This is a genomic window from Gluconobacter sphaericus NBRC 12467 (genome assembly GCF_006539125.1).
GTDB lineage: Bacteria > Pseudomonadota > Alphaproteobacteria > Acetobacterales > Acetobacteraceae > Gluconobacter > Gluconobacter sphaericus.
Genome location: NZ_BJMK01000012.1, coordinates 1 through 51,647 on the forward strand (window position 1 = coordinate 1; position 51,647 = coordinate 51,647).

Annotated in this window: 47 protein-coding genes, 2 tRNA genes and 2 pseudogenes; 31 read left to right on the top strand and 20 right to left on the bottom strand. The window is 58.9% G+C overall.

Annotated elements, in window-relative coordinates:
* Window positions 1–15 precede the first annotated feature (15 nt).
* The 3 genes from GSP01_RS08905 to sucB all read right to left on the bottom strand — a co-directional run bounded on the left by GSP01_RS08905 (window position 16) and on the right by sucB (window position 2,720).
* A complete protein-coding gene (locus GSP01_RS08905; protein WP_141352796.1) occupies window positions 16–234 on the bottom strand; it encodes a hypothetical protein in 219 nt (72 codons plus the stop codon).
* A 263-nt stretch (window positions 235–497) separates the two neighbouring features.
* Window positions 498–1,508: a L,D-transpeptidase gene (locus GSP01_RS08910; protein WP_141352798.1), complete on the bottom strand. Its 1,011-nt coding sequence runs from the start codon at window positions 1,506–1,508 to the stop codon at window positions 498–500.
* Window positions 1,509–1,622: 114 nt separating this feature from the next.
* Window positions 1,623–2,720: a dihydrolipoyllysine-residue succinyltransferase gene (gene sucB / locus GSP01_RS08915; RefSeq protein ID WP_141352799.1), complete on the bottom strand. Its 1,098-nt coding sequence runs from the start codon at window positions 2,718–2,720 to the stop codon at window positions 1,623–1,625.
* Between the two features lie 167 nt (window positions 2,721–2,887).
* Between sucB and GSP01_RS08920 the strand changes: the two genes are divergently transcribed.
* The 3 genes from GSP01_RS08920 (at window position 2,888) to rho (ending at window position 6,661) form a co-directional block, all read left to right on the top strand.
* Window positions 2,888–3,535: a gluconate 2-dehydrogenase subunit 3 family protein gene (locus GSP01_RS08920; protein ID WP_141352801.1), complete on the top strand. Its 648-nt coding sequence runs from the start codon at window positions 2,888–2,890 to the stop codon at window positions 3,533–3,535.
* A gap of 14 nt (window positions 3,536–3,549) precedes the next feature.
* Window positions 3,550–5,079 (top strand): GMC family oxidoreductase, encoded by a 1,530-nt coding sequence (locus GSP01_RS08925; protein WP_141352870.1) that lies wholly within the window; start codon window positions 3,550–3,552, stop codon window positions 5,077–5,079.
* A gap of 280 nt (window positions 5,080–5,359) precedes the next feature.
* Window positions 5,360–6,661, top strand: a complete 1,302-nt coding sequence (gene rho, locus GSP01_RS08930; protein ID WP_141352803.1) for a transcription termination factor Rho — start codon at window positions 5,360–5,362, stop codon at window positions 6,659–6,661.
* Between the two features lie 90 nt (window positions 6,662–6,751).
* Here the strand turns inward: rho and GSP01_RS08935 are convergent, their stop codons facing one another.
* Window positions 6,752–7,198, bottom strand: coding sequence for a methylated-DNA--[protein]-cysteine S-methyltransferase (locus GSP01_RS08935; protein ID WP_141352805.1), 447 nt, complete (start codon window positions 7,196–7,198; stop codon window positions 6,752–6,754).
* A gap of 463 nt (window positions 7,199–7,661) precedes the next feature.
* Here GSP01_RS08935 and GSP01_RS08940 point away from each other — a divergent pair, with 463 nt between their 5' ends.
* From GSP01_RS08940 to GSP01_RS08990, 11 genes are all read left to right on the top strand, one after another.
* Window positions 7,662–9,935, top strand: coding sequence for a PQQ-dependent dehydrogenase, methanol/ethanol family (locus GSP01_RS08940; RefSeq protein ID WP_141352807.1), 2,274 nt, complete (start codon window positions 7,662–7,664; stop codon window positions 9,933–9,935).
* A 29-nt stretch (window positions 9,936–9,964) separates the two neighbouring features.
* Window positions 9,965–11,401: a c-type cytochrome gene (locus GSP01_RS08945; protein WP_141352809.1), complete on the top strand. Its 1,437-nt coding sequence runs from the start codon at window positions 9,965–9,967 to the stop codon at window positions 11,399–11,401.
* Between the two features lie 114 nt (window positions 11,402–11,515).
* A complete protein-coding gene (gene mnmE / locus GSP01_RS08950; protein ID WP_141352811.1) occupies window positions 11,516–12,829 on the top strand; it encodes a tRNA uridine-5-carboxymethylaminomethyl(34) synthesis GTPase MnmE in 1,314 nt (437 codons plus the stop codon).
* A gap of 3 nt (window positions 12,830–12,832) precedes the next feature.
* Window positions 12,833–14,689 (top strand): tRNA uridine-5-carboxymethylaminomethyl(34) synthesis enzyme MnmG, encoded by a 1,857-nt coding sequence (gene mnmG, locus GSP01_RS08955; protein WP_141352813.1) that lies wholly within the window; start codon window positions 12,833–12,835, stop codon window positions 14,687–14,689.
* Window positions 14,686–15,267: a 16S rRNA (guanine(527)-N(7))-methyltransferase RsmG gene (gene rsmG / locus GSP01_RS08960; protein ID WP_141352815.1), complete on the top strand. Its 582-nt coding sequence runs from the start codon at window positions 14,686–14,688 to the stop codon at window positions 15,265–15,267. The genes mnmG and rsmG overlap by 4 nt, the downstream gene beginning before the upstream one ends.
* The gene (locus GSP01_RS08965; protein ID WP_141352817.1) at window positions 15,257–16,060 is read left to right on the top strand and encodes a ParA family protein; all 804 of its coding nucleotides are present in this window, start codon (window positions 15,257–15,259) and stop codon (window positions 16,058–16,060) included. The genes rsmG and GSP01_RS08965 overlap by 11 nt, the downstream gene beginning before the upstream one ends.
* Before the next feature lie 6 nt (window positions 16,061–16,066).
* Window positions 16,067–16,942 (top strand): ParB/RepB/Spo0J family partition protein, encoded by an 876-nt coding sequence (locus GSP01_RS08970; protein ID WP_141352819.1) that lies wholly within the window; start codon window positions 16,067–16,069, stop codon window positions 16,940–16,942.
* 119 nt (window positions 16,943–17,061) lie between these two features.
* Window positions 17,062–17,137 (top strand) — tRNA-Lys (locus tag GSP01_RS08975).
* 402 nt (window positions 17,138–17,539) lie between these two features.
* A complete protein-coding gene (locus GSP01_RS08980; RefSeq protein ID WP_228123959.1) occupies window positions 17,540–19,252 on the top strand; it encodes a CHASE2 domain-containing protein in 1,713 nt (570 codons plus the stop codon).
* The gene (locus GSP01_RS08985; protein WP_141352823.1) at window positions 19,249–19,623 is read left to right on the top strand and encodes a hypothetical protein; all 375 of its coding nucleotides are present in this window, start codon (window positions 19,249–19,251) and stop codon (window positions 19,621–19,623) included. Before GSP01_RS08980 ends, GSP01_RS08985 begins: the two co-directional genes overlap by 4 nt.
* A gap of 1 nt (window position 19,624) precedes the next feature.
* Complete coding sequence (locus tag GSP01_RS08990) at window positions 19,625–21,109, top strand: M48 family metalloprotease (protein ID WP_141352825.1); 1,485 nt, start codon at window positions 19,625–19,627, stop codon at window positions 21,107–21,109.
* A 45-nt stretch (window positions 21,110–21,154) separates the two neighbouring features.
* Here GSP01_RS08990 and GSP01_RS08995 read toward each other — a convergent pair whose 3' ends face one another.
* Window positions 21,155–21,841, bottom strand: a complete 687-nt coding sequence (locus GSP01_RS08995) for a histidine phosphatase family protein (protein WP_141352827.1) — start codon at window positions 21,839–21,841, stop codon at window positions 21,155–21,157.
* Window positions 21,838–23,886 carry a hypothetical protein gene (locus GSP01_RS09000; protein WP_141352829.1) on the bottom strand — a complete coding sequence of 683 codons (2,049 nt, stop codon included), beginning with the start codon at window positions 23,884–23,886 and terminating at the stop codon, window positions 21,838–21,840. The genes GSP01_RS08995 and GSP01_RS09000 overlap by 4 nt, the downstream gene beginning before the upstream one ends.
* 198 nt (window positions 23,887–24,084) lie before the next feature.
* Here GSP01_RS09000 and rfbB point away from each other — a divergent pair, with 198 nt between their 5' ends.
* The 7 genes from rfbB (at window position 24,085) to GSP01_RS09035 (ending at window position 30,521) form a co-directional block, all read left to right on the top strand.
* On the top strand, window positions 24,085–25,140 hold the full coding sequence (gene rfbB / locus GSP01_RS09005) for a dTDP-glucose 4,6-dehydratase (RefSeq protein ID WP_141352831.1): 1,056 nt from the start codon (window positions 24,085–24,087) through the stop codon (window positions 25,138–25,140).
* A 20-nt stretch (window positions 25,141–25,160) separates the two neighbouring features.
* Window positions 25,161–26,027 carry a glucose-1-phosphate thymidylyltransferase RfbA gene (gene rfbA / locus GSP01_RS09010; protein ID WP_167495513.1) on the top strand — a complete coding sequence of 289 codons (867 nt, stop codon included), beginning with the start codon at window positions 25,161–25,163 and terminating at the stop codon, window positions 26,025–26,027.
* A 102-nt stretch (window positions 26,028–26,129) separates the two neighbouring features.
* The gene (gene rfbC / locus GSP01_RS09015; protein ID WP_141352834.1) at window positions 26,130–26,693 is read left to right on the top strand and encodes a dTDP-4-dehydrorhamnose 3,5-epimerase; all 564 of its coding nucleotides are present in this window, start codon (window positions 26,130–26,132) and stop codon (window positions 26,691–26,693) included.
* On the top strand, window positions 26,690–27,595 hold the full coding sequence (rfbD, locus tag GSP01_RS09020; protein WP_174787579.1) for a dTDP-4-dehydrorhamnose reductase: 906 nt from the start codon (window positions 26,690–26,692) through the stop codon (window positions 27,593–27,595). Before rfbC ends, rfbD begins: the two co-directional genes overlap by 4 nt.
* Before the next feature lie 111 nt (window positions 27,596–27,706).
* Complete coding sequence (locus GSP01_RS09025) at window positions 27,707–28,714, top strand: glycosyltransferase (protein WP_141352838.1); 1,008 nt, start codon at window positions 27,707–27,709, stop codon at window positions 28,712–28,714.
* Window positions 28,715–28,762: 48 nt separating this feature from the next.
* Entirely contained in the window at window positions 28,763–29,932 is a 1,170-nt protein-coding gene (locus tag GSP01_RS09030) for an HAD-IIIC family phosphatase (RefSeq protein WP_141352840.1), read from the top strand.
* A gap of 382 nt (window positions 29,933–30,314) precedes the next feature.
* Entirely contained in the window at window positions 30,315–30,521 is a 207-nt protein-coding gene (locus tag GSP01_RS09035; protein WP_141352842.1) for a hypothetical protein, read from the top strand.
* Window positions 30,522–30,533: 12 nt separating this feature from the next.
* Here the strand turns inward: GSP01_RS09035 and GSP01_RS09040 are convergent, their stop codons facing one another.
* From GSP01_RS09040 to GSP01_RS09050, 3 genes are all read right to left on the bottom strand, one after another.
* Complete coding sequence (locus GSP01_RS09040) at window positions 30,534–32,036, bottom strand: glycosyltransferase family 2 protein (RefSeq protein WP_167495511.1); 1,503 nt, start codon at window positions 32,034–32,036, stop codon at window positions 30,534–30,536.
* Window positions 32,037–32,114: 78 nt separating this feature from the next.
* Window positions 32,115–32,549 carry an HIT family protein gene (locus GSP01_RS09045; RefSeq protein WP_167495514.1) on the bottom strand — a complete coding sequence of 145 codons (435 nt, stop codon included), beginning with the start codon at window positions 32,547–32,549 and terminating at the stop codon, window positions 32,115–32,117.
* A 38-nt stretch (window positions 32,550–32,587) separates the two neighbouring features.
* Window positions 32,588–34,072, bottom strand: coding sequence for a sugar porter family MFS transporter (locus GSP01_RS09050; protein WP_167495512.1), 1,485 nt, complete (start codon window positions 34,070–34,072; stop codon window positions 32,588–32,590).
* A 120-nt stretch (window positions 34,073–34,192) separates the two neighbouring features.
* Here GSP01_RS09050 and GSP01_RS15195 point away from each other — a divergent pair, with 120 nt between their 5' ends.
* A complete protein-coding gene (locus GSP01_RS15195; protein WP_255320887.1) occupies window positions 34,193–34,321 on the top strand; it encodes a hypothetical protein in 129 nt (42 codons plus the stop codon).
* Here the strand turns inward: GSP01_RS15195 and GSP01_RS09055 are convergent.
* The 4 genes from GSP01_RS09055 to GSP01_RS09070 all read right to left on the bottom strand — a co-directional run bounded on the left by GSP01_RS09055 (window position 34,308) and on the right by GSP01_RS09070 (window position 37,135).
* A complete protein-coding gene (locus tag GSP01_RS09055) occupies window positions 34,308–35,114 on the bottom strand; it encodes a metal ABC transporter permease (RefSeq protein WP_141352846.1) in 807 nt (268 codons plus the stop codon). The two genes, GSP01_RS15195 and GSP01_RS09055, sit on opposite strands and share 14 nt — an antisense overlap.
* Entirely contained in the window at window positions 35,101–35,790 is a 690-nt protein-coding gene (locus GSP01_RS09060) for an ATP-binding cassette domain-containing protein (RefSeq protein ID WP_141352848.1), read from the bottom strand. Before GSP01_RS09060 ends, GSP01_RS09055 begins: the two co-directional genes overlap by 14 nt.
* A complete protein-coding gene (locus GSP01_RS09065; RefSeq protein ID WP_141352850.1) occupies window positions 35,777–36,652 on the bottom strand; it encodes a metal ABC transporter solute-binding protein, Zn/Mn family in 876 nt (291 codons plus the stop codon). The genes GSP01_RS09060 and GSP01_RS09065 overlap by 14 nt, the downstream gene beginning before the upstream one ends.
* A 75-nt stretch (window positions 36,653–36,727) precedes the next feature.
* On the bottom strand, window positions 36,728–37,135 hold the full coding sequence (locus GSP01_RS09070) for a lytic transglycosylase domain-containing protein (RefSeq protein ID WP_141352852.1): 408 nt from the start codon (window positions 37,133–37,135) through the stop codon (window positions 36,728–36,730).
* Window positions 37,136–37,215: 80 nt separating this feature from the next.
* Between GSP01_RS09070 and GSP01_RS09075 the strand changes: the two genes are divergently transcribed.
* Window positions 37,216–37,719, top strand: a complete 504-nt coding sequence (locus tag GSP01_RS09075) for a YbaK/EbsC family protein (RefSeq protein WP_141352876.1) — start codon at window positions 37,216–37,218, stop codon at window positions 37,717–37,719.
* 51 nt (window positions 37,720–37,770) lie between these two features.
* On the opposite strand, the gene GSP01_RS09080 is transcribed toward GSP01_RS09075, so the two are convergent.
* The 3 genes from GSP01_RS09080 to GSP01_RS09090 all read right to left on the bottom strand — a co-directional run bounded on the left by GSP01_RS09080 (window position 37,771) and on the right by GSP01_RS09090 (window position 39,342).
* Window positions 37,771–38,208, bottom strand: a complete 438-nt coding sequence (locus GSP01_RS09080; protein WP_255320888.1) for a YjjA family protein — start codon at window positions 38,206–38,208, stop codon at window positions 37,771–37,773.
* Between the two features lie 356 nt (window positions 38,209–38,564).
* Window positions 38,565–38,640, bottom strand: a tRNA-Ala gene (locus tag GSP01_RS09085).
* Between the two features lie 90 nt (window positions 38,641–38,730).
* On the bottom strand, window positions 38,731–39,342 hold the full coding sequence (locus tag GSP01_RS09090; RefSeq protein ID WP_141352854.1) for a Maf family protein: 612 nt from the start codon (window positions 39,340–39,342) through the stop codon (window positions 38,731–38,733).
* A gap of 353 nt (window positions 39,343–39,695) precedes the next feature.
* Between GSP01_RS09090 and hemE the strand changes: the two genes are divergently transcribed.
* From hemE to hemJ, 3 genes are read left to right on the top strand one after another with little or no spacing between them, the layout of a single operon-like run.
* The gene (gene hemE, locus GSP01_RS09095; RefSeq protein ID WP_141352856.1) at window positions 39,696–40,757 is read left to right on the top strand and encodes a uroporphyrinogen decarboxylase; all 1,062 of its coding nucleotides are present in this window, start codon (window positions 39,696–39,698) and stop codon (window positions 40,755–40,757) included.
* Window positions 40,754–41,458 (top strand): HAD family hydrolase, encoded by a 705-nt coding sequence (locus GSP01_RS09100; protein WP_141352858.1) that lies wholly within the window; start codon window positions 40,754–40,756, stop codon window positions 41,456–41,458. The genes hemE and GSP01_RS09100 overlap by 4 nt, the downstream gene beginning before the upstream one ends.
* A complete protein-coding gene (hemJ, locus tag GSP01_RS09105) occupies window positions 41,455–41,901 on the top strand; it encodes a protoporphyrinogen oxidase HemJ (protein ID WP_141352860.1) in 447 nt (148 codons plus the stop codon). The genes GSP01_RS09100 and hemJ overlap by 4 nt, the downstream gene beginning before the upstream one ends.
* A gap of 101 nt (window positions 41,902–42,002) precedes the next feature.
* Here the strand turns inward: hemJ and GSP01_RS09110 are convergent, their stop codons facing one another.
* Together GSP01_RS09110 and GSP01_RS09115 are read right to left on the bottom strand one after the other, a co-directional pair.
* The gene (locus tag GSP01_RS09110; protein ID WP_141352862.1) at window positions 42,003–42,974 is read right to left on the bottom strand and encodes an SDR family oxidoreductase; all 972 of its coding nucleotides are present in this window, start codon (window positions 42,972–42,974) and stop codon (window positions 42,003–42,005) included.
* Between the two features lie 23 nt (window positions 42,975–42,997).
* On the bottom strand, window positions 42,998–43,597 hold the full coding sequence (locus GSP01_RS09115) for a DedA family protein (RefSeq protein ID WP_174787583.1): 600 nt from the start codon (window positions 43,595–43,597) through the stop codon (window positions 42,998–43,000).
* Between the two features lie 150 nt (window positions 43,598–43,747).
* On the opposite strand from GSP01_RS09115, the gene GSP01_RS09120 reads away from it, so the two are divergent.
* Window positions 43,748–45,658, top strand: coding sequence for a prolyl oligopeptidase family serine peptidase (locus GSP01_RS09120; protein ID WP_141352864.1), 1,911 nt, complete (start codon window positions 43,748–43,750; stop codon window positions 45,656–45,658).
* Between the two features lie 19 nt (window positions 45,659–45,677).
* Here the strand turns inward: GSP01_RS09120 and GSP01_RS09125 are convergent, their stop codons facing one another.
* A complete protein-coding gene (locus GSP01_RS09125) occupies window positions 45,678–46,061 on the bottom strand; it encodes a hypothetical protein (protein ID WP_174787581.1) in 384 nt (127 codons plus the stop codon).
* A gap of 393 nt (window positions 46,062–46,454) precedes the next feature.
* Here GSP01_RS09125 and GSP01_RS09130 point away from each other — a divergent pair, with 393 nt between their 5' ends.
* Window positions 46,455–47,399, top strand: coding sequence for a DMT family transporter (locus GSP01_RS09130; protein ID WP_228123956.1), 945 nt, complete (start codon window positions 46,455–46,457; stop codon window positions 47,397–47,399).
* A 108-nt stretch (window positions 47,400–47,507) separates the two neighbouring features.
* A pseudogene (locus GSP01_RS09135) lies at window positions 47,508–47,624 on the top strand (IS5/IS1182 family transposase); the annotation flags it as partial.
* Here GSP01_RS09135 and GSP01_RS09140 read toward each other — a convergent pair.
* A pseudogene (locus GSP01_RS09140) lies at window positions 47,591–48,036 on the bottom strand (transposase); the annotation flags it as partial. The pseudogenes GSP01_RS09135 and GSP01_RS09140 overlap by 34 nt on opposite strands.
* Before the next feature lie 210 nt (window positions 48,037–48,246).
* Between GSP01_RS09140 and arfB the strand changes: the two are divergent.
* The gene (gene arfB, locus GSP01_RS09145) at window positions 48,247–48,669 is read left to right on the top strand and encodes an alternative ribosome rescue aminoacyl-tRNA hydrolase ArfB (protein ID WP_141352866.1); all 423 of its coding nucleotides are present in this window, start codon (window positions 48,247–48,249) and stop codon (window positions 48,667–48,669) included.
* A gap of 279 nt (window positions 48,670–48,948) precedes the next feature.
* Window positions 48,949–51,591 (top strand): TonB-dependent receptor plug domain-containing protein, encoded by a 2,643-nt coding sequence (locus GSP01_RS09150; protein ID WP_141352868.1) that lies wholly within the window; start codon window positions 48,949–48,951, stop codon window positions 51,589–51,591.
* Window positions 51,592–51,647 lie beyond the last annotated feature (56 nt).

Here is a 51,647-nt window from a genome sequence, read left to right on the forward strand (position 1 = left end):
AAAAGGCTCAAAGGCTCAAAGGCTCAAAGGCTCGGCCTTACCAATTCCGGTGTCGTTATATTTTTTTGAATAACCACTCGGATAGAACCGGATAATATCGTCGATGCTGACGCGCGGAATGATATTGTTGCTCAGAAAGCTATACTGAATTTTCAATATCTTTCCCCTAATAACCAGCGATAATGTGACAGCTGCAATCCGCAAGACATGCCCCAGAACGGTCAGATTTTCCACGACAGGCATCGCCGTTTTTTATTTTTCGCTTTGTGCTCTTCATGCTGCTTTTATCTTAAATAAGAAATATCTGCGTAGGAGATTCCTCCCAACAACAAGGCATCAACGAAACACCCGGAAAACCGGATATGGTTGCGCATCTTGAATAGTATAGAGAATGTGCTCTAGTGAATATTATGCATTCCATACGAAAGAGTTTCACTTAGTAAAATCTCTTTATTATTTATTAATAAAATATTAATGATGGATGATTACGTTGATAATCAAGGTAACGGCCTTTTATCTGCTATCGGGTCAATCTTCGGTTCCGTCAGCGGCCCTGAATCGATCACCACCACCAGATCCCCGGCAATCTGTGTCGGCTGTCGGTTCTTCGGAAGTAGCGCCTGAAAACGTGGATCATAGCTCGCGGCCTGCTCATAAAGCGCATCGATCAGCCCGTAATGATCCATGAACTTGTTCATGGTCGCCGGAATCCGGATGCAGCCTTCAGAAGCCGGATGCCCTAGGCGCCATTCCAGGAACTGCGGATCCGTCGCATGGACTTCCAGCCGAATCTGCCCGGTTTCATGTCGCGGCAGCCAGCCCTTCATCGCCGTCTGCCATCCCATATCCCACACACGCGACCCCTTGGCGCCAATCCCACGGATTCCGTACTTATTCTTCGTGCCTTCCGCCCGGTAGCCCAGACGATCCGCCGTGTTCTGGAAAACCCCGGTCGGTGTAATATAGTAATATTTTCGTCCCGTCGTCCCGGTCGAAACCGGCGTACCTCCAAGAGATTCCCAGGGCGCATCCGGCAGCGCCAGCACATAATCCAGATGCTGGATCTTCTCGTTACGGTCCACGACCATGACAAGCTGCGGCCGCGCAATCGGCATGTTCGCCTGCGTCACCTCGTCCTTCGCAAGCGTCAGGAACGCCCGACGGCGTTCGGGCGTGTATGTGCTGAACCCTTTAACGGTATGCTTCATCAGCACCGCCAAGCGTGACGCCTCTTCTCGCGCTACCTCGTCGGATACAACCGGCAGATCCGGAATATCCAGAGCTAGTGGCGCCAAATTGGGCCGCGGTGGCGTATCGGTCGGCGGATTACTAGCGGGTGGTGGGACCGACGCTCCCAGAGAGGAAGTCGTATCCGGCTGATGAGTCGATATTTCCGGACTTGCGCCATCCGGCCGTGCACAGGCCGCTAGCGGTGTCATGCCCAGAACCATCACTGTAGACGCACATAGCAGGGCAGCAAACCGCGTCAGTCTGGAAACATCACGCATCTTCAGGGCACCATCCTCGGGTTCGGAACAACAGACAGAACGCGAGGGAACAGAGACCTGTCCGGCGTTCGGCATGACTGGAACGTCTTCAACGCACCAGCCACGCAAAAGGCGTCACAGATCCAGAAGTAGACGCCTCGGATCTTCCACAAGTTGCTTGATCCGGACGAGGAAGCTCACCGCTTCCCGCCCGTCCACGATCCGATGATCGTAAGACAACGCAACATACATCATCGGCCGGATCACGATCTGCCCATCCCGCACGACCGGACGATCCTGAATGGCATGCATCCCCAAAATGCCCGACTGCGGCGTATTCAGGATCGGCGTGGAGAGCAGCGATCCAAAAATCCCACCATTCGTGATGGAGAACGTCCCGTGCGACAGTTCCTCCAGCTTCAGACCGCCCGTCCGCGCCCGCTTGCCGTAATCGGCGATGCGACGCTCCAGCTCGGCAAAGCTCATCTGATCGGCATCATGCAGCACCGGCACCACCAGCCCGCGCTCCGTGCCCACCGCAATGCCCAGATTGACGAACTCGCGATAAACGATCTCATCGCCTTCGATCTGCGCATTGATCGCCGGATAATCCTTCAGCGCACCCACCACGGCCCGCGCGAAAAAGGACATGAAGCCCAGACGCGCGCCGTCATGCTTCTTTTCGAACTCGTCCTTGTATTCCGCCCGCAGCGCCTTGGCGGCGGACATGTCGATCTCGTTGAACGTCGTCAGAATGGCCGCCGTGTTCTGCGCCGCCTTCAGATTCCGCGCGATCGTCTGACGCAGACGACTCATGGGGACCCGACGCTCCCGCGCCTCATGCGAAGACAGCTTGGGGGCCGGTGCGAGAGAAATGGGCTTCGGCGCTTCCGGAGCGGGAGGCGTGACGCGCGCAAGGGATGCGACAGGTTCCGGAACCGGCGGCGCAGCAGGAGCCTCAGCCACAGGAGCGCGTGCAGCAGCAGCCGGTGCCTCCGCCGTCTCGTCCACCGCCCCCAACAGACCGCCGATTTCGACTTCCGTGCCCACCGCCACACAGTCTTCCAGACGCCCGGCGGACGGCGCGGTCACTTCAACGCTGACCTTGTCCGTCTCCAGCTCCACGATGGTCTCGTCATGCTGCACATAGTCGCCGGAGTTTTTAAGCCACCGCGCGACAGTCGCAGTCGTCAGGCTTTCTCCAAGCGCCGGAACCCTGATTTCGACAGTCATGCTGCTTCCCTGTCTTGCGTCCCGCCGCGAAGCGGGGAAATGTCTGTGCCGTACCCGGCACTCTGTCCGGAAAAGGTTAAGAATGCAGAATACTGCATCTTCGTTCCCAGTGGGAGGCGGAACCCTCCCCGTCGCCGGACTTTGAAACCAAAACACAGGAGGCCGCAATGTCCCACCCGCCCGACCGTCCTGAAATTCTGGACTCCGACCATCTTTCCACCCGTACCCGCGAGATCCTGACATCGCGGCTTTCGGTCTCCACCGCACAGCCGCGCACCCTGTCGCTCCGGGCCTATGCCGCCCTCGACGCGCTGCTGCCCGTCCTGCTCCCGCTGGACGAAATCCTACCTCCCGCCACCGACATTGCCATGACAGCCCGGATCGACGCCGCGCTCTCCGGCCCGCGTGACGGCTGGCGTTTCGCGGACCTCCCGCCCGATGCCGAAGCCTGGGAATCCGCTCTCCTGACCCTCGACGACGTCGCGGCCGAACAGCACGGACTCGCCTTCATCCACCTGGCCCCGGACCTGCGCGGCGCCCTGCTCGACGCCGTCATGGAGGGTCAGATTGGTCTCGAGCGCGAAGGCCGGCTTACGGCATCCCAGATGAAACGCTGGTCCGGAGACCTGCGTGGCGAGGTCGTAGACTGCATCATGAGTGACCCGCGCATCCAACAGGCACTCGGCATTTCCTCCAGCCTCACCGGCGGCGACACGGTCTTTCAGGGCTTTACAAAGGTCGGCTCCGACAGCCGCGAAGACTTCGAACCCAAAGCCACCGCCCCCCTTCTCCAGATGGCAGAATCCAGCGAATGAGCAGCAGCACCCTCATGAAAACATTCGCCAAAACGGACATCGTCGATACCCTCATCATCGGCAGCGGTGCCGGTGGCGCGCCCCTGGCCGCAGAACTCGCCCGCAACGGCAAAACCGTCGTCGTGCTCGAAGCCGGCCCCGCCTTCCCCGCCACGGGACACACGCCTGACGAAATAGCCGCCCGCGAACTATACTGGCTGCACGAACGCCTCTCCGCAGGCACAAACCCGCAGGCTTTCGGCGGCAACAACAGCGGCACCGGCCTTGGCGGCTCCCTGCTTCATTACGGCGCCTTCATGCCGCGCATGGACGCCCGCGACTTCCACCTGCACACCGAAACCGGCAAGGGCGTGGACTGGCCCTTCGGCCTGGACGAACTGCTCCCCTATATCGAGCGCGTAGAATCCTTTATCGGCGTCTCCGGCCCCGCCCATTATCCGTGGGACCCAGAGCGTCGCTACGCCTACGCGCCCCCGCCGGCCAACTCCGCCGCGCTGAAAATGCGTGAAGGCTGTGACGCGCTCGGCCTGCGCCACGCAGACGGCCCCGCCGCCCTCATCACCCGCGATATCGAACAGCCACATTTCGGCACCCGCCATGCCTGCGCCAACTGTGGGGCCTGCCATCAGGGCTGCCGCAATGGCGCCAAATCGGGCACGGACAACACATGGCTCCCCATGGCCGTCGCCTATGGCGCGGAACTCCGCCCGGGCTGCTTCGCCCATACGATCGAACGCGACAGTTCAGGCCGCGTGACCGGCGTGGTCTATCGCCAGAACGGCGTCGAACACCGTCAGAAATGCGCGACCCTCGTCCTCGCCGCCGGTGCCGTCGAAACCCCGCGCCTGCTCTTGACCAATGGTCTTGCCAACAGCTCCGGTCAGGTCGGCCAGAACTACATGACCCATGTCTCCACCCAGGTCTGGGGCGAGTTCGACGAAGACATCCGCCCCAATCGCGGCTACCCGTCCCTGACCATCACCGAAGACATGATGCGCCCAAAGGATGCGGATTTCGTCGGCGGCTACCTCGTGCAATCGCTAGGCATGATGCCCGCAACCTGGGGCCAGAACCTCGCCCGCAGCACCACGACACGCGGTCCGGCCTTCGCCCGCGCGCTCGCCGGATATAACCGCTCAGCAGGCATGGGCATCAACGGCGAATGTCTGCCCCGCCCCGAAAACCGCGTGACGCTTTCGGACGAGAAGGACGCCTTCGGCATCCCCAAGCCCCTGATCGAACATTCCTATGGTCCCAATGAATGGGCCATGCATCATCACGCCGCGCGCCTGATGACACAGATGTGGGAAACCGTCGGTGCAAAGGACATCCGCGTCATCGACCGCGCTGCCCACATGATCGGCACCTGTCGCATGGGCGCCGATGCCGGAAGCAATGTCGTCAATCCGGTCGGCCGTAGTTTCGATATCGACAATCTGTGGGTCTCCGACCACTCAATCTTCCCCAGCGCCGCCGCCGCCAACCCGGCTCTGGCCATCATGGCCCTCTCCCTCCGCACAGCAGAAGCCATGCTGAGGACCTGACCTAAAAGAAATTGACATAGATCAAAGTGATCCGGAGCCTGTGCAGGAGTCTTGACACCGCTTCGCGCGCTCCGGTAAGCGATGGACGACTTTCCGGTGGCGTCCTGTCACCCGGTCTCCCTTTCCTTACGGATGCTTCCTGCTTCCCCCGTCCTGCGAAATCCTCACAGATAACCGCCTGACACAAGCAGTTCCCGTTCAGTAGCTCCGCCTTCTGTACGGTCGCGCATCCCTTCCCCTATCAGGTCTGCCACTACCGGCACATCAAGGCGCGTCTTTCATGCATCTTGCCGAACTCAAGAAAAAATCCCCAGCCGACCTTCTGGATTACGCAGAGGAACTGGAGATCGAGAACGTCTCGTCCATGCGCAAGCAGGACATCATGTTCGCCATCCTCAAGACCCTCGCCGAACGCGATCAGGCGATCTACGGCGAAGGCACGCTCGAAATCCTGCCAGACGGCTTCGGTTTCCTGCGCAGCCCGGAAGCCAACTACCTTCCCGGCCCCGACGACATCTACATCTCCCCCACGCAGGTCCGCCGCTTCGGCCTGCGCCCGGGCGACACGGTTGAAGGCCAGATCCGCGCCCCGCGCGACGGCGAGCGCTATTTTGCGCTGCTGAAGGTCAACACCATCAATTTTGAGGCCCCGGAAACCGTCCGGACCCGCATCAACTTCGACAACCTCACGCCGCTCTACCCCGAGCGTCGCCTGAAGATGGAAGTCGAACAGTCCGAACCCGCCGTCACGGAATCCTCTCCGCGCGGCCGGGGCAAAAAAGACCAGCGCGACTACACCCCACGCGTAATCGATCTCGTGACGCCGATCGGCATGGGCCAGCGCGCCCTGATCGTCGCGCCACCCCGCACCGGCAAGACCGTGATGCTCCAGAGCATCGCCGCCTCCATCTCCGCCAACCACCCCGAAGTGTTCCTGATCGTCCTGCTGATCGACGAACGCCCGGAAGAAGTGACGGACATGGCCCGCTCGGTCCGCGGCGAGGTCGTTTCCTCCACCTTCGACGAACCGGCGACCCGCCACGTCCAGGTGACGGAAATGGTGCTGGAAAAGGCCAAGCGCCTGGTCGAGCACAAACGCGACGTGGTCATCCTGCTGGACTCCATCACCCGTCTCGCCCGCGCCTACAACACCGTCGTCCCCTCCTCGGGCAAAGTGCTGACCGGCGGCGTGGACGCCAACGCCCTGCAGCGCCCCAAGCGTTTCTTCGGCGCCGCGCGTAACATCGAGGAAGGCGGCTCGCTGACGATCATCGCAACCGCCCTGATCGACACGGGCTCGCGCATGGACGAAGTCATCTTCGAAGAGTTCAAGGGCACCGGTAACGCCGAACTCATTCTGGACCGCAAGCTGGCCGACAAGCGCACCTTCCCCGCCATCGACATCACCAAGTCGGGCACACGTAAGGAAGAACTGCTGGTCGATCGCGCCGAACTGTCCAAGATGTGGGTTCTGCGCCGCATCCTTGCCCCTATGGGCACGATGGACGCCATGGACTTCCTGCTGGACAAGCTCAAGTACAGCAAATCCAATCAGGACTTCTTCGACGCCATGAACAACTGATCCCGGATCAGCATGGCCGACAGAAAAAGGGGAGCTCCGGCTCCCCTTTTTTGTTGTCCAATCTATCGAAATGACGGGAAAGCCTGTCTGTTACAGCACGCCTTCCAGATGCAGCATCGCATGCTTGTCCGCGATGCCTCCCAGTCCCGAATATCCGCCAAGCCCCGCCCGCCCGACAACACGGTGACAGGGGATCAAGATCGGAATCGGATTCGCCCCAACCGCTCCGCCAACCGACCGCGCAGACCCACCGACCTCGGCCGCGATATCCGCGTAAGTCCGGGTCTTGCCATAGGGAATCCGCCGCAGCGCATCCCAGACCTTCTGGCGGTACGGAGTCCCGTAGGGGCGATAGGGTAGCGTGTCGAAGTCGACCGATTCCCCGTCAAAATAGCGCTCCAGAAGATCGCGAGCCTTCAGAAGGAGTGGAGTCTCCTCCTGATCGCGTCCCCAACCCCAGTCGAGAGCGACAATCTCGCCTTCGTCTTCACTGATGGTAAGGGCCCCGAAAGGTGAGTGGCAGGATAGCTGTGGCATGAACAACACGGTGCCCGAGTGGCTCAAAACCGTCAATCCGGCGAAACTGCATCATACCGAGACTTTTTAGCCATGCGTTATACGCATATCGACATATGAAAATATACCAAAAACACATATGGCACCGCTTATGTAGGCTTTCCAGCAATGTTCTGTAATGTGTTGGAAAACTGCCATTTTTCGTATCGAAAATGCCATACTAGGTTTTCCGAAACGCGAGTGTAATCATTTGGTGAAGCCTGTCACAGGCACTTCATCCCTCTCCTGCACAACTTCCTCACGGAAACGTCAGAAGCCGTGTTTGTCTTAGGTAATAAAATAGGGGCAGTAAGTTCTCATGCTGCGGGTGTCCGGTACTAATTGTCGGCTTGAGGGGACAGGGATTTCCATCCTCACCTTTCAAGACTTCACGGGTCCAGAATATCACAGCGGAAACAGTCTTTACAAAAAGGACAGTTGGATCATGACTTCTGGTCTACTGACGCCGATCAAGGTTACGAAAAAGCGCCTCCTCAGCTGCGCCGCCGCACTGGCGTTCTCGGCAGCTGTGCCCGTCGCTTTCGCACAGGAAGATACCGGCGCAGCAATCACAAGCGCCGATAATGGCGGCCATGCCGGGGACTGGATGTCTTATGGCCGTTCCTATTCCGAGCAGCGTTATAGCCCGCTCGACCAGATCAACACGGACAACGTCGGCAAGCTGAAGCTCGCCTGGCACTATGATCTGGACACGAACCGCGGCCAGGAAGGCACTCCCCTGATCGTCAATGGCGTCATGTACGCCACGACCAACTGGAGCAAGATGAAGGCGCTGGATGCAGCGACCGGCAAGCTCCTGTGGTCCTACGATCCGAAGGTTCCGGGCAACATCGCTGACCGTGGCTGCTGTGACACGGTCAGCCGTGGTGCCGCCTACTGGAACGGCAAGGTTTATTTCGGCACGTTCGACGGCCGTCTAATCGCGCTCGACGCCAAGACCGGCAAGCTGGTCTGGAGCGTCTACACGATCCCCAAGGAGGCCCAACTCGGCCACCAGCGCTCCTACACGGTTGACGGTGCTCCCCGTATCGCCAAAGGCAAAGTCCTGATCGGCAACGGTGGTGCAGAATTCGGTGCCCGTGGCTTCGTCTCTGCCTTCGACGCAGAAACCGGCAAGCTCGACTGGCGCTTCTTCACTGTTCCGAACCCCGAGAACAAGCCTGACGGCGCAGCCTCCGACGACATCCTAATGTCCAAGGCTTACCCGACCTGGGGCAAGAACGGTGCCTGGAAGCAGCAGGGCGGCGGCGGTACCGTCTGGGATTCGCTCGTCTATGACCCGGTGACGGACCTCGTCTATCTGGCCGTCGGCAACGGTTCGCCTTGGAACTACAAGTTCCGTTCCGAAGGCAAGGGCGACAACCTCTTCCTCGGCAGCATTGTCGCGATCAATCCTGATACCGGCAAGTACGTCTGGCATTTCCAGGAAACGCCGATGGACCAGTGGGATTACACTTCGGTCCAGCAGATCATGACGCTCGACATGCCGGTCAACGGCGAAATGCGCCATGTGATCGTTCATGCTCCGAAGAACGGCTTCTTCTACATCATCGATGCCAAGACGGGTAAGTTCATCACCGGCAAGCCCTACACCTACGAGAACTGGGCCAACGGTCTGGATCCTGTTACGGGTCGTCCGAACTACGTGCCTGATGCTCTGTGGACGCTGACAGGCAAGCCCTGGCTCGGCCTTCCGGGCGAGCTGGGTGGCCATAACTTCGCCGCCATGGCCTACAGCCCGAAGACGAAGCTGGTCTACATCCCGGCACAGCAGATCCCGCTCCTGTACGATGGCCAGAAAGGCGGCTTCAAGGCGTATCATGACGCCTGGAACCTCGGCCTCGACATGAACAAGATCGGCCTCTTCGACGACAAAGATCCAGCACACGTCGCCGCCAAGCAGGACTTCCTGAAGGTTCTCAAGGGCTGGACGCTGGCCTGGGATCCCGTGAAGATGGCACCGGCCTTCACGATCAACCACAAGGGTCCGTGGAACGGTGGTATCGTTGCCACGGCCGGTAACGTGATCTTCCAGGGTCTGGCGAACGGCGAATTCCACGCCTACGACGCCACGAACGGCAACGATCTCTATTCCTTCCCCGCACAGAGCGCGATCATCGCTCCGCCAGTAACCTATATGGCCAACGGCAAGCAGTATGTCGCAGTTGAAGTGGGCTGGGGCGGCATCTATCCGTTCCTGTACGGCGGCGTTGCCCGCACTTCAGGCTGGACGGTCAACCACTCCCGCGTGATCGCCTTCTCGCTCGACGGCAAGGACAACCTGCCTGCGAAGAACGAACTGGGCTTCACCCCGGTCAAGCCGGTTCCGACCTATGACGAAGCCCGTCAGAAGAACGGATACTTCCTGTATCAGACGTTCTGCTCGGCCTGCCATGGCGACAACGGAATCTCCGGTGGCGTTCTTCCTGACCTCCGCTGGTCCGGCGCGCCGCGCGGCAAGGAAAGCTTCTACAAGCTCGTTGGTCGCGGTGCTCTGACAGCCTACGGCATGGACCGCTTCGATACGTCCCTGACGCCTGACCAGATCGAGGACATCCGCAACTTCATCGTGAAGCGTGCAAACGAATCCTATGATGAGGAAGTCAAGGCACGTCAGAACTCAACAGGCGTTCCGAACGATCAGTTCCTGAATGTCCCGCAGTCCACGGCCGATATCCCGACCGCGGATCACCCCTGAGGCAGCGGTTTGCATAAGGAACACGTGACATGCTGAACGCATTAACTCGGGACAGGCTGGTATCTGAGATGAAACAGGGATGGAAACTCGCGGCCGCTATCGGCCTCATGGCGGTGTCTTTCGGCGCCGCCCATGCCCAGGACGCCGATGACGCCCTGATCAAACGTGGCGAATACGTCGCCCGCCTGTCGGACTGTATCGCCTGCCATACGGCCCTGCACGGACAGCCCTATGCGGGCGGTCTGGAGATCAAGAGCCCGATCGGCACGATCTATTCGACCAACATCACGCCGGATCCGGAACACGGTATCGGCAACTACACCCTGGAGGACTTCACGAAGGCCCTCCGCAAAGGCATCCGCAAGGATGGTGCAACGGTCTATCCGGCCATGCCCTATCCTGAATTCGCACGTCTGTCCGATGACGACATTCGCGCGATGTATGCCTTCTTCATGCACGGCGTGAAGCCGGTCGCCCAGCAGAACAAGGCTCCGGATATCAGCTGGCCTCTGTCTATGCGCTGGCCGCTGGCCATCTGGCGCGCCATGTTCGTCCCCAGCATGACACCAGGCGTGGACAAGAGCATCAGTGATCCGGAAGTCGCTCGCGGCGAATACCTCGTCGACGGCCCGGGCCATTGCGGCGAATGCCACACGCCCCGCGGTTTCGGAATGCAGGTCAAGGCCTACGGTACGGCTGGCGGCAACGCCTATCTGTCCGGTGGTGCTCCGATCGACAACTGGATCGCGCCGAGCCTTCGCAGCAACAGCGACACGGGTCTGGGTCGCTGGTCTGAAGATGACATCGTCACCTTCCTCAAGAGCGGCCGCATCGACCACTCCGCCGTCTTCGGTGGCATGGCCGACGTGGTGGCCTACAGCACGCAGCACTGGTCGGACGACGATCTGCGCGCCACAGCCAAGTACCTCAAGAGCATGCCGGCCGTACCGGAAGGCAAGAACCTCGGTCAGGATGACGGCCAGACGGTCGCTCTGCTGAACAAGGGTGGTCAGGGCAACGCCGGTGCGGAAGTCTATCTGCACAACTGCGCCATCTGCCACATGAACGATGGTTCTGGCGTCAACCGCATGTTCCCGCCGCTGGCAGGCAACCCGGTCGTCATTACCGACGATCCGACGTCGCTCGCCAATGTCGTGGCCTTCGGTGGCATCCTTCCCCCGACCAACAGCGCACCGTCCGCTGTTGCCATGCCCGGGTTCAAGAATCACCTCTCCGACCAGCAGATGGCCGATGTCGTGAACTTCATGCGCAAGGGCTGGGGTAACAACGCACCAGGCACAGTGTCTGCTGCCGATATCCAGAAACTGCGTACGACAGGCGCTCCGGTCTCCACAGCTGGCTGGAACGTCTCCAGCCAGGGCTGGATGGCCTATGTGCCGCAGCCTTACGGCGCAGGCTGGACCTTCTCCCCGCAGACCCACACCGGCGTGGACGACGCACAGTAAGCGTCCCCACCCCTGTCAGTCTGAAAGAAAGGGCGGATCGGAAACGGTCCGCCTTTTTTCGTACCTGCGCGCAGGGCATTTCACTATGGAGCCACCTGCACTACATAGAAACCTATGACGCGCTCATCCCTTCCGGACGTCCCTGACAATACGCCACAGGTCATTTTTGCCCTAGCCACAGGTCCCTCCCGTGCTGCCATCGCGATCATTCGCGCCAGCGGTCCAGGCTGTGATACGATCCTGAAGACGCTCTGTAACGGACGCTTGCCCGAACCACGGCGCGCCAGCCTGCGCACCCTGCGCAAGAGCGAAGACGTGCTCGATCATGCCGTCGCCCTCTGGCTCCCCGGCCCCAACTCCTACACCGGGGAAGACGGCTTCGAGCTGCACCTCCATGCTGGCCCCGCCATCATCGCCCGCGTAGCCGACGCCCTCACCGATCTAGGAGCCCGCCCCGCCGAACCCGGCGAATTCACACGCCGCGCCGTGCAGAAAGGAAGACTGGATCTCCTTCAGGCCGAAGCCATTGCCGACCTCGTGGACGCTGAAACCGAAAGCCAGCGCAAACAGGCCCTCCGCCAGGCCGACGGCGCCCTGAGCCGCCTGTATGATGACTGGGCACAGCGCCTGCGTCTCGTCCTTGCCCATCAGGAAGCCCTGATTGACTTCCCGGACGAAGACCTTCCGCAGGACGTGGAAGACGGACTGGTCGAGGAACTCTCGAAACTCCAGACCGAAATGTCCGCCCATCTTCAGGACAATCGCGGCGAACTCATGCGCCAGGGCCTGACCGTGGTGATCGCAGGCTCGCCCAATGTCGGAAAATCCAGCCTTCTCAATACGTTATCCGGAACCGACTCTGCTATCGTCACTCATCGCGCAGGCACCACACGGGACGCCATAGCAATAGACTGGACTCTGGACGGCGTCCGCCTGCGTCTGATCGACACGGCAGGCCTGCGCGAGACGGAAGACGAAATCGAGGCCGAAGGCATCCGCCGCGCGCTGTTTCACGTGAAACAGGCGGACGTGCTTCTCCACCTGATCGGCCCGGATGAAAGCCTCGACACCCTTTCCGGACAGGAAATTCGCATCCGGACGAAAATCGACATCGCACCAGCCCCGCCCGGCATGTTAGGGATCAGCACGCAGTCCGGCGAAGGACTTGATGCGCTGCGTCAGGTCCTGTCCGAACGGGTGTCCGAACTCATGGCCGGTTCAACCGCGCCTCCGCTGACCCGCGCCAGACACCGCGCCGGAATCCAGGAGGCCGCAACCCATCTGGATCAGGCCCGGACCGCGACATGGCCGGAACTGCGGGGCGAAGAACTCCGGCTGTCCATGCTGGCTCTGGGGCGTCTGACCGGACGTGTTGATGTTGAATCCCTGCTCGATGCGATTTTCGGGCAGTTCTGTATCGGGAAGTAGGTTGTGAGCGATTTCGACGTCATCGTGATCGGCGGCGGTCATGCCGGATGTGAAGCTGCAGCGGCATCGGCCCGTTTCGGCGCGCGCACCCTACTGCTCACCCATCGGCTTGAAACGATCGGCGCCATGTCCTGCAACCCAGCCATCGGCGGGATCGGCAAGGGCCATCTCGTGCGCGAAATCGACGCGCTCGACGGCCTGATGGGTAAAGCCGCAGACCGCGCAGGCATCCATTTCAAACTGCTCAACCGCTCCAAGGGCCCGGCCGTTCATGGCCCCCGCGCCCAGGCTGACCGCTCCCTCTACCGCGCCGCCATTCAGGATCTGCTCGCCGCCACACCCAATCTGACGACCATCGAAGGCGCCGCCGGAGACCTGATCGAAGAGAACGGCCACATCACAGGCGTCATCTGCGAAGATGGCCGCACGTTTCGTTGCGGTGCCGTCGTGCTGACCGCCGGAACCTTCCTGCGCGGCGTCATCCATGTCGGCCACACCCAGACGGAAGCCGGACGCATCGGCGAGGCTCCAGCCAAACGTCTGGGCGAACGGCTTTATGCGCTTGGCCTCCAAATGGGCCGCCTCAAGACCGGCACGCCCCCCCGTCTGGCCAAAGACAGCATCGACTGGGAAAACCTCCCGGCCGACCCCGGCGATGCCGAGCCTGAAGCCTTCAGCCCCATGACGACGGCCATCACTAATCCGCAGGTCGTCTGCCGCATTACCCAGACCACCGCCGCGACCCACAGGATCATCAACGAAAACCTGCACCGCTCGGCCATGTATGGCGGCGCCATCGCCGGTCGTGGCCCGCGCTACTGCCCGTCCATCGAAGACAAGGTCGTCCGTTTCGCCGACCGCAGTTCGCATCAGGTCTTTCTCGAACCCGAAGCCCTGCCCGGAAATCCGGGCGGCGATCTGGTCTATCCCAACGGTATCAGCACCAGCCTGCCTGCCGACGTGCAGGCCGCCATGATCACGACCATGCCCGGTCTGGAAAACGCCCGCATCGTCACCGCAGGCTATGCTGTCGAATATGATTACGTGGACCCTCGCGAACTTCTGCCGTCCCTGCAACTGCGTCGCCTGCCGGGCCTATATCTGGCCGGACAGATCAATGGCACAACCGGCTATGAAGAAGCAGGCGCACAGGGCCTCCTCGCAGGACTGAACGCCGCCCGCGCCACGGCTGGCAACGAGGCCCTCACGCTGGATCGCAGCGACGCCTATCTCGGCGTCATGATCGACGACCTGACACTGCACGGCATCAGCGAACCCTATCGCATGTTCACGTCCCGCGCCGAGTATCGTCTCACCTTACGCGCCGATAACGCCGACCTGCGCCTGACACCCAAAGGCATCGCCGCAGGCTGCGTCTTGCCCGAACGCGAAGCCGCTTTCACCACCCAGAAAGCCGAACTCGACGCCGCCATGGCCCGCGCCGCCGAAACAACCTTCCTGCCGCAGGCCCTCCGCGACGTCGGTTTCGAAGTCTCTCTGGATGGCCGCCGGCGCACGGTTCTGGATGTCCTCGCCAGCAACGGCGACCACACGATCCTGAACACGCTGGCCCCGTGGTTCGGCGAACTTCCCCTGCGCGTCCGCCGCCATGTCGAGACCGAGGCCCGCTATGGCGGCTATCTTCACCGGCAGGATCGTGAAATTCGACAGCTCGCATCGGAAAGTGCCATCGCCCTTCCGGCCGATCTGGATTACACTGCCATCGGCGGCCTGAGCAGCGAAATGCGCGAGCGTTTTTCCCAGGCCCGCCCGACCAGTTTCGCCGCAGCACAGCGCGTGCGCGGGGTCACACCTGCCGCGCTGGTCGCCCTGCTGGCCCATGTAAGGACCCTGTCATGACCACCGTTTCACGTGAAACACACGAAAGGCTGGAGCGCTTCGCCGACCTGCTCGTGCAGTGGAACGCGAAAATCAATCTCGTCAGCCCGCGGGACATCGCCCAGCTCTGGCCCCGCCATATCGAGGACAGCCTCCAGCTTGCCGAACTGATCCCCGAAGGTGCCACCATCACTGATCTGGGTTCGGGCGGCGGTTTTCCGGCCATCATTCTGGCCATCGCCACAGGCAACCCGGTCACCCTGATCGAATCGGACCAGCGCAAATGTGCCTTCCTGCGGGAAGCCGGACGCATCTGCGACGCGAAGGTCACGGTCATCGCCAAACGTATCGAAGCCGCCAGCCCCCCTCCGGCCGACATCATCACGGCCCGGGCGCTGGCCCCCCTCAACAGGCTCCTGGACTGGGCACGGCCATTGCTGAAAGAAGACGGGTTCTGCCTGTTTCTGAAAGGTCAGAAGGCGCAGGCCGAGTTGACCGAGGCAAGCACCGACTGGCACATGAGCCACACCATTGTTCCCAGCCGCACCGACCCCGGCGGAGCCATCATCAAGGTCAGTGATTTCAAGCGTGTCGTCTAAAACCGAATCCCCCACCACCCGGATCATTGCCGTCACCAACCAGAAGGGAGGCGTCGGCAAGACCACCACCACCATCAATCTGGCCGCCGGTCTGGCCCGTCAGGGGCAGCGCGTCCTGCTCGTGGATCTGGACCCACAGGGCAACGCCTCCACCGGACTTGGCATCGACTACGACCAGCGCAACACCGGCACCTATGCCGCGCTGATGGTCGAAGCCGAACCCCACGCTCTGCCTCAACAGACCGCGTTCGAGAATCTCTCAATCATCACGGCCAACAACGAACTGGCCGGCGCAGAGCTTGAAATGATCGGGGACGAGCGCCGCGAATACCGTCTGCGCGACGCCCTTCATGCGCTGCAAGGCGATTACGACACGATCCTGATCGACTGTCCGCCCAGCCTCGGTCTGCTAACGCTCAACGCATTGGTCGCGTCCGACAGCGTCATCGTGCCGCTGCAATGCGAGTTCTTTGCGCTCGAAGGCATCAGCCAGCTCGTCCGCACCATCGACCGCGTCCGCCGCGCCTTCAATGCAGACCTGCATCTCGAAGGCATCATCCTGACGATGTACGACCGGCGCAACAACCTGTCCGAACTCGTGGCGCAGGATGCGCGCGGCTTTTTTGGCGATCAGGTGTTCGAGACGATCATTCCGCGCAACATCCGCATTTCCGAAGCCCAGAGCCATGGCTCTCCGGTGCTGGATTACGACGCCCGCTCCACAGGCGCCATCGCCTATCTGGCGCTGGCGGACGAACTGATCAAACGCAACAAGAACAAAACAAAGGCGTAACCGGCGATGGCCAAAAAGGACAGTTCCCCGCGTCTTGGTCGCGGCCTCGCAGCCCTTCTGGGCGATCAGGCGCCGCAACTGGCCCGCGCCACGCGCGCAAACGCCCAGCCGCAGCAGCATTCGTCCCTGCCCGTGGATGTTCTGGCCCCAAGCCCCTTCCAGCCGCGACAGGACATGAACCCCGAACGCCTGTCCGAACTGGCCGATTCCATCCGCTCACGCGGCGTCCTGCAACCCCTGCTCGTCCGCCCCGATCCGGAAAAGCTAGGTCATTACCAGATCATCGCTGGTGAGCGCCGCTGGCGCGCCTCACAGCTTGCAGGCCTGCACAGTGTCCCCGTCCATATCCGCGAACTGGATGACACGGACGCGATGGCCGCAGCCCTGGTCGAGAACCTCCAGCGCGCGGATCTCAACCCGATCGAAGAAGCCGAAGGCCTGCAACGCCTCGTCACGGACTATACTCTGACGCAGGAAGAATTGGCCGGTGCCGTCGGCAAGTCCCGCCCGCACATCACCAACACCATGCGCCTGCTGAACCTGCCGCCGGAAGTCCGGGCCTACGTCCGCAGCGGCACCCTCACGGCCGGTCACGCCCGCGCGCTGCTGACGCACCCCGATCCGGTCGCCGCAGCCAAAATCGTCATAGCCCGTGGCCTCAACGTGCGTCAGACGGAAGCCCTTTCTGGCGGCAAAGACATCCAGACACCGGCTAAAAAGGCACGGGATGCGGAAATCCTTCAGATCGAAAACGACCTGTCCTCCCGCCTCGGACTGAAGGTCCATATTTCCTATAATGGAAAAAAAGGTGGCTCCCTGAAGATCGATTATACGTCCCTTGAGCAGTTCGAGAGCGTGATGCGCCTCCTCAACCGCAGATAAGACATTGAAATTAAAGGGATTTTCATATTTTCAGCACTAAACTTCATGAAAAAATAAAAAACCCCTTGCTACCCTGGACAGAATACCGCTATAAGCCGCTCCACCGGTAGACGGGCCATGGGCACATAGCTCAGTTGGTAGAGCAGCTGACTCTTAATCAGCGGGTCCAAGGTTCGAGCCCTTGTGTGCCCACCATGCCCGTCTCCGGTTATTCCAGAAAATTTTCAGATCCTGAATATTCTTTTCTCAGGAACAGAGAACTCTCTGCAGCCGTCTGTATTTTCCAGAAATTCCCAAACCTATCCTGCCGGACGTCAATTTCTCCGCTCCCATGATGCTAGGCCCCCTTTTCGTCCGTTAAAGTCGACACATAATACCTCTCATGGATAAACCTCCACATCCTCATTCCGGATAAGATACGTTTTTCCTGATTGCATCGAAAATTAAACTTGATTTTCCATATTTCAATTTTTACAAAACATAACAGTACGTAAAATAGATGATACTGTGCATAAAAATCATTCTTTCCGAGATTCTGCCTCTGTTGTTAACAGAGTCTTAAAATATCGCTCCATCCTCTACATCTCCATGATGGTGATGTTTTGGATTGTCTATAAATTTTTTGATCCACTCTCTCTGGAGAGCGCAACAAAAAATTCATCTGCACAGTTTTTTTCAGCCATTACTGCACCGTTCTATGGACTTTCTTCTCCACGGTCCCACCAGCGGGTGGCGGTCGTGACGATCAATGATCCAACCCTGCAGCAATTCGATGCCGCTCTACCACTTTCCTACCAGCGACAGGTATTCATTCTCCGGCAAATTCTTGAAGCTGATCCCGCCGCAGTCTTTGTCGATTTCCGTATGGCCTACGAACATACGGATGAATCCCTGTCACTGTTCCAGAGTGTTCTGGATGAAGCAAAGTCAAAACACATTCCTATTTTCTTCGCACGGGGCGAAGAAGGTCAAGACCAGATTCATCTTCTGCCACCACTGAGAAATGTCGAAAGCTACAGCAACGCCCTCGAAACCTCATCTGCCTACCCCCTGCTGTTCGAAGAAGGGAACGCAGCCCTAAAGGAAGACGAACCATCGCAGGAGGAGACAAGGAAACCCGAGGCAAACGCCGCTTTCGACGTCTATCGTAGCCTGTGCACATCAACATGGTCAGGACAGTGCGGATCGTTTCATGAAGACGATTTCCGCCGTCCCATGATGATCCAGTGGGGCTTACATGTGGACCCCGCCCAGACACAGGTCAGTTCATTGGCCAACTCTCCCCGCAATATCTGCGCCGTGCCTTTTTCGGGAGGTTTTTTCTGTAGAAGTATCGTGCAGTCTTTTACCCTGGGCTTCCGGGCATTCTGGGGAAGCTCGCGCGACTATGAGGTCGGGCACGCTTATTATCCCCTGACCATTGGCGCACATCAGCTGGGCGAGCGCGGCCTGGGAACACCTGCCGGAAGCCCTCCCCTGTCACATCTCCTGAAGGGCCGCGCAGTCTTTTATGGAACGGATATCCGGGACCAACATGACGACACCGTCCTTCCCTTCCTGGGCCGTGTTCCGAATGTCGTACTTCATGCCATGGCCTTCGACAATCTCGTCACTTACGGCAATCACTATTTCCATGAACCATCAGAAGTAGAGTTCGGTCACGGCGTCCATATCGGCCAAGCAGAAATCTGCGAGTTCATCCTGTGGCTCATTTTCACCGGATGGATGGCATTCAAGTTCTATTACAGTCACCCCGAAGTCCCACGAGGTCACGGAGCAAAATTGCGCCATGATATCCGACGGAAAAGTCGGGACTTTCTGTCACTTTCCCTTTCTGTAAATGCTCTCGTCCCTGCAATATTCTGCGCCGCACTCGCCGCATTCGACCTGTCTCACCAGCCGACCCTTCTTAACGGTATGGATGAGGCTCTTCTATACGTCTGTCTGTTCCTCGTTCTGCTCGGAACCCTGGTTCTTTTAAGGCGCTCGGCACAGCGGTCCCAACCGGAAGAAGCGGAACACGCACACGGTCCGGAAGAATCCGAAGCGGAAAAAGCCGAGAAATTCCGCTTGGGCTTCTGGGCGCATCTCGCTCTGCTCACAAGCCTGACCGCTATCGTATTCGCCCTGAACGAACTCTTCATTCAATGGCCCAATGCCGACTGGATCGGATTCATCCTGCTTTGGCTGGCCGTTGGGGAATCCTGTGAATCCACAGGATTCGTCCTGACTTTCGTCAATTTCCTTAACCGTCGGTCGCACGCCCTCACATCAGAACGCGTGCCAAACTCCGAAAGCAGCTCTCAATGAAAAAGATCCTGTCTCTTGGCCTTCTGTGCACCACCATTCTGCTTTCCCAGGCTCAGGCGGCATCAACGCCTACAGTGAGTGGCGTCTTTGAAAAGACGGTTCATGCGTTTGCGGAAAATCATGCTCCTCTCGGTCAGATTCCCGCCTCTGATCTGCTGAACCAGCCGGTTGCCGGCATCGACGAGGAGACGGGATTTCTGAAGGTCCAGACTCCGAAAGGCCTCGTCCTAGTAGCCCGCGCTGCCGTCACGACAACAATGACAGCAGCAGCCCCCCGGGAAACATCCTGCAGCTATATTGGAACGCTTGCAGCTTCCGGAACAGGCTCATCCTCGGGATTTGCCAGTAACTGCAAGGCGGGTGCTCGCTGACATGAAGAAGTTTCTGGCACTCGCAGGCACCCTGTCCCTTCTGGGCTGCAGCACATCCAATCCCGGCATTCCGGCGCAGGGCACCTATATTTCTCATATTACGCCCCCCGCATCCTATCCGACGCGCCCCGCACTTCAAAAACTGATCTTCCCCCACAACAGCGAGATCGAGGGCATTGTGGTCGATCCGACCATAACCGCCTACATGGAACAAATCCGCGACCGTCTTCTGGCACAGTGGCCCGGGGTAAAACCCGACGCACCCATCTTCCTGAGCGTAGACGAGCAGTTTTCTTCGGACGTCTCTCCAGCGGGAGGCATGTTCATCAACGCCGGCATGATCCAGTATTTTTCTGACAATCCGGAAACGCAGTCCGAAGACGCTTTCGCTTTTATCATTGCTCACGAACTGTCCCATATCCTTCTGGGACACGCAGCAGACAAGGCCGCAAACCAGAAACTTGAGCAGAGATTCTCGGGAGCCAGTGAATTTGGCACCATGGTTGCTGCCGCCGCAGGGGGAAGCGCCATTGCATCAAGCGCCAAAACGGCTCTGCTATCCCTGTATGGCGCACATACCCTCAGTGAATATGGCGGGTTCCCAAGCTGGAGCCGTTCCCAGGAAGAGGAAGCCGATACCCTTGCTGTCGATCTGATGGCAAAAGCCGGATACTCGGTCTCCGTGGCGGAAACCTCGCTGGATGCCCTCAATACCGCCGACCAACGCGATGCAGCGCGGGCCGAACTGAAAGCAAAAGCAGCCCAGGAAAAAGCCCAGCAGGAGGCTGAGAAAAACCAGAAAGACAATCTGACGGCCGCAGTGCTGAACCCCATCCTGACACCTGGCTTCTCGCTTCTGGGTTCCGGACTGAACTATGTCGGAAAAGGTATGGTCTACGTCAATCTCGATCATCCTCACGCTGCTGAACGCAGGGCGGAACTTTCACATTACATCGATCGCAATTATGCAGACCTGATCCCGATCCTTCACAAGGCGCCCTTCCAGAAGTGGATCCGAAGCCAGGAGGTGCAGAAATTCCTGCATGAAAGTCAGGCCATCAATGAAGTGGCCGATATGGCGAGGACAAAGAACTGGCAGAAAACCCACCAGCTTCTGGCAGGGATCGGCAGTCCGGTGCGCTCAAGCCAGATCTGGCTCTATTTCAACATCTTGACGGAAGCCGGACTTGGTCAGAACAGACAAGCCATTGCGGATCTTCAGGTCGCCAGCCAGCGTGACGACGTCATCCTGCAAACCGTCCTACTATGGGCCGATTATCTCGACAGCCAGGGTAAGACCGATGACGCCCTTGCCTATCTGGCACAGGAACAAAAACTGTTCGATGATCCGGCGACACTTCCCAAACAGATCATGATCGCGAAGAAGGCCAAAAAAACGATCACAGTCGATGAACTGGTGGTGGAATGTCAGATGACTGGTATCGACCGTCTTCAGCAACAATGCTCAGCAGCAAGCAAGTCTTGAACTAAAATACCGGGGAGAAGACTGATTCTTCTCCTCGGTAGAATATCAACCCCGGAAATCAGGCAGTTCATTGACCGTCACGACGCGCCACAGACGGTCGATACGCTCCAAAATGGTGATGGACAGGTTTTGGATCGAAAAGCGCAGCGCCGTATCGGGATGAACACTCAGCGCATGCGCCAGGGCCGCTCGTATGGCGCCGCCATGGCTGACGACAACCATATCCTGCCCTTCATGCGCATTCGCCAGATCCTCAAGACCGTGCCCCACACGTGCACCAACATCCAGCATGCTCTCACCGCCCGGCGGAAGCTCACAGGCAGAAATGGACCAGAACGGATTGGGCGGCAGACGAAGCAGGGACATGAACTCCGAATGTGGCGTGCCGTGCCACTCTCCGATCGACTGTTCGATAAAGCGGCCATCAATCGTCACATCCCGCGAAAACGCCCCCGCCTTACGGATTTCGACGGCGGTATCCTGCGCCCGCTGCAACGGCGAACTGTACCACAGTGCATCCTTCGGCAGACGTCGCGCCAGCGTGGCATAACCGCCCTGCTGGCTCGCCATCGCTTCGCGGCAGAGCGGTACATCGAGCGCCCCATACATCGTCTTGCGCGCACTGGCTTCCACGACCGCGTGGCGAATCATCCAGAACCGGGTAACGCCCTTCGGCAGTTCCGGCGTATCGAGAAAATGCCCGTGCGGGACCGCTTTATCTGTCTGGCTCATGACAGTGGGGCGTAACGAGGGACAGGGTCCGCGTCCAGCAGAACATCCCAGTGCTTCAGGATCAGTTCCAGTTTTCCGAGCACCCGGCGAGCATCCATGCATTCGCGCTGCAACCGGCGCTCCTCGTCCAGCCCCTCATGCGACGGCTCACCCGACACAAGCCGTGCCCCCGCACACAGACGCAGCGCTCCGGCAGGCCCGTCCACCAGCGGATGAGGCACCGGCACTGGCTGCCCCAGCACGCAGAGCAGACTACCCTCCCCTTCCATTACCCAGGGCGACAGATCCGCATTCAGCCAGCGATGCAGCCGCCGCGCATCTTCCAGCGCCAGCGGCCGACCGGGCGCATGCGGATCTTCAACCAGAAAGGACAGGATGGTCGGTACCGCATCCCAGCGGCCGTCATCAAAAGGTGTGCCCATCGGCAGCATGGTCAGCGCTGGACGGGCTTTAACCATGGCCACAGCCTCTGTCATGAACCGGGCCAGACGTCCACGAATGACAGGATCGGGCAAAGCAAACAGAGCATCCATTTCCGCCAAAGCAGCATACCAGCGCAGCGCCAGCCCTATATTGTGACCATTATTAAGAGCCGAAGCATCTGCACCTTCAGGCCACTCATCGCGATTGCCGTAGGCCCGCAACCCTTTAGGAAGCAGTAGGGAGGGCAGACGACTGCGAATTGCAGAAGGAAGAAGAATAGCCCCGCAGAAAGGTGGGCCAGTAAAGAACTTGGAGCCGGTAATCATGACAATGATCCCTCGCCCCACCCATTCGGCCACACGCAACGGGCTCAGACGCGCCTGACAGACATCAACAACAACGCTGAGCTGATCGCCCAACTCGGTACACAACTCCCAGACAAGATCCATGTCCGGAGCCGCAAGCCCGGTCTTTGACTGGTCCAGCCGGTGCAGCAGAACATGCCGCCCCTCGGCCACTTCCCGCCGCACAAGGTCTGCACATTGCGCGTTGATTTCAGCCACGGGTCGCGCCGTCCCGTCAGCCGCGCGGATATCAACACCAATCAGCCGTGTCTCGGGCGAAAACCCTTCAATCACCTCGCCCTTGCCCACAAGTGTGGCACAGGCACTGTCCGTCGCGAAATGTCGCCCGCAGGCCGCAAGCGGAACCCCGCTTCCCGTCTCATCGGGCGCCAGAAGAATGGACGTCACTGGTCGCTCCGTCCCGGCTGCAACAAGCGCCAGAACCGCCAATTCACAATCCGTCCCGGAGGCCGAGAGCAGGACGGCATCTTCGGGCAGACCGAAATGTGCGCCAATGGCTTCGCGCGCCCGGCGCACGACACCTTCCTGCACCAGATCCGGATCCTGCTTGGCCAAAAGCGCACTCATCATGCCGCGCCGGGCAGCTTCCGCTCCCCCGAAACCACGCTCGGACAACGAAGACGCAGTTGATGACCCAAAAGTGATCGCCCAGGGGCGTGGACGATGGGAGCTCGAATACCGGTTCAGCCCTGTATGCGGATCAACAGCCAGACGGGAGTCTCCTCCACTGCTCATCAGACTCTCGGCAGGCGCAAGAACAGGCCACAGACGGGTCAGAACCCCCTCCAACCGCTGTGCCTCATGCTGTGTAAAAGATGGCAAATCAGGCAGGAACGCACTCAGTGTCTCCCAGCTCTGCATAAGAGCCGGTACATCCGGCACATTATCGCTGAAAACCGCAAGCCAGGCCGGAAGCGGCGCAACATGACCCGTATCGAGCGCATGGAATAACGCCGCCACACGGGCTGCGGCAAAGCTGGCCAGATACGGATTGGCGCCCGGCTCCAACAGGCGCATCAGCTCGATGGCATGCCGCAGGAAAGTCGGTGCCAGACGAGGCGCTTCAAGACATGGCTCGCCGAGCTTGAGCGTGGCCGTCTGAAGGCTGAAAGGCTGCCCCGGTTCGAGCGCTCCCTCGATCCTGAAAGGCAGGAACAGTGACACATCCAGGATCGGAACCAGCCCGTCCGCAATCACCCGAAGATCGGGCCGCTCCAGAACATCCGTCAGGGAGCGTGTCAAAGTATCAGCCAGCATACCTGCCTCTCCTGCCTCCGCACGACTGTGGGATTAGCCCATCAATCCCGACAGTGCGAGAGGTGAAAGCATTTCCCAATGTCACCTGTTCGGCGTGTAAAGAAACGTACCGGCGTTATTTGCGCTGTTTCAATAACGCTGTAAGGTCAAAGTCATTCTGTCGGGGTTCAGACCCTGATCAAATATCATGAGGTTCAAATGCGGATTCTGCTGACAGGCGGCTGTGGTTTCATCGGATCGGCCGTTGTACGCCATCTGATCCGACACACTGAACATTCGGTTCTGAACGTTGACTGCATGACTTATGCAGCGTCGGAAGACACGGTCAGCGAAGTCGCAGACGATCCCCGGTATTCCCATGCCCGCGCGAACATTGTGAACGGCGTGGAAATGCAGCGCCTGTTCGAGGAATACCGCCCGGACGCCGTCATGCATCTCGCAGCGGAAAGCCATGTGGACCGCTCGATTGATGGCCCCGGTGTCTTCATCCAGACAAACGTCGTCGGTACGTATTCCCTGCTCGAAGCCGCCCGGAAATACTGGAATACGCTGGGGGATGCCGAAAAAAAATCCTTCCGCTTCCATCACATTTCCACGGACGAGGTCTTCGGTCATCTAGAGCCGAATGACCCGCCATTCACGGAAACCACCCCCTACGATCCTCGCAGCCCGTATTCAGCCTCCAAAGCCTCGTCCGACCATCTAGTCCGCGCCTGGTTCCACACCTACGGCCTGCCGACCTTCGTAACGAACACCACCAACAATTACGGTATCTGGCACTTCCCCGAGAAGCTGATCCCACTAGTCACGATCAACGCCATCGAAGGCCGCGAGCTTCCGGTTTACGGCAAGGGCGAGAATGTCCGCGACTGGCTGTTCGTCGAAGACCATGCCGAAGCCCTGGTCAAGGCCGTAGAAATCGGCAAGCCGGGCGAGACCTATGCCATCGGCGCCCGCCAGCCTCGCACCAACCTTGAAGTCGTCAAGAAGATCTGCGCCGTCCTCGACGAGCTTCAGCCAGACCCGGCCGGCCCGCACGAGCGCCTGATCCGCTTCGTAACCGACCGCCCCGGCCATGATTTCCGCTACGAGATCGATCCTTCCCACGCCGAAAAAGAACTCGACTGGAAAGCGACGCATGATTTCGAAAGCGGCATCCGCAAGACGGTTCAGTGGTATCTCGACAACCGCGCCTGGTGGGAAGGTATCCGCTCCAAGCGCTATACAGGCCAGAGACTGGGAGCAAACACGTGAGCACCATCGAGACCAAGCCCATGAAGGGCATCATCCTCGCCGGCGGTTCGGGCACACGCCTGTATCCGATGACGATGGCTGCCTCCAAGCAACTCTTGCCCGTCTATGACAAGCCGATGATCTACTATCCCCTTTCCACGCTAATGCTGGCGGGAATCCGGGATATCATGATCATCACAACGCCCCATGACATGCCCCAGTTCCAGCGCCTTCTGGGCGACGGCTCACAGTTCGGCGTCACCTTCGAATATCGCGTCCAGCCCTCTCCGGACGGTCTGGCGCAGGCCTTCCTGATCGCAGAAAATTGGATCCAGGGCGCGCCATGCGCACTGGCGCTGGGCGACAACCTGATTTTCTCCGAACATCTTGGCGTCTTGCTGCGCGCAGCCTCCAACCGCCCCGAAGGTGCGACCGTCTTCGCCTATCAGGTCCGCGATCCGGAGCGTTACGGCGTTGTCTCGTTCGACGAAAGCGGCCTCGCTCTCAAGGTCGAGGAAAAACCGACCCATCCGGACTCCAACTGGGCCATCACAGGGTTGTATTTCTACGATCACCGCGTCGTGGACTTCGCCAAGAAAGTGAAGCCCAGCCCCCGTGGCGAGCTGGAAATCACTGATCTTAACCGCATGTATCTCGAAGAAGGCACCCTTCAGGTGGATCGTCTGGGTCGCGGCTGCGCCTGGCTCGATGCAGGCATGCCCGACAGCCTGATGCAGGCGGGAACCTTCGTGCAGACCATCCAGTCTCGTCAAGGCATGCTGGTCGGTTCTCCCGCCGAGGTCGCCTTCCGCAACAAGTTCATCAACGCCAAGCAGCTTCGCGAACATGCAAAGAAAATGGGCAAGACCGAACTCGGTCGCCTTCTTCTGGAACTGGCCGATAGCTGATTTGCGCAAACGGCTCCGGTTTTCTGTATCCTTTTGAAGCCGGAACCGTTTTTTCCATGAGAAATTTTCACGATCCAATTTTCACGACAGGAATTTCAGAGCATGAAAGTCGAACGTCTTTCCATTCCCGAGGTCATTCTCGTCACGCCTCCCCGTTTTGGTGACAATCGCGGCTTCTTCTCCGAAACTTATAACGTGGAACGCATGGGCGAAGCCGGCATCGATCTGCCTTTCGTCCAAGACAACCAGAGCCTGTCCCGCCAGAAAGGTGTTGTCCGCGGCCTCCACTGCCAGCTTGCACCTTACGAGCAAGGCAAGCTTGTCCGCGTCACACGCGGCGCCATTTGGGACGTAGCCGTCGACGCCCGCACGGGCTCCCCGACCTATGGCAAGTGGTGCGCTGCCGAACTCTCCGCCGAAAACTGGTCCCAACTCTGGATTCCGCCCGGCTTCCTGCACGGCTTTGTCACGCTCGAAGAGAATACCGAAGTGCAGTACAAATGCACATCGCTCTACAGCAAGGTCTCCGAACGCGCCGTCATCTGGAACTGCCCGGAACTGAAGATCGACTGGCCCGTTTCCGAAGCTAACGCCATCCTGTCCGACAAGGACAAGGTCGCACCGTATTTTGCAGAAGCCAAGGGCTGGTTCCCGTACGAAAAGTGAGCATGACGATGTCCAGCACAGGTCCCATTCTCGTCACGGGCGGCAACGGCCAACTTGCGACGTCCCTTCAGAACCTCGGCGACGAGCGCATCATCCGCGTTGGCCGTCCGGAATTCGACTTCGACCACCCGGAAACCATTGCCGCCACGGTTGAGAAGTACAAACCGTCAATTGTCGTGAATGCAGCCGCCTGGACAGCTGTCGATCTGGCCGAAACGGAAAAGAACGGCGCCGACCGCGCCAACAACACCGGCCCGACCGCACTTGCCGCAGCCTGTGCGAAGGCAGATATCCCATTCATCCACGTTTCGACGGACTATGTTTTCTCCGGCAACAAAGGTACGCCCTACACCGAAGAGGACGCCACCTCTCCCGAGACGGTCTATGGCAACACCAAGGCCGAAGGTGAGCAGGCCGTCCTGACCTCCAACATCAAAAGCATCATCCTGCGTACGTCCTGGGTCTATTCGGCCCACGGCAAAAACTTCGTGCGCACAATGATCAATGCGGGCGCCAAAAACCCGGTGCTCAAGGTCGTCGGTGACCAGAAAGGCAACCCGACCAGTTCTGACGATCTGGCCGAAGCCATCCTCGCCATTATCGCCTTGATTGAGCGCGATGGCTGGAAACCAGAATATCGCGGTATTTTCCACGCCAGTGGAACCGGCGAAACCACATGGCACGGCCTGGCCGTCGCCGCGCTAGAAGAGGCCGCAAAGCATGGCCAAACCATGCCGCAGGTCAACGCTATCCGCACAGAAGACTGGCCCACTCCGGCTAAACGTCCGCAGGACTCCCGAATGGACAATTCGAAGCTCCATCGGGTCTTCGGCGTAAAAATGCCGGACTGGCGCCACAGCGTGACGCATATCGTCCACAAGCTGTTTTCTCCTGAAGCCTGACCGCCTGTTGCCCTCTCCCTACGGGAGGGCAACCGACCATCACATTCTATGCCGTTGCGTCCGAATGATTCCCTTTTTCTTTCTTTCGGCCTCATGCCCAGGTGCCGAAACATGACACAGAAAAGGGCCAAATCTTCCCCTCAGATTGCCATTCTCCTGTCGCTCTACAATGGCGAAACCTATCTGGACGCCCAGCTTACCAGCATCCTGGCCCAGACCTATCCTGACTGGACGCTCTACTGGCGCGATGACGCCTCGGCCGATCTTTCACACGAACGGATGCGAGCCTTTGCCGAAGGTCCCGGACAGGGCCGATGCGTCGAAATCACGACCCGTCACGGCCGCCTGGGCGTCGCAGGATCTTACGCGCATTTGCTCGACGCCATCCCCACCACGCCCTATGTCGCCTTCGCCGATCAGGACGACATCTGGGAACCGAAAAAGCTGGAATGGGCCCTCGATGCCGTCAGCCGTCGCCCGGCCGAAAAGCCGACCCTGTATTGCGCCCGGCAGTATCTGACAGACGCGGATCTCGTCATTTTCCAGGAGTCCGCCCCCCTGAGCCGCAGACCCGATTTCCATGCTTCCCTGACACAGAACATCGCAACCGGCCACACCATCCTGCTGAACGCCGCAGCCCACAGCCTGATGCGAAACACGCCGCCCCCGCCTTCAGTCCTGCATGACTGGTGGGCCTATCTTCTAACGTCCGCGGCCGGCGGAGAGGTCATTTTCGACAACCGCTGCGTCAGCTACTACCGGCAACACGCCCACAACACCGTTGGTGCAACCGGTTCTTTCATCAGACGCGCCTGGGCCGCCTGCCGCCGCGGACCGAAGGTCTTCATGACGATCTTCAATTCCAATGTCGCCTGCCTGCGAGAAGGCCAAAAAACAATTGCACCGGAAAACCGGAAACTCCTTGAAGACCTCGCAGCAGCCCGGACTTTCGTACAGCGTTTGTCTGTCCTGTGCCGCTACAGAAGTCTCAAACGTCAGCGATCTGTAGAAAGTCTGATTTTCAGACTATGGTATCTTTTCCCGACCCATCCCCGATCACAGACTGTCAAACGGGTCCGGGACAGTACTGTTCCCATTCGATCTGGCAAATACCGCTGACTATGCTTATCCTCCAAATACAATCGTTCTTATAGGAAGTACCTTTCCATGACCGAAGCCGTAAGACTCATCATCTGGGATCTCGACGAAACGTTCTGGAAAGGGACACTGACTGAAGGTGGCATTGATGAGGACCAGCATTTCGGTGAGGTCGTCAAGGAACTTGCCCGGCGCGGCATCGTCAGTTCCATCTGCTCGAAAAACGATTTCAACGCAGCCAAAGATGTCCTCGAACGGCTAGGAATTTGGGAATATTTCGTCTTCCCCAGTATAAACTGGGATACAAAAGGCCCAAGAATCCGCGAAATCGTCGAACAGGCACAGCTTCGAGCGCCTACGATCCTGTTTGTTGATGACAATCCCATGAATCTTGAAGAAGCAAAATTCATGGTCCCCGACCTTCAGGTCGCGGACGAAAGCATTCTCCCTGGGTTGTTAGAAAACCCTCTTTTCAAAGGCAAGCCCGACCCAGACATGAAGCGTCTGGCGGACTACAAAATCCTTGAAGTCAAAAATGCAGCCAAACAGACCATTGGCGGAAACGCATTCGATTTCTTGCGGGAAAGCGACATCACGGTCGAACTCAATTACGACGTCGAAGGCAATATCGACCGTGCCGTCGAACTCCTGAACCGGACAAACCAGCTCAACTACACCAAGAACCGTGTTTCCGACGACATAGAAACCGCGCGCCAGCAGGTGCGGGACATGATCCGCTCCTACAATGTTCACACAGCCTTGGTGCATGTGCGGGACCGGTTTGGAGATTACGGCTATGTCGGCTTTTTTGTTCACGTCCGGGGTGCGGGTTACAACAAGCTCGAACAATACTGCTTCTCATGCCGTACACTGGGCATGTTCGTGGAACTCTGGCTTTACCGCCAGCTTGGCCGTCCTGAAATTCATATCAAAGGAGAAGTCATTTCGGATCTCTTTGACGAAAGCAATCCGGCAGACTGGATCTCATTTTACAACGAGGAAAAGGATACCGCGACGCGCGAAAGTGCCGGGCGTGGCGGTATCCTGCTTTGCGGCGGCTGCGATCTAGAAGCCGTGGCGCATTATCTGCAGCCCGTTACCGAGCGTTTCCGCCTGTTCGCCAACACCATCCGTCACGGCGGTGAACTGCGACGCGCACCATTCAACCATCGTTGCACAGTCGGCAAGACCCGTACCAGCCGCTCAGCGGGAGTGCCTACTGAACTGCGGCTATACTGATGAAGACCTTTCTCTGGATTATGCATCTCCCCATTACAGTCTGATTATCTTCAGCTTTTGGGGAGACCTGTATTACCGGACCTACGCCCAGCATGACGGTCAAACGGTCCTGACCTACACGCCTTCCAATCTCGGCTATAATGACCTGACCACATTCTATGAAGCTGATCTACGAAACCGCGGCGTGCCTGAAGAAGGTATTCAGGCTTTCCGGTATTTCAGGGCGAACATGGTGTATCAGGGACCCTCTGATGAACCACTTTTCAGAAAGAATCTAAGGGAAATCCTGACTGCTATTCCGGCTGACACTCAGGTCATTCTCCTGCTAAGCAGTGAGAACCCGGCCAGCATGCCTTCCGAAATTCTGGAAAGGCACCAATCCATGAACCGGTGGACCAAAACCGAGCAGAAGAATTTCCCAAACGTCTCCGTTATCCCGATCGACGATTTCGTCGAAAATCCCGATGAACAGACCACTTCCACCCATTTTACCCGCATCGTCTATCAGCGGCTGGCACTCCGCCTGAAGCAGGTCTATCGGTATCTCGAACGAAATCACCCGGTCCCCGAACAACAGGTGAGCGCCTGAGAAGCGCTCTGCTCAGAACACCAGTGTGCTGAGCCAGGAGGGGAACAGACCGGAATAGTCCACGTTGAACCGTACCTGCTCCCGCTCCGGTAGCATGGAGAACATGAGGGGCAACAGAAAAGACTGCGAGACATCCATCCTTTCAAGGACCGCCGCCAGATTTTCTGCCCGCAGTTTCCCATCCAGCAGAACCGGCACGCAACCCAATGCTTCCGTAAGCTCTGGTCCGTGTCCGGATAAAGGAGCCTCAACAGGGACAAGATGGAAATGTTCCCATCCGAGAGCTTCTACCCTGTTCACGCAAACTTCCCCGGTTCCCGCAATAAGCGTCAGAAAACGGCCCGTAGCCGGCAAACGTATCGCAACAACCGCTCCGTTCTCCACATTTACTGTCTCAAACGCTGCAACCGGAACCGGAACGGGAGCAAGCCCGGCATGACTGATCGTGTTGCTGCAGATCTGACCGTCCTCGCGAAACAGCACGATCCAGCCCGGAAATTCTTCCCAGACACAACCCAGCATCAGGACATGATGGCCGCTTTTTTCGATGTATCCTTCATGAAGACCGACCAGATGGCCCCCCCGCTGGTCACAGCACAGGAACTCCCCATTCAGGCCCTGTATCCTGAAAAATCTGGCTCCTGATGACGGAGAGAAGGCTTCAGAATCCCTGTCCGGCATTTGCAGGATCTGTTCGAATTTCTTCCTGCGTATAATATCGGCCCAAACGTCGCCATAAATTGCGACAGCAAGGCTTTCCGTTTTTGCAAAAAGCGGAGACCCCGTGCCTTCGACATCATTGCGGTCCAGAGCATGCAGGTCAGGCTGCTGCCTGTCGAGCGCACGATCAAAGGCAAGTCTCCGAACCTGATGTGCCATACTTCTGACGGCATATCGACGCACCCAGCCATGCGTCCACTCCCGCTCTTCATGATCCTCCAGGGTCTGACCTGACGGGCGAAGAGTGTCTTTCCCGTCCAGTCCCCAGTCCGACTGCTCAATAGAAGCATGATCCATCACTACGGAACGGACGAACAGAATACCCTCTCCATGATGTGGAAACTCGTCCGGAGCATGGCGGATATAGGCATGAACAGGCGAACATCTCGGCAGACCAATATAACCGTTGCCGCCATACAAACGGTGGCTAAACAGAACACTCCGATAGTCTTCTTCCTTCGGGAACAGGCTTTGAAGCGTATGCTCCTCCGCCAGCGTCAGATAGTCCTCAATCCCGAAAACACCCAGCCAGTCAAACTCCCGGCCATAACGCTCCCGAACATCGGCAACAGCTCTCCTGCGAAGGCCCCCCCACGTTTCATGCGCCGCATCATCAAGACGATGAGGCCGGATGTCGGATGTCCGCCTGGCAGCCTGCAGCAGGCTCCACGTTCCATCGGTCGAACCAGCGTCATAAATAATAAGAGTGGAGATTCCGACACCGAGATGATGAGCAAGCCACCACACAATGTCCTGCACTTCGTTCCGAACAATCAGAATAATTGCTGTTTTCATGCCAGTAAGCTGCCCTGCATCTCCAGAAACCCGAACCATAGAATGTAATGCCGAGAAGAAAAATGACTACCCTATGATTTAAAGATTCAAATAACGCCGCATGGCCTTCATGAATGGTCCGTCCTGCTCCAGACTGAACGGCCTGGCTGCGTCGTAATCATAAACCGTTCCCGCCGGACACGTAGCTTTCTCCGGGTCTTCTGAGGCATAGCGCGGGACAATATGTGTGTGCAGGGACGGCGCCAGATTGCACCAGGTCTCATAATTGATCCGCACCGCATCGGTGACAGTCAGTAACGCATCCCCGACCGCGGCCATATCGGCCAGATACTGCGCCCGCGCATCACCCTTGAGATCATTGATCGTGGGCACGACCGGATCGGCCAAAAGCTGGCAATACCCCGGCAGAGGCTGCGTCTGCCCGATCACCAGCCAGCCTGATTTCATACGCCCGATAACAGAAGGGTTGCTGCCACATCGTGCGGCGGCAACCCTCTGTGCGATAACATCCATCATGGTCAGCGCCCCTTCTGCGTGAAGGGGAAAGTGTATCATGCAGCGGCTTCGGCGTCCCCGTCCTCGCTCTGCACAATCCGGGTATGCCCCGGTGTTGGGCGAAAGCGATTCTCAAGAAGCGCGTCTTCAATGTCCTCAAGAGACGCACCAGCCGTTTCCGGCACAAAGAAAAAGACAAAGATCACGGATGCCAGATTGACGAACGCATAGAACCACATCGTCCAGCTCAGCCCAATGGCTTCGGCCATGCTCAACGCGGTGCTGGTCACCAGCAGATCGGCCCCCCATAGCGTCGCGGCATGAAGAGACGTTGCCTGACCACGCATGGAGAGCGGGAACATCTCAGCCCCCAGCAACCAGCCACAGACCTGGATCCCGCCAGAATTGAACATCATGAACAACAGCAGGAACACGACGATCATATAGGCGCCGACGCTACCCGGAGCCGGATGGCTCAGGAACATCACCCCAAGCCCGACCAGCGACAGCGCAGCCCCCGGTCCCATAATGAGCATCAGGCGACGACGGCCGATCCTGTCCACGAACATACACCCCAGGAACGTCATGATGCAGTAGATCACCGCCACACCCAGCGACGCCAAAAGCGCCGACGATGTGCCAAAACCTGCGTCATTCAGAAAGGTCGGAGTGTAATAGATCATCATCTCCAACCCGCCGCACTGCGTGAAGAACGCAACGCCGAGCGCCGCCACAAGCGCCGGGCGGACCCAGGGCTGAAACAGACCGCGCCAGCCACGGTTCTTCGGCTCGATCCCTTCAGCATTCTCACGGATGGTCTGAACCTCGCGGCGGATAGCCCGCTTGGTTGTGCGGATCCGGCCGAGCTGGATGATTGCACTCTTCATGCCCTCGTTCTCAGCCACCCAGCGCGGGCTCTTGGGCATAAAGAACATGGAGACGAACACTATAGCGGCCGGAATAGCGGCAATCCCGACCATCGGACGCCAGCCCCAGTTCACGCGCTCGGTGAAGCCGATGATATTGGCAATCAAGATGCCCAGACCGATGGCCACATTGAACATCGTGACCAGTGTGCCACGACGCTCCTGCGGTGCCAGTTCGGAAATATACATCGGCACGACCTGCGTCGAACCACCAACCGCCAGCCCCAACACGAAACGTGCCGCAATCAGACTCCAGACATCCGGCGCCAGCGAGCAGGCCGTTGCCCCCGCCACGAACACGCCACTGACCAGACAGGTGGTGTTCCGCCGTCCAAATTTCTCCGACAAGCTGCCCGCGCCAAAAGCTCCGAAGATCGCCCCCAGAAGGATCGCGGAAGCGACCCATTCCTTCATGGTGGCATTCAGATGGAAATCATCCCCGATCAGGGGTAGCGTGCCCGAAATGATGCCGGTGTCATAGCCGTACAAACCGCCGCAGATCGCAGCAACCACAGCCGCCAGAATCAGCATCAGCTTGGCATTAGGAGAAACCTCGATGGACGCGGGATCAATATGTTCCCGTCCGGTTCGGACTGTTTTCGTATCGTTTTCCATAATGAGATAACATATTACAAAGCGAATAGTTTTTCAGGCTTGGGAGAAAACCGCCACAAATCGGGCCTAAAACACAATCAGGATTGACTACCACACCCTAAAACCATCAGGATGCGACCCATGCAGACACCTGACACAACCCGAGATGTTCCGGTTATCAGCACGAAAGCACTGATCATCATGCATGTGATGCTGGTCGCATTCATAATGCTGATCCATTTCAAGCTGTCCGGCCTCACGGACTTCTGAACCGCATCCACAGATCGGCCAGCGTATAGGACAGGGTTGCCCCAAGCCCGATCCAAAACGGCACGGGCGCGTCCGTCACCCAGGACAGTATCAGCCCCCCCCATGACAGTGCGAGCGCAAGCCCAACCGAGAGCGCAATCCCGACCAGCGGCCCAAGCCCGAGCTTCAACGCCGTCGCGGCAGGCCCAATCATCAGGCTAAACGCCAGAAGCGCCCCTGCCACTTCCGCACAGGCCGCACAGGCCAACGCCGACACCGCCATGAACACCACCGACACCAGCCGCGCAGGAACACCACGCGCACGCGCCACTTCCGGCGCCAGACTGGCAAACAGCAGCCGACGCCCCAGAAACGCCAGCCCCCCCAGACACAGCACGGCCACCCCGCACAGCGCCTCCAGCGTCGGCATATCGATGCCCAGAACATCCCCGAACAGCAGCGTGGTCGCAAGGCTGGAGCCCCGGTTGCTCATATGCAGAAACCACGCCCCAAGCCCCAGACTGGCCGCGAGCACAAGCCCGATCGTGCTGTCCCGCTGGGCGGGAACGCCACGCTCCCCCTCGCGCTCGGCCCCGATGACAAACCCCGCCATCAGACTGAACACCACCATCCCGGAAAGCGGCGGAAAGCCGAGCCAGACTGCTCCGGCCGCCCCACTGAACCCGATATGCGACAGCGCATGGGCCGCGAACGCCTGACGCCGCAGCATCAGGAACCAGCCCACCGTCCCTGCCAGAACCGACACAACCGCCGCGCCCACAAAGGCATGGCGCATGAAATCAAACTCGAACATGCAGCCCCCCGTCCGCAAGCTGCACAACCCGCGTCACGGCCCCAGACAGAGCTTCGGTTTCATGAGACGTCAGAACAATCCCGATCCCCAGACGCTCCGTCAGATCCCGTAACAGACGCACCGTCCGCTCCTGCCCCGCCTGATCAAGCGCCGCCAGCGGCTCATCCAGCAACAGCAGATCCGGCTTCCCCGCCAAAGCCTGTGCCAGCCCGACCCGCTGCCGCTCCCCACCGGACAGCAGCCCCAGCGGGCGATACGCAAACGCCGAAGCCCCCGTCAGCGCCAGAAGCCGGTCCGCCTCTTCCCGCCTAGACCGCAGACGCAGCGGCAGCCCCCAGCGCACGCCGTCCACCGCCACCCGCACATGACTGACCGCCGGAAGCAGCAATGCCGCATCCGTCACACTCTGCGGCATGTAACCGATATGCTGCCGGGCCTGCGCCGGTGACAGACCATGCGTGAGAATTTCGCCCGCCTGAAGCGGGATCAAACCCAGCATGGCCCGCAGCAGCGTGGACTTCCCCGCCCCGTTCCGCCCCGACAGAAGCGTCATGCCCGAAAGCGGCACCGTCAGCGAGGCCCCCCGCAGCACGCAGGTCGAGCCCGCCATAAGCGTCACGTCCCGCAGGACCAGCCCGCGCTCCGGCTGACAGCAGACCCGTTTATTGTCGGCCATCACCCAGCGCCTGCTCCACCGTCTGAAGAATGCCATGAACCCAGCCCTGCCAGGATTGACCCGGTGGCAAAGTCTCCCCAATCGCCACGACCGGCAAGCCCACAGCCTGCGCCCGGTCCACCAGCCGGTCGATCTGCGGCGAGTGAATGGCCGGATTGCTCATCAGCATCCGCACCTTCCGCGCGTCAACCAGCATATCAACCTGTGCCACATCGCGCGGCGACGGCTCCGCATGGTTCATGATCGCAAGCGCAAAATTCTCATCCACAACCGCCAGCCCCGCATCCCGAAGCAACGTCTCTCCGACCGGCTCCACCGCCGCCACGGGCACGGCATCATGACGGGCCTTCATCGCCGCCAGACGATCCGTCACTCCGTCCAGTTGCTTGCGGAATGCCGCCAGCCGCTCCGCCACGTCCGACGCCGAAATTCCCGGCTGATGCGACAGTCTGTCCGCAAAGACCTGCGCGACTTTACCTACCGCGGCCGGATCGAGAAAGAGATGCGGATTGTCGCCGGGCCGCCACCCCGCCAGAGACGCCACCACGATCCGCTCCGGCACGGAAGCCGTAAAGGGAAGCGCCCAGTCGTCATAGGTCGCGCCATTCACCACCGCGATGGTCGCTCCCGCCATGGCGCGCGCCATGGAAGGCGAGGGCGTCAGATCATGCGGATCAATCCCCGGCGTCGCCAGAAGAGCCTGTGTCTGCACATCCCCCCCCCCGATCTGCGCCGCCACATCGCACCAGGCCGCTTCAACGCACACCACACGCACGGGGGGCTGCGAAGGTTCGGCCTGAGCAACGGCTACAGGTCCTGAAATCAGTGCAGCCAGCAGAATAGCTGGAAAAAAACGCATCATGGTCCTCAGGGCAGGGGTCAAGACCTTGGTGTTATAAAGTAACATTTACGGCCTGACCATCCTCACCGGACCGTCTTATCCCCGACGCAGATAAAGCGCCGCCGCAGCAGCCACCACCTTACGCTGGTAATCCAGATTGAGCGGCAACGTCCGGGAATGATAATCCCCGATTGCCTTCATCAGATTGCCATGCTCGTCATCCAGCGCCCTGCGCAGGATCATGGCCGCCGCCGCAATGTTGAAACACGGATCAAGCGCCAGTCGCGCCGCAACCTGCGGCACAGGCTGATGGATCATGGACGCGATGGGCAAAATCCAGCGCGAATTGATCTGCATGAGCCCGATATCAACCGACCCGTCCGTATTCGTGCTGACATGACCCATCGTCCCGCCCTCGACCCGCTGGATCGCAGGCAGAATGCGCGGCGGCAGCCTGTAATGCAGGGCCGAAGCCAGCATGCAGGCCAGCAGACTAGCAGCCATGTTTACGGACACAACGCTGTTGAATCATGGTCTTGACCCTAGCATCGGACGCCCGCGCCTGCCATCCTGCCCCCTTCAAGATGGCCACACAGGACAGGAGGACAAGCGTGCAGGACACATCCGCGACCCTGACACTGGACGCTCTCAGCATTTCCTATGAACGCCATGTCTATGATTACGATCCCTCGGCCGGAAAACTCGGTGTGGCCGCAGCCGCAGCACTCGGCCTGTCGCCAGATCATGTCCTCAAGACCCTGATGGTGCAGATCGACGGCCGCCCTGCCTGCGTCGTGCTTCCCGCAGACCGCGAACTGGATTTCGCCCGCGTGGCGCAGGCCTTCGGCGGCCGGAAAGCCAAGATGCTCTCGCGCCCCGATGCCGAACAGCGCACTGGCTACCGCATCGGCGGCGTCAGTCCCTTCGGACAGCGCAGCACCGTCCCCACCGCCTTCGAACAATGCGGCATGGACGGCCCACCCGTCGTCATCAACGGCGGAAATCAGGGTCTCCTCATCGAGCTTTCACCCCAGGATGCCCTGACTGCGACGAACGGCATCACGGCCGATCTCGTCAAACCGCTTTAAACCATCCAAAACCGGACGGTCGCGAACGCGAGCAACCGGAACACGGATGCCTCAGAGCAAATTCTTCGCGTGACTGAGGACCATGTTGCAGACTTTTTGCTTCATCTGCCCCTTCAGGCTCGATAGCGAGAACGCATTGCTGCCCCCAGTCAGAAGCTGCCCCTGCTGACCAGCCTTGTAATCGCTGGACGACGTCACACCCTGCTTGCCGGTCAGGCTACTCAGAGCCGAGGTCGCGCCGCTGCCGCTCAGATAGTTATTCTGCACACAATAGGTCAGAACACCGGCGACATTGCCCGTACTGGCGGAAGAGATATTCGGCAGCATGCTGCTCATCATGCCGGTGCCATCGGTCATGCCACTCATGCCCGACATGCCGCTCATGGCATTGCCCGCACTACCAACGCCCGGAATGGACTGAGCATGCGCCGACGACACAACGAGACCAGCCGCTGCAAGAAACGCGAAAATACCGTTTGAGTAACGCACCGTATTTCTCCTTCAGAGAACGTTCAGGGCAGCACCTGCCAGAATTCATACCGCCCCTGAGGTTACGCTAACATAGGTAGACAGCAGGTCCATCCTTATCGTCTCAGCAGAACTCCCGCGCCGCACCATAGATTATGGTAAAATGAACTGGCTAGCACTTACGAAACGCTCGCCTTACCAGACGCATCAAACCGGTCGTTTCACAGAGCTCTCTGGTCAGAATCCATGAAAGGAGGCATGTTGAATTCCGGTCTGCACCCGACTGCCGTATGGGAGCTAAAATGCCCGCATCAAAAAGTTGCGATCCGCTAAAACGAAACTGAAACAAAGATTTAAATTTCGGGGAAAAGTAAAACTGGTGGAGCCAATCGGGATCGAACCGACGACCTCCTGAATGCCATTCAGGCGCTCTCCCAACTGAGCTATGGCCCCACATGTTTCAAACGGCCCCTTTGGGACGGTGCCGGATGAGGGCGGTATATCGTCATGATTTCGCCCTGACAAGCCCGAAAAACAGATTTTTTAGACCACAAGGACCTTCAGTTCCCGCAGTTCCTCCAGCAGCGGCAACAGCGGTAGTCCCATCACCGCATCCTGCGTGCCTTCAACAGCCGAAAAAAGCTGTATCCCCGGGCCTTCAAGCCGATACGCCCCTACACAAGACAGGATCGCCAAGCCTTCCCTCTCCAGATAGACCTTCAGAAAATCCTCAGAGAAATTCCGCATCGTCAACCGCGGCGACGCCAGATGCTCCCAGATTTTCTCGCCCCCCTTATAGAGAACGACAGCCGTGCGTAGGACATGCGTCTGCCCCCGCAGACGACGCAGATGCTCCGCCGCTTCTACCACAGACCCGGGCTTGGCAAACGCCACTCCATCCAGATCAAGGATCTGGTCAGCCGCAACCGTGAGCTCATCAAAGCCCATATCCCGTGTCGCAAGGTTCGCTTTTGCATCCGCCAAGGCAATCGCCGTTTGAGAAAGCGTATGCCCCTGCTCTTCACAGGACTGCCGCAGCGTCTCCTCGTCGAGGTCGACCGGTCTGGTCTGTACGACCAAGCCCGCATTTTCAAGCAGCGTGCGCCGGGCTGAAGAGCCACTGGCAAGAATGAGGGAAGTACTGAAAGAGGTCATGAAGTACGACTCCGTACTATCGACTGTTGGAATGGGGACGAGTACTGCGGATCACTCGGTGAAGAGATTGCGTCAGTACTGGGGTACATGGGGATAGTACCTGCCCTTACGAAAGGAGTACCGAGTACCGTGGATTATACGATACACCAGCCGGAACTGGGGGTTGTACACAGCCTCTCTGTGGGCAATTCGGGATTGAATCCGCGACTCCCATGCAAACTGCGGCCTCCAGAGTTGTACACAGTGTGAACAAGATGGGGTACATTTTCAGAAAGCCGGGTACCCCAGTATCCACAGGGTTCATCTTAACCTCCAGCATTTCTTTCTTTTTTCTTTTATGATTAGTGGGCGGCATGATTTCGGAAAACGCACCTTCCTCACTCTCATCAAAACCGCTTCTGCGGGCTCTCCGTGGTGAAGCTGTCTGGCCACCTCCGGTCTGGCTCATGCGTCAGGCAGGCCGCTATCTCCCCGAATTTCGCGCCATGCGTGACCGCGCCGATTTTCTGACCCGATGCATGACCCCGGACATGGCCACCGAGCTGACGATCCAGCCGATCCGTCGCTACGGCATGGACGGCGCCATCCTTTTTTCCGACATTCTGATCTTGCCTTGGGCCATGGGTCAGTCCCTTGAATTTATTGACGGTCGGGGTCCCGTTCTTGGCGCCATCCGCTCCGAAGCCGACCTCGCCCGGCTCGATCCAAAACGCGTACAGGACGCCGTCGCACCAGTGCGCGAGACCTTGTCCCGCCTCGCCAAAGAGCTTCCCGACGTTACCACGCTTCTGGGCTTCGCAGGCAGCCCGTTCACGGTCGCCTGCTACATGGTTGAGGGCGGTGGATCGCGGGATTTTGCCGAAACCCGCCGCATGATGCAGACCAACCCAGGCCTGTTTGATCGCCTGATCGACACCCTGACCTCGAGTACCGCCGAGATGCTCTGTGGCCAGATCGAAGCAGGCGCAGAAGCCGTGATGCTGTTCGATTCCTGGGCAGGGATTCTGCCGCCCTCCGCCTTCCGTCGCTACGTGATCGAGCCGACACGCCAGATTGTCGAGTACATCCGCACCCGTCATCCCAAGACTCCGATCATCGGTTTCCCGCGCCTTGGCGGTATCATGGTCCGGGAATATGCGCAGAAAACCGGCATTAACACGCTGGCGCTCGACACGGTCGCCGATCCGGCACAGATCTCCGAACTGCTGGCCAAAGCCGTCCCCGGCCTGACGCTTCAGGGCAATATGGATCCAATGATCCTGTTCTCTGGCGGTGAGAAAATGATCCGTGAAGCCCAGGCTATCCGGGACGCGATGCGCGGAAAACCTCATGTTTTCAACCTCGGACATGGTGTCATGCAGCACACGCCGCCCGAAAATGTTGCAGCCCTCGTTGAGGCGGTACGCTCCGTATGACCACCGCTCTGGACCCAGCAGGCCAACTGAAACTGGTCATTTTCGATTGTGACGGCGTCCTCGTGGACAGCGAAGGCCCCTCCTGCCGGGCTACGGCGGAATTCGCCCGCTCCAAGGGGGTGCCCATTTCGGACGACGAGGCGCATAAGCGCTTCGCGGGCATGGCGTTGCCGCAGGTCGTGAAAGAACTCGAGCAGGAACTTGGCCATTCCTTGCCCGATGAAACGGCATTCAAACTGCGCGAAAATCTCGTACAGATGATGCAAAAAATCGCAGAACCTGTAGGTGGAGCGCTCAAAATGCTGACAGATATGCGGGCTTTGGGAATGCCGGTCCGGGTTGGCTCGAATTCTTCCATCCGGGAGATGGACGCCAAGTTCGATCGTACCGAAATGTCGCAGTATTTCCCGGAAAACCGCGTACATTCCGCCAATGATATGGGATGCCCGAAGCCTGCACCGGATGTCTATCTGTACGCTGCAAAAGCCGAAGGCATCCTGCCAGAAAACTGTGTTGTGATCGAAGACAGCGATACTGGAGCAGAAGCCGCCTGGAAGGCTGGCATGGCCTGTGTGCTTCTTCGCCCCAAAGACATGCCTGCCCCGCCCTTCTGGCCCGTCGAAGGTTCGGTCCGTATCGCCCATCTGGACGAGCTGGTACCGCTGCTCCGCCGGACGCTGGAAAGCCAGAAACCCGCATGACTGACTTTCTCGCGACGTATCAGAGCTGGATCCTGTCCCTGCACATCATGGCGTTCATCGCTTGGATGGCCGGGACATTTTATCTCCCGCGTCTGTATGTCTATCACTGTCAGGTGGTACCGGGTTCTGACGAGAGCGAGCGGTTCAAGGTCATGGAGCGCAAGCTTCTGCGCCAGATCATGACGCCCGCCATGATCGTGACGTTCCTCGCAGGCGGTGCCCTGGCCTCCATTCCCGGACTGATCGACTGGAATGCGAGCTGGTGGTGGACGAAGCTGATCTGCGTCTTCGGTCTCGCAGGATTTCACGGTGCCTGCGGAACATGGCGTCGCGGTTTCGCCGAAGACCGCAACCAGCACCAGGAAAAATTCTACCGCATCGCCAACGAAGTCCCCACCATCCTGATGATGGTCATCGTCATCATGATCATCGTCCGCCCTTGAGAAAGATCCCGAATAAAAGTTTTTGGGTGTCGCCTTTTTTCAAAAAGGTGACGGTCTTTGAAGCTTTTTGAAAAAAGCTTCACCAAAAACTTTTTTGACTTTCAGATCAGGCCGTATTTCACGCCGGTCATTTGTTCCGAGACGGTCCACAGACGCGCGGCCAGTTCGGGTACATGCGCCAGAGCCGGAAGCCCCGCAATTCCCGGAACACCACGGCGCTCCCCCGGTCCCTGCGGACCGTAATAGCTGCCGTCACGCGCCTGCGGGCTGGCAAGGGCATAGAGCAGCGGCCACGCGCCTTCCTCGACGGTTTGCCCCATGGCGTGAAACACCGGCCCGGCGACACTGCGCGCCAGACTACGCATGAACCGCGCGGCCTTGTTCGTGGATTGGTCCAGATTGCCGTTATTTGCGACAATATCGCTTGCCGCCCAGCCTGGATGCGCCGCACGCGAGTGGATGGGCCAGGGCGCTTTAGCGGACCGGCGGCTCAGTTCGAGCGCAAACAGCAGGTTGGACAGCTTGCTCTGACGATACCGCACCATCGGATTGTAGGAATGACGCGCATTCAGATCACCGAACGGGAGTTCCCCCTTCAGCGCCGCCAGAGACGCCACCGTCATGACCGTTGCATTTCCCGCCGCCAGTAATGGCAGCAGCCGTCCGGTCAGAGCGAAATGTCCGAGATGGTTGGTGCCGAACTGCAATTCGAATCCGTCTTTCGTCGTCAGACGCGTTGCAGGCCCCATGACCCCAGCATTGTTCGCCAGAAGATGGATCGGCTCGCCCCGGCTGCGCATCGCGGACGCAAACGCCTCGATCCCGGCCAGAGACGCTAGATCCAGCAGTTCGAACCGCGCTTTGACGAACGGCACGCGCTCATGAAGCCGTGCTAGCGCCGCCTGTCCCTTGTCATGACTGCGACCGCTCAGCACGATTGCAGCGCCCTGTTTCGCCAGCCCGCAGGCGACCTCGAACCCCAGTCCCCCGGTCGATCCGGTGATGAGCGCCGTCTTTCCGTCCAGACGTTCAAGAGAGTCCGTGGACCATGCGGGAGCGGCGGGCTGTGTCATGACGTCTGTCCTTCCAGTCTGTGTCAGCTCGGTTTCTTGTCCACACGCGATTCATCGCGCTTTTCGTCTTCCTCGGCCTGCCGGAGCGCCTCATCCGTCAGGCGCTTCTCGTTCTTCTTGAGAAAAACGAGCGCCCCGATCAGACAGCAGACTCCCACGACCGCCATGGCGATCCCGACCGGCCCGGTGATTTTCTCGATCTGCTTGCCAAGCTCATAGGTCACAAAGGCATAGCCACCGGCCCAGCAGATGCCACCGAGTGCATTGAAAAATAGGAACGAATGCCAGGGCATCCGGTTCGCTCCTGCCAGCAATGCCACGAACACGCGCAGCACCGCGACGAAACGCCCCAGAAACACGACGATCCCGCCATGCCTGCGGAACAGATACCGCCCCAGCATCAGCCGCTCTTCGGTCAGACCGACTTTCTGGCCGTGCTTTTTCAGAATGCCGTAACCGAAGTGATGGCCGATCAGATAGCCGATATTGTCGCCCATGATGGCGCCAAGGACGGCCGCGAGCGCGATCCAGCGGATTTCCAGATGATGGGTGCTACCCGCGTAGAGCGAAGCGGCGATGATGACGCTTTCTGCCGGAAGAGGAAGGCCCATGCTCTCGAACATGACGGTGATGCCGACGACGCCATAGCCATACTGCACCAGCATGTGATCGAGAAAATGACTGAGATGAAACAGTGTCCTGGTCCTGTTCAAGCTGTGGCGGAAGAGAGTGCCACCGGCTACGATACTACGGCATCGGAGACAGGATGAGAAATGACGACATCGCCTTCCCCCATAGCCAACCCTTCTGTATCGGGAAACTGGCCGTCCTGGGTGACGCCCGAACTGGTGGCGGGTCGCACGCTGTCGTTCTCCGAACTCCGCACTGCTGGGAACTGGACCTTCTGGCTCGAAAGCCGCCCGGATGAACAGGGCCGCTCCGTCATCACGGGCCGTAATCCGGACGGAAAGATCCACGACCTGATCCCGCCCGGCTACTCGGTCGGCACCCGCGTGCACGAATATGGCGGCGGCGCATGGAATGTGCGCCTGAAGAAGGGTGTCCCGCAGGTCGTTTTCAGTGATCGCAAACGCGGTGGGGTCTGGTTCAGCGATGGCGCCACCGCCACGCAATGGGCCGAAGCTGGCGAAACCCCCGAACACCGCTACGCTGATCTCACCTTCGATCCCACATCCGACGCCGTATTCTGTGTCCGCGAAGCTCATGGTGAGGGCGTGCCCGCCGCAGCTCTCGTCCATGTTCGTTCTGACGGACGCGAAACCGTTCTGGCGGAAGGGGCGGATTTCTACGCCGCCCCCCGCCCCTCACCCGACGGAAGCTTCCTCGCATGGTTCAGCTGGAACGACCCGGCCATGCCCTGGACCGTCACAACCCTCTGCGTCGCCCCCTTTGATCGCACAACCGGCACGCTCGGCCCCGTCACCGACCTGACCGGGCCCGAACCATGCAGCATCATCGAACCCTGCTGGTCCCCTGACTGCACGCTCTACGCAACGTCCGACGCCTCGGGCCGCTGGACCCCCATCCGCTTTTCCCATGACGATACAGACTGGCATCCCCACTCCCTAGACGGCGCCAATGCCGAAATCGGCCTGCCGCACTGGGTATTCGGACAGCGCAGCATGGCGCCCCTGCCCGGAAACCGCCTGCTGGCCCTCGGCATCCGCCACGGCCTCAATCACGTCCTGCTGGAAGACAACGGCTGCTGGACGGATGTCTCCCTCGGCACCCCCGTCAACGTCCCGCAACCGCTCGAAGACGGACGTTTCGCCTGGATCGACTCCCCCGCCGATGCCCCAGCAGCCATCGCCACAGGCCGCATTGGCGAGCCCTGCGACCGCTTCCGCAATAGCGTCACACTCCCGCCCGGTGTTACGAAAGCCGATATCGCAACTCCCACACCCCTGACCTTTCCGACCACCAACGGCGCACAGGCCCACGCCCTGTTCTACGCCCCAGCCAGCAGCACCAGCGCGTTGCGGGAAGGAGAAAAACCCCCACTCGTCGTCATGGCGCATGGCGGCCCGACCGGCCGCGCCAATCCGTCCTTCGCCTTCAAGGTTCAGTGGTGGACCTCGCGCAGTTTCGCCGTCCTCGACGTCAATTATCGCGGCTCAACCGGCTTCGGCCGTGCTTATCGTGAAGCATTGGACGGGCAGTGGGGCGTCGCGGATATCGAAGACTGTCTCGCCGGCGTGAAGGCCGTTCTCGACCGCGGCCTCGCCGACCCAGCCCGCTGCGTCATCCGCGGCAGCAGCGCCGGCGGCCTGACTGTCCTGGGGGCTCTTGCACAGTCAGACCTCTTCGCTGCCGGAACGTCCCTCTATGGCGTCACGGATCTGCGCGCTCTCGCTGAAGAAACCCACAAATTCGAAGCCCGCTATCTGGACGGCCTGATCGGCCCCTATCCCGAAGACGAGGCGGTGTATCTGAAACGTTCTCCCATCACGCAGGCAGGCGGAATTTCCGTTCCCGTCCTGTTCCTGCATGGCGGCGCAGATAAGGTCGTCCCCCTGTCACAGGCGGAGTCCATGCGCACAAAACTCGAACATTCCGCCCTGCACGTCTATCCGGAGGAAGCCCATGGCTTCCGCGCCCGCGAAACCATAGAAGACGCCCTGCAACGGGAACTCGCTTTCTATCAGCAGGTTTTCAATTCATAGAGCCCGGCAGATCCCGGTCTCAGTCGTCGGAAAGTCCGAACTGGCTGGGATAGGGCATGGCGTTGCGGCTGAGCTTCTTCTTTTTCCAGTCTGCCAGCGCCCTGTCATATTCGACATGGCGCAGGGCGAGCTGCAAAGCTTCCACATGCCGCTCGTCGGCCGGGTCCATCATGTTCTTGCGCCAACCCGCCGCAATCAGCCAGTATTCCCCGGCCAGCCGCCACTCCCCGGCTTCATGATGCTGCAGCGCCAGCCGCTCAAGCCCATGATATTTATTCTTCGGATTGGCGAGCGCGTCGGGCGTGAGGATGAAATCATCCCCTTTCCAGAGGAATGTCGATTTCATGTAGGGAAACTGCCGGGTCATCACACCCGGATCTCCGAAATGCTCCTTGATCAGCATCGGAACCAGCCTGTCGTAAGACCTACGCCATTCGCACTGCACAGATCGCTTCCCTGAAAATCACATTGAAAAGAGTGCGGCCTCTATAACGAACAGGAACACCAGAGTCGATTTCTTCAATTTATCCGAACCACTCCCTGTTCCGCATTAATAACAATATAATTGTTATTAATAAATAAAATAATGTTATAATTTAATCTATACCGTAACTGTCAAAGAAAATATTCGAAGTCCCGGAAACGGGTTTGAATTTCCATAATACTTCTTCTAAGAAGCCTGACCGCAATTACCGATGCCCTTTTCAGGTCCGAACGCTCTGTCATGCGTTCAGAGGGCACAGGGTTATTTTTTCGGCACGATTCCTTCTCTCTCCCGTCAGAGTCCCCGAGTCTTATGGACACCAAAACCCTCTTCTCCGGAATGGCCCTGGCCTTCGGAGCATACTCCGCGTTCGCTATCAGCGACGCCTTTTCCAAACTGCTGGACGGGAGTCTCGATCCTTTCGAGGTTGCGTTTTTTGGCGGGGTGTTCGGGTTCCTCATTCTTCCCTTCATCCGTAAATCAAACGAATCCTACCTAGACGTCGTGCGCCCGAAGCTTCGCGGCATGTGGCTTCTGCGGGCCGTCTGCGTTTTCGTCGCCACGGCTGCCAGCGTCGAAGCCTTCATGCTGCTCTCGATGCCCGAGGCCCTGTCGATTACCTTTCTAATGCCGCTGTTCGTCACGATCCTCTCCGTCGTGCTGCTCAGGGAGAAGGTGACGTTTTGGGCGTGGCTTGCGGTTGTTTTGGGCTTTACGGGCGTTCTTATCGTGCTGCGTCCGGGAATGCGCCCGCTCAACCTAGGCCATCTCTGCGCGCTTCTGGCAGCCTGCGCCAATGCGGGTAGCGTGATCGCCTACCGGATCGCCAGCAAGGAAACCGTGCGCCTGTCGCTCTTCGGGTCCAGCCTGATGGGCGCACTGGTCGGCAACGGTCTCCTCATGCTCGCCCACGCTACATGGCCTTCCAATACAAAGATCTGGTTCTACCTGTTCGGCTACGGCTCCCTGGCCGCCCTCGGACAGCTCTGCATGATGCTTGCAACCGCCAGAGCACCGGCAAACCGCGTGGCGTTGCCGCAATATAGCCAGATGGCCTGGGGCGTCGCGCTGAGCTATTTCCTCTTCAAACAGCCGCTCGACCGCTGGACTTTCGTTGGCATCGCGGTGCTGACAGCATCAGGTCTGCTGAACTGGATACGTCAGCGCATCCGCTACGAAAAAATGGCGATGAAAGAGCGTCTCGAGCGCTTCAAGGCGCGCAAAGTTGCAAAAAAAACGGCTCTGTCTACGCGATAAAGTGGAGGGCTCGAACCCCTCTGGTTTTGAGGCTTTTTGTGTAATTCCATCACTCTTGTGTTGATTGGGAGGTGGAAGATAAAGCAGCGCAACACGAACACCGGGAAAGCGAATCTTCGAGAGGGACGGCTGGATAAAACCAATACGACCTCAACCATCTGGGCCGACACGGCCTATCGCTCAAAAGCCAATGAGGATTTCATGGAAAAGCAGGGCTTTATAGCTTTCTCTTCCAGAGCGTCCATGAACCAGTCGGCGTCTTACCCGCGATCTCCCAGCATCCATTGTGTTGCAGGAAGATTGTCCAGCAAGGCAGCGGCACCAGTATAATCGCTGATCTGTTCCGCAGTCATGAAAAAGCTCAGCGGTCGTCCGTTTTGATCGGTGACCGCATGGAGCTTGGTATTCATACCGCCTTTGGTGCGACCGATCAGGCGGCCTGGATACCATTTTTTAGCTGCAGGCTTGAAGTCGTGCAGTGCGTAGAGCGTCTTGTGTAGACCGTACTTCTGTGGCGCATCCCATTGAGGTTCACGAAAATGATGTTGCTCAACACACGGCGGTCATCAATGCGAGGTTTACTGTGGCTTCTTGGGAGAGAGAGGAAGAACCTATTAAAAGTCGAATGCTCTACCAACTGAGCTACCGGTTCATCTGCACGCTGGCTACCCCTCAACCCATGATGGCGTCAACTTCGTCATTCGGAAAAAAACAGGCTTTCGTCCCCATACACCTGACAACGCGACACCTCGCTCCATGGCCTCCCGCATGGAAAGAGGCTATGGGCGCGACGTCCTGCATGTCCTGACCGTAGCCACCCCTTTTTCAACCCGGAAGGAAGACACAGATGCCCATCGAGATTCTTCCCGGTCTCCAGCTTGAAGATGATGAACTGAAAGTCACCTATATCCTCGCCTCCGGCCCGGGAGGGCAGAACGTCAACAAGGTGGCCACTGCCGCACAGCTCCGGTTCGATGCCGTACGCTCTCCAGCCCTGTCAGACCGCATCCGAACACGCCTGATCGAACTCGCAGGCTGCCGTGCGACTCAGAATGGCGAAATCATCATTACGGGTCGCCGTTTTCGCACACAGCAGAGGAACCGTGAGGACGTCATCGAACGCCTGGCAGAGCTGATCCGCAAGGCGGCTCACCGCCCCACTTTCCGCGTGGCCACCCGTCCCGGCAGAGCAGCACGGCAGCGTCGCCTTGACGGAAAATCACATCGGGCCGGCATCAAACGCAACCGCAAGGTCCGCCTGGATGATTGAGATATATTGGTGCGTTAAGGAAACAAAATACTCTTCTATATAATACCCTTGGCTCATTCCATTCCCACAATCAGGAATATGTTTCTCAAAGCATACTCCTTCTGGAATTTCTTTTCTCATTTTTTGGGGAAAAAACATCTTGTTGCTATTCTGCAACGGATCAAAAATCTGTTGCAGGAATCATTTTTGCTACTTTCATGTAACGAATTTTTATAATTACTATCCAAAAACCCCCTCTGAACCCAAGGGCGGCGTATCATGGAGGTATAGATAGTAATAATGAAATCCCGGCATCGTATCTCCCTACTCGTAACGACGGCAGTTTCCGTCATACCCTGCATGTCTGCCCTGGCCGCAACCACCACAGCGCCTCCCGCCACACGTCATCACAGCATGAAACCCAGCAGCGCCACTCACAGTGCTGCCCATCCTGCGGCCGCGATGGCCACATCTGCCGTTGCAGCACCTCGCAAGAAGAAGACGGACGTCAATTTCACGGGCGAAGCCGAGACTATCAACGTCACTACCGGCACCCATGCAACCAACCGCAAAGCCCGCGAAAGCTCTTCTCCTGTCAGCGTAATTTCGGCTGCAACGCTGCGTCATTCCGGCATGATGAACGTCGCGGATGCCCTAACCCGGACCTATGCCTCCATCAACGTACAGGCCATGGGCGCGGATTCTTCTGCCCTGACGTCTTCCATCCAGATGCGCGGCCTAGGCCCTAACGAAGTCCTGGTTCTGGTGGATGGTAAACGTCGTCACAACACCGCTAACATCACGGCCGATGCTGGCCCGCAGTTCGGCTCCACGGGTGCTGATCTGAACACGATCCCCGCCAGCGCCATCGACCATATCGAAGTACTGGAAGATGGCGCGGCCGCAATGTACGGCTCCGATGCCATTGCCGGCGTGGTGAACATCATTACCAAGAAGCAGGCTCACGGCATGCACACTTCGGTACAGACCGGCGCGAACGCCTATAACGGCGACGGCTGGCAGTACAAGGTGGATGCCGATGGCGGCGTGAAATGGGGCAATGACGGCTATCTGCACATCAGCGGTGAAGTCTACCACACTGACCACATGGTCGTCGGCGCACGCGACCACCGCTTGATCGGAAGCTGGCCCAACAATGCCACCACAACGGGATATTATAACGGTGTCGTTCCGAACGCGATGAACGTACCTGCTGATTCCAATAAAATCATGAGCACGCCCGAAGAAACCCGCGAAAGCCTCGCCATCGATTTCGGCAAGACCATTACCGAAGGCGTAAATTTCTACGGCCTCATCACCTATATGCACCGCCATGGCGAAGCGTATGAAAACTATCGCACGCCCGTTATCGCGCCCACCATGTATCCGGCCGGCTTCTCCCCACTCGAAACGTCGGAAGAGAACGACTACGCTGCTACTCTAGGCCTCAAGGGCGATAATTTTCTCGGGTTCGACTGGGATCTGAGCACCACTTACGGTGCCGATGGCAACAAGATTGGCAACAAGAACACCGCCAATACAGGCATGCTCGCCAGCACCTGCTCGACCGATCCAACATCATCCTATTATTCGACCGATGGCTGCGGCTGGTCGCCCAGTTCGACACGTGCCGAGACCTATCGCATGGCGCAGTGGACCAATAATCTGGACTTCCGCCGCCAGTTCAACATCGCTCATACCGTTCCGATGACGCTGGCCTTTGGTGGCGAGCACCGTCTCGAAACCTATCAGATTAAGGCCGGCACTCCGCCGTCCTATGAACTGGGCGGGACGCAGGGCTATGCCGGTCTTGGCCCCAACAGCGCCGGTAATTGGAGCCGTGATATCTGGGCCGCCTATGTCGATGGCGACTTCCATCCGCTCCCGCACTGGGATCTCGATTTTGCTGGACGATTCGAGCACTACACGGATGTCGGTAACACGGAAAACGGCAAGGTCTCGACCCGCTATGACGTGAGCAAACGCATCGCGATCCGTGGCACGATCAGCACCGGCTTCCGCGCGCCCACACTGGCCGAACAGCACTACAGCGCCATGAACGTGGACCCGACCGGTGCCTCCGGCCTGCTCCCCGTCAACTCGACGGCCGCCCGTATCCTCGGTGCCAGCGCCCTGAAGCCCGAACGCTCCGTCAGCGCCAGCGGCGGCATCGTCCTGGAGCCCGTAAGGAATTTCCATGTCGAGGCGGATGTCTACCAGATCAATCTGCGTGACCGGATCGTGGGCGGTGGTACCGTCAACGGTCAGCCCGCCGTCGATGCCATCGAAGCCATGGGATACTCCCTGCCTCTGAACAGCATCACTCTCGACAATGTCTCTGCCTATTACATGACCAATGGTGCAAGCACCCGCACGCAGGGTCTCGATATCAAGGCGGACTACATGTTCCGCTTCCACAATGCCGGAAACCTGAACCTCAGCATGGCGTTGGACCTGAACCGGACGCGTCTGCACCACAACGGAACGGACACCAACGGCAATCCGCTGCTGAACGCGCAAAACATAGGCTACATCACGACCGCCTATCCGCGCAGCAAGATCATCCTGAACGCGCTTTATACGATTGGGAAATGGGACCTCAACGTGCGCCAGACCCGTTACGGCGAGACCACGGACATGCTGACTTACTCTGACTGGACGGACAAGACGCTGACCTGCCCGAGCGGCGGCAAGCTGGCCTATTCCAACAGTTGCTTTGCGCAGTTCAAGAATACGCCGCGCTGGCTTACCGATATTGAAGTCGGCTATCGCTTCAACAGCCACTGGCATCTGGCGATTGGTGCGAACAACGTCTTCAACGTCCGCCCCCGTCGTGTTCCGCAGATCAACAACTCCCGCGGCGCCCAGATTTACGATCAGTTCTCGCTACAGGTTCCCATCACAGGCGGGTATTACTACGGACGGATCAACGCCAACTTCTGAACCCATTGCAGAGTAATCTACAGGAAAAGGCATTCCATAAAGAGGTGGAGGGCTCG

Bases quoted from the DNA above. Each gene is read 5' to 3' on its own strand.
- GSP01_RS08910 (WP_141352798.1), bottom strand. From the start codon at position 1,508: ATGCGTGATGTTTCCAGACTGACGCGGTTTGCTGCCCTGCTATGTGCG.
- sucB (WP_141352799.1), bottom strand. From the start codon at position 2,720: ATGACTGTCGAAATCAGGGTTCCGGCGCTTGGAGAAAGCCTGACGACT.
- GSP01_RS08920 (WP_141352801.1), top strand. From the start codon at position 2,888: ATGTCCCACCCGCCCGACCGTCCTGAAATTCTGGACTCCGACCATCTT.
- GSP01_RS08925 (WP_141352870.1), top strand. From the start codon at position 3,550: ATGAAAACATTCGCCAAAACGGACATCGTCGATACCCTCATCATCGGC.
- rho (WP_141352803.1), top strand. From the start codon at position 5,360: ATGCATCTTGCCGAACTCAAGAAAAAATCCCCAGCCGACCTTCTGGAT.
- GSP01_RS08935 (WP_141352805.1), bottom strand. From the start codon at position 7,198: ATGCCACAGCTATCCTGCCACTCACCTTTCGGGGCCCTTACCATCAGT.
- GSP01_RS08940 (WP_141352807.1), top strand. From the start codon at position 7,662: ATGACTTCTGGTCTACTGACGCCGATCAAGGTTACGAAAAAGCGCCTC.
- GSP01_RS08945 (WP_141352809.1), top strand. From the start codon at position 9,965: ATGCTGAACGCATTAACTCGGGACAGGCTGGTATCTGAGATGAAACAG.
- mnmE (WP_141352811.1), top strand. From the start codon at position 11,516: ATGACGCGCTCATCCCTTCCGGACGTCCCTGACAATACGCCACAGGTC.
- rsmG (WP_141352815.1), top strand. From the start codon at position 14,686: ATGACCACCGTTTCACGTGAAACACACGAAAGGCTGGAGCGCTTCGCC.
- GSP01_RS08970 (WP_141352819.1), top strand. From the start codon at position 16,067: ATGGCCAAAAAGGACAGTTCCCCGCGTCTTGGTCGCGGCCTCGCAGCC.
- GSP01_RS08980 (WP_228123959.1), top strand. From the start codon at position 17,540: ATGTTTTGGATTGTCTATAAATTTTTTGATCCACTCTCTCTGGAGAGC.
- GSP01_RS08985 (WP_141352823.1), top strand. From the start codon at position 19,249: ATGAAAAAGATCCTGTCTCTTGGCCTTCTGTGCACCACCATTCTGCTT.
- GSP01_RS08990 (WP_141352825.1), top strand. From the start codon at position 19,625: ATGAAGAAGTTTCTGGCACTCGCAGGCACCCTGTCCCTTCTGGGCTGC.
- GSP01_RS08995 (WP_141352827.1), bottom strand. From the start codon at position 21,841: ATGAGCCAGACAGATAAAGCGGTCCCGCACGGGCATTTTCTCGATACG.
- GSP01_RS09000 (WP_141352829.1), bottom strand. From the start codon at position 23,886: ATGCTGGCTGATACTTTGACACGCTCCCTGACGGATGTTCTGGAGCGG.
- rfbB (WP_141352831.1), top strand. From the start codon at position 24,085: ATGCGGATTCTGCTGACAGGCGGCTGTGGTTTCATCGGATCGGCCGTT.
- rfbA (WP_167495513.1), top strand. From the start codon at position 25,161: ATGAAGGGCATCATCCTCGCCGGCGGTTCGGGCACACGCCTGTATCCG.
- rfbC (WP_141352834.1), top strand. From the start codon at position 26,130: ATGAAAGTCGAACGTCTTTCCATTCCCGAGGTCATTCTCGTCACGCCT.
- GSP01_RS09025 (WP_141352838.1), top strand. From the start codon at position 27,707: ATGACACAGAAAAGGGCCAAATCTTCCCCTCAGATTGCCATTCTCCTG.
- GSP01_RS09030 (WP_141352840.1), top strand. From the start codon at position 28,763: ATGACCGAAGCCGTAAGACTCATCATCTGGGATCTCGACGAAACGTTC.
- GSP01_RS09035 (WP_141352842.1), top strand. From the start codon at position 30,315: ATGAACCGGTGGACCAAAACCGAGCAGAAGAATTTCCCAAACGTCTCC.
- GSP01_RS09040 (WP_167495511.1), bottom strand. From the start codon at position 32,036: ATGAAAACAGCAATTATTCTGATTGTTCGGAACGAAGTGCAGGACATT.
- GSP01_RS09045 (WP_167495514.1), bottom strand. From the start codon at position 32,549: ATGGATGTTATCGCACAGAGGGTTGCCGCCGCACGATGTGGCAGCAAC.
- GSP01_RS09050 (WP_167495512.1), bottom strand. From the start codon at position 34,072: ATGGAAAACGATACGAAAACAGTCCGAACCGGACGGGAACATATTGAT.
- GSP01_RS15195 (WP_255320887.1), top strand. From the start codon at position 34,193: ATGCAGACACCTGACACAACCCGAGATGTTCCGGTTATCAGCACGAAA.
- GSP01_RS09055 (WP_141352846.1), bottom strand. From the start codon at position 35,114: ATGTTCGAGTTTGATTTCATGCGCCATGCCTTTGTGGGCGCGGCGGTT.
- GSP01_RS09060 (WP_141352848.1), bottom strand. From the start codon at position 35,790: ATGGCCGACAATAAACGGGTCTGCTGTCAGCCGGAGCGCGGGCTGGTC.
- GSP01_RS09065 (WP_141352850.1), bottom strand. From the start codon at position 36,652: ATGATGCGTTTTTTTCCAGCTATTCTGCTGGCTGCACTGATTTCAGGA.
- GSP01_RS09070 (WP_141352852.1), bottom strand. From the start codon at position 37,135: ATGGCTGCTAGTCTGCTGGCCTGCATGCTGGCTTCGGCCCTGCATTAC.
- GSP01_RS09075 (WP_141352876.1), top strand. From the start codon at position 37,216: ATGGCCACACAGGACAGGAGGACAAGCGTGCAGGACACATCCGCGACC.
- GSP01_RS09090 (WP_141352854.1), bottom strand. From the start codon at position 39,342: ATGACCTCTTTCAGTACTTCCCTCATTCTTGCCAGTGGCTCTTCAGCC.
- hemE (WP_141352856.1), top strand. From the start codon at position 39,696: ATGATTTCGGAAAACGCACCTTCCTCACTCTCATCAAAACCGCTTCTG.
- GSP01_RS09100 (WP_141352858.1), top strand. From the start codon at position 40,754: ATGACCACCGCTCTGGACCCAGCAGGCCAACTGAAACTGGTCATTTTC.
- hemJ (WP_141352860.1), top strand. From the start codon at position 41,455: ATGACTGACTTTCTCGCGACGTATCAGAGCTGGATCCTGTCCCTGCAC.
- GSP01_RS09110 (WP_141352862.1), bottom strand. From the start codon at position 42,974: ATGACACAGCCCGCCGCTCCCGCATGGTCCACGGACTCTCTTGAACGT.
- GSP01_RS09115 (WP_174787583.1), bottom strand. From the start codon at position 43,597: ATGTTCGAGAGCATGGGCCTTCCTCTTCCGGCAGAAAGCGTCATCATC.
- GSP01_RS09120 (WP_141352864.1), top strand. From the start codon at position 43,748: ATGACGACATCGCCTTCCCCCATAGCCAACCCTTCTGTATCGGGAAAC.
- GSP01_RS09125 (WP_174787581.1), bottom strand. From the start codon at position 46,061: ATGCTGATCAAGGAGCATTTCGGAGATCCGGGTGTGATGACCCGGCAG.
- GSP01_RS09130 (WP_228123956.1), top strand. From the start codon at position 46,455: ATGGACACCAAAACCCTCTTCTCCGGAATGGCCCTGGCCTTCGGAGCA.
- arfB (WP_141352866.1), top strand. From the start codon at position 48,247: ATGCCCATCGAGATTCTTCCCGGTCTCCAGCTTGAAGATGATGAACTG.
- GSP01_RS09150 (WP_141352868.1), top strand. From the start codon at position 48,949: ATGAAATCCCGGCATCGTATCTCCCTACTCGTAACGACGGCAGTTTCC.